The 52,994-nt window shown below is 59.5% G+C and carries 38 protein-coding genes and 1 pseudogene; 21 read left to right on the top strand and 18 right to left on the bottom strand.

Annotated elements, in window-relative coordinates:
* Window positions 1–363: pseudogene (locus WJU23_RS23165) on the top strand (hypothetical protein); the annotation flags it as partial.
* Window positions 364–995: 632 nt separating this feature from the next.
* On the opposite strand, the gene WJU23_RS23160 reads toward WJU23_RS23165, so the two are convergent.
* From WJU23_RS23160 to WJU23_RS23135, 6 genes are all read right to left on the bottom strand, one after another.
* Complete coding sequence (locus WJU23_RS23160) at window positions 996–2,333, bottom strand: OFA family MFS transporter (RefSeq protein ID WP_346335016.1); 1,338 nt, start codon at window positions 2,331–2,333, stop codon at window positions 996–998.
* A 70-nt stretch (window positions 2,334–2,403) separates the two neighbouring features.
* On the bottom strand, window positions 2,404–2,697 hold the full coding sequence (locus tag WJU23_RS23155; protein ID WP_346335015.1) for a hypothetical protein: 294 nt from the start codon (window positions 2,695–2,697) through the stop codon (window positions 2,404–2,406).
* A 251-nt stretch (window positions 2,698–2,948) separates the two neighbouring features.
* On the bottom strand, window positions 2,949–3,341 hold the full coding sequence (locus WJU23_RS23150) for a hypothetical protein (RefSeq protein ID WP_346335014.1): 393 nt from the start codon (window positions 3,339–3,341) through the stop codon (window positions 2,949–2,951).
* Window positions 3,342–3,472: 131 nt separating this feature from the next.
* On the bottom strand, window positions 3,473–6,706 hold the full coding sequence (locus WJU23_RS23145; RefSeq protein WP_346335013.1) for a LamG domain-containing protein: 3,234 nt from the start codon (window positions 6,704–6,706) through the stop codon (window positions 3,473–3,475).
* A 102-nt stretch (window positions 6,707–6,808) separates the two neighbouring features.
* A complete protein-coding gene (locus WJU23_RS23140; RefSeq protein ID WP_346335012.1) occupies window positions 6,809–7,444 on the bottom strand; it encodes a response regulator transcription factor in 636 nt (211 codons plus the stop codon).
* Window positions 7,428–9,530, bottom strand: a complete 2,103-nt coding sequence (locus WJU23_RS23135) for an ATP-binding protein (RefSeq protein ID WP_346335011.1) — start codon at window positions 9,528–9,530, stop codon at window positions 7,428–7,430. The genes WJU23_RS23140 and WJU23_RS23135 overlap by 17 nt, the downstream gene beginning before the upstream one ends.
* A 228-nt stretch (window positions 9,531–9,758) precedes the next feature.
* On the opposite strand from WJU23_RS23135, the gene WJU23_RS23130 reads away from it, so the two are divergent.
* On the top strand, window positions 9,759–10,205 hold the full coding sequence (locus WJU23_RS23130) for an NYN domain-containing protein (protein ID WP_346335010.1): 447 nt from the start codon (window positions 9,759–9,761) through the stop codon (window positions 10,203–10,205).
* 59 nt (window positions 10,206–10,264) lie between these two features.
* On the top strand, window positions 10,265–11,785 hold the full coding sequence (locus WJU23_RS23125) for a sugar ABC transporter ATP-binding protein (protein WP_346335009.1): 1,521 nt from the start codon (window positions 10,265–10,267) through the stop codon (window positions 11,783–11,785).
* On the opposite strand, the gene WJU23_RS23120 is transcribed toward WJU23_RS23125, so the two are convergent.
* The 5 genes from WJU23_RS23120 to WJU23_RS23100 form a co-directional block, all read right to left on the bottom strand.
* Window positions 11,786–12,403 carry a hypothetical protein gene (locus WJU23_RS23120; protein WP_346335008.1) on the bottom strand — a complete coding sequence of 206 codons (618 nt, stop codon included), beginning with the start codon at window positions 12,401–12,403 and terminating at the stop codon, window positions 11,786–11,788.
* A 213-nt stretch (window positions 12,404–12,616) separates the two neighbouring features.
* Window positions 12,617–13,123: a hypothetical protein gene (locus tag WJU23_RS23115; RefSeq protein ID WP_346335007.1), complete on the bottom strand. Its 507-nt coding sequence runs from the start codon at window positions 13,121–13,123 to the stop codon at window positions 12,617–12,619.
* Between the two features lie 201 nt (window positions 13,124–13,324).
* Window positions 13,325–14,377, bottom strand: a complete 1,053-nt coding sequence (locus WJU23_RS23110; protein ID WP_346335006.1) for an endo-1,4-beta-xylanase — start codon at window positions 14,375–14,377, stop codon at window positions 13,325–13,327.
* 114 nt (window positions 14,378–14,491) lie between these two features.
* Entirely contained in the window at window positions 14,492–15,955 is a 1,464-nt protein-coding gene (locus tag WJU23_RS23105; RefSeq protein WP_346335005.1) for a class I adenylate-forming enzyme family protein, read from the bottom strand.
* Between the two features lie 18 nt (window positions 15,956–15,973).
* Entirely contained in the window at window positions 15,974–16,579 is a 606-nt protein-coding gene (locus tag WJU23_RS23100) for an acyloxyacyl hydrolase (RefSeq protein ID WP_346335004.1), read from the bottom strand.
* Window positions 16,580–16,687: 108 nt separating this feature from the next.
* On the opposite strand from WJU23_RS23100, the gene WJU23_RS23095 reads away from it, so the two are divergent.
* Window positions 16,688–17,326, top strand: a complete 639-nt coding sequence (locus tag WJU23_RS23095; protein ID WP_346335003.1) for a L,D-transpeptidase family protein — start codon at window positions 16,688–16,690, stop codon at window positions 17,324–17,326.
* A gap of 6 nt (window positions 17,327–17,332) precedes the next feature.
* Here WJU23_RS23095 and WJU23_RS23090 read toward each other — a convergent pair whose 3' ends face one another.
* Window positions 17,333–18,712 carry a nucleotide pyrophosphatase/phosphodiesterase family protein gene (locus WJU23_RS23090; protein WP_346335002.1) on the bottom strand — a complete coding sequence of 460 codons (1,380 nt, stop codon included), beginning with the start codon at window positions 18,710–18,712 and terminating at the stop codon, window positions 17,333–17,335.
* Between the two features lie 101 nt (window positions 18,713–18,813).
* Window positions 18,814–20,049 (bottom strand): MFS transporter, encoded by a 1,236-nt coding sequence (locus WJU23_RS23085; protein ID WP_346335001.1) that lies wholly within the window; start codon window positions 20,047–20,049, stop codon window positions 18,814–18,816.
* A gap of 109 nt (window positions 20,050–20,158) precedes the next feature.
* Between WJU23_RS23085 and WJU23_RS23080 the strand changes: the two genes are divergently transcribed.
* From WJU23_RS23080 to WJU23_RS23015, 14 genes are all read left to right on the top strand, one after another.
* Window positions 20,159–21,952, top strand: coding sequence for a glycosyltransferase (locus tag WJU23_RS23080; RefSeq protein ID WP_346335000.1), 1,794 nt, complete (start codon window positions 20,159–20,161; stop codon window positions 21,950–21,952).
* Window positions 21,949–24,141, top strand: coding sequence for a 1,4-alpha-glucan branching protein GlgB (gene glgB, locus WJU23_RS23075; protein ID WP_346334999.1), 2,193 nt, complete (start codon window positions 21,949–21,951; stop codon window positions 24,139–24,141). Before WJU23_RS23080 ends, glgB begins: the two co-directional genes overlap by 4 nt.
* A gap of 164 nt (window positions 24,142–24,305) precedes the next feature.
* Window positions 24,306–26,285, top strand: a complete 1,980-nt coding sequence (locus tag WJU23_RS23070; RefSeq protein ID WP_346334998.1) for an acetylxylan esterase — start codon at window positions 24,306–24,308, stop codon at window positions 26,283–26,285.
* Window positions 26,286–26,352: 67 nt separating this feature from the next.
* The gene (locus WJU23_RS23065) at window positions 26,353–28,263 is read left to right on the top strand and encodes a sulfatase-like hydrolase/transferase (protein WP_346334997.1); all 1,911 of its coding nucleotides are present in this window, start codon (window positions 26,353–26,355) and stop codon (window positions 28,261–28,263) included.
* An 11-nt stretch (window positions 28,264–28,274) separates the two neighbouring features.
* Window positions 28,275–30,146 (top strand): arylsulfatase, encoded by a 1,872-nt coding sequence (locus WJU23_RS23060; RefSeq protein ID WP_346334996.1) that lies wholly within the window; start codon window positions 28,275–28,277, stop codon window positions 30,144–30,146.
* A gap of 35 nt (window positions 30,147–30,181) precedes the next feature.
* Window positions 30,182–30,862: a hypothetical protein gene (locus tag WJU23_RS23055; RefSeq protein WP_346334995.1), complete on the top strand. Its 681-nt coding sequence runs from the start codon at window positions 30,182–30,184 to the stop codon at window positions 30,860–30,862.
* A 137-nt stretch (window positions 30,863–30,999) separates the two neighbouring features.
* Window positions 31,000–31,953 (top strand): alpha/beta hydrolase, encoded by a 954-nt coding sequence (locus WJU23_RS23050; RefSeq protein ID WP_346334994.1) that lies wholly within the window; start codon window positions 31,000–31,002, stop codon window positions 31,951–31,953.
* Window positions 31,954–31,976: 23 nt separating this feature from the next.
* Entirely contained in the window at window positions 31,977–33,350 is a 1,374-nt protein-coding gene (locus tag WJU23_RS23045; RefSeq protein WP_346334993.1) for a sulfatase-like hydrolase/transferase, read from the top strand.
* A gap of 145 nt (window positions 33,351–33,495) precedes the next feature.
* Entirely contained in the window at window positions 33,496–34,920 is a 1,425-nt protein-coding gene (locus WJU23_RS23040; RefSeq protein WP_346334992.1) for an alkaline phosphatase D family protein, read from the top strand.
* Window positions 34,921–34,949: 29 nt separating this feature from the next.
* Complete coding sequence (locus tag WJU23_RS23035) at window positions 34,950–36,335, top strand: arylsulfatase (protein WP_346334991.1); 1,386 nt, start codon at window positions 34,950–34,952, stop codon at window positions 36,333–36,335.
* 56 nt (window positions 36,336–36,391) lie between these two features.
* Window positions 36,392–38,977, top strand: a complete 2,586-nt coding sequence (locus tag WJU23_RS23030; RefSeq protein WP_346334990.1) for a sulfatase-like hydrolase/transferase — start codon at window positions 36,392–36,394, stop codon at window positions 38,975–38,977.
* A complete protein-coding gene (locus WJU23_RS23025) occupies window positions 38,974–40,419 on the top strand; it encodes a hypothetical protein (protein WP_346334989.1) in 1,446 nt (481 codons plus the stop codon). Before WJU23_RS23030 ends, WJU23_RS23025 begins: the two co-directional genes overlap by 4 nt.
* Before the next feature lie 42 nt (window positions 40,420–40,461).
* On the top strand, window positions 40,462–41,829 hold the full coding sequence (locus tag WJU23_RS23020; protein WP_346334988.1) for a sulfatase: 1,368 nt from the start codon (window positions 40,462–40,464) through the stop codon (window positions 41,827–41,829).
* A gap of 19 nt (window positions 41,830–41,848) precedes the next feature.
* Window positions 41,849–43,642 (top strand): arylsulfatase, encoded by a 1,794-nt coding sequence (locus WJU23_RS23015; protein WP_346334987.1) that lies wholly within the window; start codon window positions 41,849–41,851, stop codon window positions 43,640–43,642.
* 30 nt (window positions 43,643–43,672) lie between these two features.
* On the opposite strand, the gene WJU23_RS23010 is transcribed toward WJU23_RS23015, so the two are convergent.
* From WJU23_RS23010 to WJU23_RS22995, 4 genes are all read right to left on the bottom strand, one after another.
* Window positions 43,673–44,476, bottom strand: a complete 804-nt coding sequence (locus WJU23_RS23010; RefSeq protein WP_346334986.1) for a hypothetical protein — start codon at window positions 44,474–44,476, stop codon at window positions 43,673–43,675.
* Window positions 44,477–44,505: 29 nt separating this feature from the next.
* Window positions 44,506–45,459 (bottom strand): alpha/beta hydrolase, encoded by a 954-nt coding sequence (locus WJU23_RS23005; protein ID WP_346334985.1) that lies wholly within the window; start codon window positions 45,457–45,459, stop codon window positions 44,506–44,508.
* Entirely contained in the window at window positions 45,456–45,911 is a 456-nt protein-coding gene (locus WJU23_RS23000) for an EF-hand domain-containing protein (RefSeq protein ID WP_346334984.1), read from the bottom strand. Before WJU23_RS23000 ends, WJU23_RS23005 begins: the two co-directional genes overlap by 4 nt.
* 92 nt (window positions 45,912–46,003) lie before the next feature.
* Window positions 46,004–47,503 carry a sulfatase-like hydrolase/transferase gene (locus tag WJU23_RS22995; protein WP_346334983.1) on the bottom strand — a complete coding sequence of 500 codons (1,500 nt, stop codon included), beginning with the start codon at window positions 47,501–47,503 and terminating at the stop codon, window positions 46,004–46,006.
* A gap of 141 nt (window positions 47,504–47,644) precedes the next feature.
* On the opposite strand from WJU23_RS22995, the gene WJU23_RS22990 reads away from it, so the two are divergent.
* Entirely contained in the window at window positions 47,645–49,069 is a 1,425-nt protein-coding gene (locus WJU23_RS22990; RefSeq protein ID WP_346334982.1) for a sulfatase, read from the top strand.
* 460 nt (window positions 49,070–49,529) lie between these two features.
* Here WJU23_RS22990 and WJU23_RS22985 read toward each other — a convergent pair whose 3' ends face one another.
* Window positions 49,530–50,318, bottom strand: a complete 789-nt coding sequence (locus WJU23_RS22985) for a DUF1080 domain-containing protein (protein ID WP_346334981.1) — start codon at window positions 50,316–50,318, stop codon at window positions 49,530–49,532.
* Window positions 50,319–50,539: 221 nt separating this feature from the next.
* Here WJU23_RS22985 and WJU23_RS22980 point away from each other — a divergent pair, with 221 nt between their 5' ends.
* Both WJU23_RS22980 and WJU23_RS22975 read left to right on the top strand, forming a co-directional pair.
* On the top strand, window positions 50,540–51,919 hold the full coding sequence (locus WJU23_RS22980; RefSeq protein WP_346334980.1) for a hypothetical protein: 1,380 nt from the start codon (window positions 50,540–50,542) through the stop codon (window positions 51,917–51,919).
* Between the two features lie 12 nt (window positions 51,920–51,931).
* Window positions 51,932–52,774, top strand: a complete 843-nt coding sequence (locus WJU23_RS22975) for a M15 family metallopeptidase (protein WP_346334979.1) — start codon at window positions 51,932–51,934, stop codon at window positions 52,772–52,774.
* Window positions 52,775–52,994: the final 220 nt, after the last annotated feature.

Below are 52,994 nucleotides of genomic sequence, written 5' to 3'. Positions count from 1 at the left end.
GCCTGCTCTCTGAAATCATTGCTGTATCGTTTGCGGATCACGGTTCTCATAGTGCTTGTCCCTTATTTTGTGGTCCAGGATTTTAGCGCACCTCACTTCTGGGCCACCGAGGCATCGTTTCGCTTCATCATGGTGGCTTATAACTTGGTGAGCCTGTTCCGGCACTTTGGACTCAACAGCCACAACCAGGCTACCTTGGGCACGCTACGCTCCCAATGCTTTGCAATAGGCGGCTGGGTCAGCCAGCACGCGCGCAAAACGGTGCTCAAGCTTTCACTCCCCCGCAAAAAACGCCCCTGGATGGACGCCATCTTCAGCAAAATCGAGACTCTAACCGCACCTCTGATCTACTCTACTGCATAGTCCGGGTTCAAAGCACTTACCAGCAGGCGCTTTTGCCAAGCTTGGGCCTCCTGTCTCATCTGCATGAGCACTTCAGCAGGGATGGAATCCCGCAGGCGAAAGGTGATGAAATAGCAGCGTCCGGCAGCCCGCCAGTGGGGGAGATGACGATGGTAGGAACTGAAGTGGTCTGAACTGACAGGCTGATCTGGATCAAACCCCAAGAAATCAGCAGGTAACGGAATGTTTTTGGGGATCAGCCACGGCATCGTAGGGCGGATGTGTTTGGCGGAGAAGGGGGCATTGCGGGAGAGAGGTGGGCGACAAACTATCCGGCTTTTGGGCGGGGTGTGGATAAGGCAGACTTCGTGCGTTCGGGATCCAGCCGGATAGTTTTGCGAAGGGATTTTTTGATACTGGCGATCTGGCTCGGCGCAAAACACATCCGCCCTACGGCTAGGGTCGCCAATCGCTCATTGATGTTATTTTTGGACTTGGGAATTGCGGAAGAGCGGAAGGGATTTTTGGACGGATTTGGTGACGCCCCAGGAGAGGGGAAGGATGACGATGAGCCAGATAAGGAGGGGTTTCATGAAGGACGAATGACGAAATTCAGAATGACGAAAAACTGAACTGAGAACTTTGGAATGGGATCAAGACTGGCTTTTAACATGGTGTCTGGCATCCACGGGGCGGACGAGGAGGTTGGCGATGAGGCCGACGGTGAGGAGGGCGATCATGAGGTAGAAAATGGAGTTGTAGGCCTGCTCCGGGGGCATGGTCTTTTTGTTGGCGACGGAGAGGCGGTCCACGAGCTGGGGGCCGATGATGGCGGCCATGGACCAGGCGGTGATGAGGCGGCCATGAATGGCACCGACCTGGTAGCTGCCAAAGAGATCCCGAAGGTAGGCAGGGATGGTGGCGAAACCGCCGCCATACATGGTGAGGATGAGACCGGTGGCGATGACAAAGAGGGTGACACTCCCCTGCCCTTGAGTCCACGGAACGCTCATATAAAGGGCGGCTCCGAGGATGAAATAAACACAGTAGATGCCTTTGCGGCCGGTGAGATCCGACATGGAGGACCAGAAAAAACGACCGCCGAGGTTGCAGAGGGAAAGGAGGCCGACGTAACCCGCTGCGGCTGCGGGGGTGACTTTGAACATGTCCTGGATCATGGGGGAGGCCTGGCCGAGGATGCCGATGCCGGCGCTGACATTCATGCAGAGGACGATCCACAGGAGCCAGAACTGGGGGGTCTTCCAGGCGGTGTCCACGGCCACATTGGCATTGGTGACAAGGCGGGCAGACTGGGTCTTGGGCACCCAGCCTTCCGGTTTCCAGCCTTCCGGTGGAACACGGACGATGAAGGCCCCGAAGAGCATCATGACGGCATAAAGACCCGCCATGACAAGGAGGGCCTGGGTGGCACCGACGGATGTGGGGGTGGCAAAGAAGGCCATCAATTCTTCTGCCAAAGGTCCGCCGATGAGGGCACCGCCACCGAAGCCCATGATGGCCATGCCGGTGGCCATGCCGGGACGGTCAGGAAACCATTTCATCAAAGTGGAAACGGGCGCGATGTACCCCAGCCCGAGACCGATGCCGCCAATGAGGCCGTAACCGGCATAGAGCAGCCAGAGCTGGTGAAACTTCACCGCCAGGGCGGAGAGTGCCAGGCCGGTGCAAAAGCAGACCATGCTGGCGACCATGGTTTTACGAGGGCCGCTGCGCTCCACCCATTTCCCAAAGACGGCAGCCGACAGCCCTAGCAATGCGAGGGCGATGGAGTAAGCGACACCGACATCGGCCTCCGTCCAGTCGCCTGCAGCGGGAGCGTTGACGCCGAGAATTTGTGCCAGCGGTTTTTTAAAGACGCTGAAGCCATAAACCTGGCCGATGCACATGTGCACGGCAATGGCCGCAGGAGGCACCAGCCAGCGGGAAAATCCGGGGCGGGCGATGGTGGCGTCGCGGGAGAGAAAAGACATGCGCCCCGATTACTAACGGGGCGCGTCCCTGACAGGCAAGAATATAATCAGGCGGCTGTGCGCCTGGGGCTTATTTAGCCTTCTTGGTCGCCGCTTTTTTGGCGGGGGCCTTTTTAGCTGGAGCCGGAGCGGGTGCTTCGGCCTTTGGAGTCGGAGACACGGCTTTTTTAGCAGCAGGTGCCGGTGGCTCAGCAGGCTTCTGGGAGGCGACCCAATCGTTAACATGGACCCAGTCTTCGGAGGTTGCGCCACGGACATAGTCGCTGTCCTGAAGAAGACCACGGGCAGAAAAGCTAAGCAGTTCTGCGGCTGGGAAGGGACCGAATTCAACGAATGAGCGGCTGAGGAAGAAGGAGTCTTTCATGAGTGATTTAATAGGGGAGTTTTGAATACCTTACTTGGGATAAGATATGTTCTGTTTCAAGCAACTTCCTTGCCACAATGGAAGAGGAGAAAGCGAGGCAGCGATGTGTGCATTTTGCACGCCGATAAGGAGGAACATCACCCATTCGCTCTCTCCGGAACCAGCATTTGAAGAAGAGAGTTGACGGCACAAAATCGCACCCAGCGGTCAAACTGGATGCAGGTTTTTGGAAAAAACTTTTTCTCCTCTTTTTAGATGGTTTCGCACTCCGCCTGATAGGCGGTGATGAAGGCGGTAAGCTGGGTCTGCACAACGTCCTGAGCGGAGAAAAGTTCCCCCAAGGAAGCGGCGAAGGCTTTTTGCTTCAGTTCATCTTCAACGGTGAGCATGAGGGTGCTGAGACGCTCAAGGTTGGCACGGGAATGGAACTCCATGTCTTTGACCTGGGTCAGGACAGCAAGCGAGCCTTCATGGACGGCGATGGCTTCGGGTGAAGGGCCACCAGGGGCGGGTTCAGTCTCGGGGGCTGCTTCAGAAGCGGCTTCGGCTTTATTGGCCTCCGCTTTGTTGGCTTCGGCCTCCTCCTGGTGTTTTTTGTCGTGACTGACTTTTTTATCGTGGGCGGCGTTGCGTGGGTCGGACATGGCCGGAGGATACAGCATGGATACCGAAAAACAAGAATCTTTTGAGTATTATTCTGAATAGCTTTTCAAGATTTTTTTTAAAAACGCCATCGCGGTACAGCCAATTGAAGCAGCTCCTGCGATTGGAAGCCTCAAGGAGAAATGGCCATCCAGCGGGTGGTTTGCATACGCGAAGCGAGCTCGGTGATGCGGATTTCCCAGGTGCCGGGGTCTTCGTTGGGAGCGATGGATAAAGGCAGGGTGAGGAGACCGTTTTCGGCGGCGTAATGACCGCTGCCTTCGGCGGATTTGCCATTGGCATCGCGGATCTGGATTTCCAGCGGGACGATGGCTTTTAAAGGAGCGTCCTGGGTGGTGGTGAGGCGGATTTGGAGATCGGCGCTGTTGCCGCGTGTGGCGGTGGCGGGCAGATCGGCGGTGAGCTGCAAAAGGGGCTTGGGCAGGATCATGAAGATGCGTCCGTCGCAGGGACCGAGGTCCACTTTCCAGCGGAGGACACCGGCGGTATCGCGCTGCGGGATGATGAGGCTGCCATTTGTCAGGTCATAGATGGCGCCATGGTCCTGGGCGAGCGTGAGCGTGGCGGAGGTGGGCAGGCCGTTTTCCATCACGAGGCCATGCTGGCCAACATAGGTGCCAGCTTCGCGATGATCATTCATGACAAAGAGGTAGGTGGCATCGCCAAAACGACGGGTGCGCAGGATGACCTCGGGACTGTCCGCGGTGACGCGCGGCTGGTGGCCGAGAGCGATGACCTGGGGGCCGAGAGTGGAGGCGAGCTGAAGCACCTGGGCTTTGTCCTCAGCAGCTTTTTTGGCGCGCTTAAAACTGGTGAGGGTAATGTCAGCCTTGAGGGCGGGGCAGAGGTTTTGATCGGCGATGATTTTGCCTCCGCGCTTCTGCCATTCCTGGATTTTTTGGACGACAGCCTGTGTCAAAACATCGCAGTCCGTCATGACGAGAATTTTGCGACCGGCGAGGCCGTTTTTGAGGAGGGTTTCTTCGAACAGGATGTCGGTGCGAATGTGAGCGTGCTGGAGCGCCATCCAGACATCCGCCGCCCAGCCCAGGTTGCCGCCATAACCACCACGGCCGGCGAACATCTGCGAGGTGAAACTTTCCAGGACAGCCACCTCTGCACGCTCATCCGGGATGCACATCAAAGTGGGGCCAAGCGGACGGATGACATCGTGGATGAGCTCCTTGAGGACATGAACGGTGTTCGGGTTGGTGTAACGGTAGCCGCTGGTACTGTCCGTGGGGACCAGGGACTGCCAGCCGTGGTACATGATCCCTTCGATGGGACGCGAAATTTTAGTCCAGAAGGCCTCCTTTAAATGCATGGGCGCAATGGTGATGTAGGCGGCTTCAGGATCGTGATCTTCCCAGGCGGGAATGTCATCGGGCCGGACTTTTTTGATGGGGGCCGTCTGGCTGCGATACCAGATGAGCTGGGTCATCTTCATGATGCGCTGGCGGCGACCGGAGGCCTCGCTCATGGCCAGGAGCTGGTCAGTGCAGAGGCCGATGCGCTGGGGATCGGGGTAAGTATAGGTCCAATGGGAAAGGACATCCACCGTGCCGCCCGCGCCGCTGATGCTGGGCTGGCGCACGGCGGGGTCAAAAAAGGTGAACTGGTCGCGCCGGCCACTGGATTTCACGCCTTTGCTGAGGGCGGAATGGAGGGCATTCCAACCATCCCCGACGGTCCAGAACCAGCGATAATAATTGAGGATGGGATGGTCATCAGGAATGACGCGGTCCGCAGGGAAATCTTTGAGCTTGGTCCAGTCCACTCCCCGGCGGGTGACGACTTCCGCAGGAATGTCCGCCTGGGCAAACTGGCGGTAGGCTTCGATATCCACCGGAGTAAAGGAAGGCTGCGAGGAATCGCGCACCTCGCTATTGACCAGGGTGGCGGCAAAGGCCGGATGCTGGCCGTAGGTGCGTGCCATGCTACGGCCTACTTTTTCAAAGAAGGGCGGAAGCTCCGGGTTAAGGGCCACGATGTCGTGACGCTTCAGGATTTTTCCCGAGCGGTCCACACGAAGAAGGCCGGGGTTGGTTTCCAAGACGCGGCTGGGAGACAGTCGCGAAACGACTTTCATGCCGTTGGCGAGGGCCCGATCCAGCATCTGGAACGAACTGGCGATGCCTTCAGGAGTACCTGGGGGAACGTCCTTTTCCTCGTTGCGCTGAGCCCAAATATCGCCGGTAGAGGCATTCAATCCCATGAAGTGGGTAAAGCCGGCATCTTTCATCTGCGCCATATCTCCGCCGCCCCAAAGGATGACGGGCATCTGCGGAGAGGGACGTGGCACAATCTGGTAATCGGCCTGTTTTTCGGTGGCTGATGCACCTGTCTCCAGGCGGGCGATGAGGGCGTACATGCCTGGCTTCAGCGCGGTGTTGATGGTGAATTTGACATCATGTTTGCCTCCGGGCTTGAGGTCGGGCAGCGGGAAGGTTTCGTTCTTGCCATCAAAGGTTACTTTGAGGACGGCACCCGTAACGGGTTTGCGACGCAGATTGAGTGAAGAGAGCGTGACCTGTTCGGCCCGCTCCAGGCGCTGCCAGACCTGGCGGTTGCTGGTAATCTCCAGCGCCAGAGATTCAAAACGGAGCGCTCCAGAGCAGATGCGGACTTCATCAATGAATCCGGCGAAGCCGCTGTAGGAGCTGCCAATGCGGTCGCCGATGTGAAGGAACTTCGTGCCCGGCACAATGGCCCCGAAGCCGGGCTTGGTCACCTGGCTGATGAGGGAGCCATTGTGATAAAAGGTGGCGGTGCCTGCAGCGTCATAAGTGATGGCCATGTGCTGCCACTCGCCAGGAAGGATTTTCACCGGAGCGGAATGAAAGGTCTCCGAGACCGCGCCGAAACCCAGGGTGAGAGCCAGGCGGCGGGAGCCTGCGGAATCCTGCTCAGTGAGCTGCCAGGCGTAGTCGGTGTGGTTGTCCGGCACGTAGCGCTTGTCCATCAGGTAGCTGCGGCCTGACTCGGAAAACTCAGGCTTCGGTTTGATCCACATTTCCAAGGTGAAGGCCCCGGCAGGAGAAATCCCTTCTCTGTCGCTGACCCGGGCGGAGTGGGGTTTGGTGGATTCAAAGGCGGACTCCAGGGCCTGCCCGGATTGGCCTTCGGGGTGCAGCAATGCGCCGACGAGGGTGAGGTCATGTTTTTTGCCAGAGCTGTCTTTGAGCTCGGACCCGGCATCAAATTTCCAATAACCGAGGACATGCTTGCCTGTGGCATCTGTGCCTTGATAGCCGGACTCCCAGGATTCCTGAAGGGTGGCGGCAGGCAGAGCCTGGAGAAGAAAGAAAACGGGGAAGAAAAGGCAGGACAGACGAAGGGTGCGCATTGGGGAGGAGAGGAATACTGGCCGGGCACGGCAGGTATTTCGTCAACTGTGGGCGCGGCTGGTTTTTGAATGCATCCCCCTCAATGCCAGTGCACGGCAGCATCAGCGTTTCAGCAGGCCCCTGTCCAGCGCGGTCATCACGGCCTGGATGCGGTCTTCAGCCTCCAGCTTGCCCAGGATCCGGGCGACGAAGGTCTTGACGGTCTCAGTGGAGACGCCCATTTCCGCAGCGATCATTTTGTTAGGCCAGCCTTTGGCCATGCCTTGCAGCACTTCCAGCTCGCGGATGGAAAGAGAGGCATGGGAGCGGCGGTCATTGAGCTTGCCCAGCAGTGGCTGGGGGAAGTAACGACGGCCTGCGGCGACGGTACGGACGGCCTGGATGAGATCTGGACGGGGGGCATTTTTGGGCAAATAGCCCCGGACTCCTGCATTGACGGCACGGTGGATGTCCTCTTCCGTTTCCTCCACGGAGAAGATGAGCAGCCGGGCGCATTCAAAACGCCTGACGATTTCCCGGGCCACGTCCGTGCCATGCATGTCCGGCAGGTGGCCGTCCAATACCGCTACGTCGGGGCGGTGCTCGGCAAAAAGGTCAATCGCATCCTGGCCGCTGGCAGCCTCCGCAATGACACCGATGTCACTTTCCAGATTGAGGGCGGCACTGAGGCCGAGGCGGGTAAAGAAGTGGTCGTCCACAACCAGGACGCGGATGGAGTTTTCAGATACGGGGTTCATACTGAAGCGAAGAAAGGGGAAGCCGGACGGTGACTCGGGTGCCGGTACCGGGATGGGTGCTGAGATCCAGCTTTGCGCCGATTTTTGCCGCACGCTCTTTGAGGCCGCTGAGACCGAAGTGGCCCGGACGGGGTTGCGAGATGAGTCGGGGTTCAAAACCGCTGCCATCATCCTCGATGACCAGCTCCACCTGCCGGCGGCTGCTGTAAAGGCGGACCTGGATTTGAGAGGCGGAAGAATGGGCCAGCGCATTGGTGACAGCCTCCTGGGCGATGCGCATGAGGTGAAAAGGAACGCCCTCTGGAAGGACCGGTTCATTCCCTTCATGGATGAAACAGACCTGGGTGTTTGCATCAGCCGGGATGCGGTTTTGCAACCAGTCACTGAGAGACTCGGTCAGGCTGCTGCGCACGGTGGCATCACTGCGCAGATCCCAGATGCAATGCCGGGCCTCCACCTGGCAGTGCCGCAGCATGGCGGTGGTGTCATCAATGAGGCGTGGCAGCATCTCGGGCGCGGCATGCAGCGCGCCCTTCAGCGTCTCCAGATGCAGGGCTGCACTGGTGAGCTGCTGCTGCAGGCTGTCGTGAAATTCCCGCGCGATGCGCAGGCGCTCTTCCTCCGTGGCGGCCTGGCTTTCAATGCGGCGGATGCGCTGCGCCTGCCGCCAGATCTGCCAGCGGAAAATCAGCGCCCCAGGCAAGGCCACCCCCACCAGTCCCAGCAGCCACCAGACAGCCAGCATGAGCCGGTCAGCCGTCCACCAGGACGGCCCTGACAGCAGGACGATGTCCTCCCGGCTGCGCGGCAGGATGCTGAGACCGGTGCCCTCCGGGCTGGCGGTGCTGTCCTGCCCGATGTGGCAGATGCCGGTCAGCCGGATGACGCTGCCATCCTCCAAAGGCGGCAGATCATCCGGCTGTAGAAAACTGTTCCAGGCCAGCAGGCAATGCATGCCACTGGGCAGGGCCAGAGTGAGCCTGGTTGAACCGCCAGGAAGGGAGTAACTGTGAAGGATGCCGGTCACTTCCACCAGCTCGCGCTGCATGGCGGGATTGAAGAATCCTTGCACCATGGTCACCGGTTCAGGCGGTGGTCCCTGGCCTGTCACACGGCAGACACCATCCTGCAACATCAGCCTGCCGGTCTTGTTCTGCGGCCAGCAGGCGATGGATAGATGCTGGCCGGGAATGAAGACATCTCTTTGACGGGTCGAGACCTCAATGCTGCCCTCCTCCGTACGCAGGCACACCCAGGAGCGAGCCCTGGCCGCAGTGACGGTGCCGGCCACATGGACACGCTCCTTCAGCGTGGAGCGCGGCGTGGCCTCAATGGCACTGGCAGCAGTGACCGGGGGTCGTTGAAACACCTCCTCCAGCGCCTGAGGCTGCACATTCCAGCGGGTGCTTGACGAGACGAGCAAAAGCGCGTCAGCATTTTCCGGCAGCAGGGAGGTGTCCGCCCGGCAGACGAGCACCGCATCCATCTGCACCGGGGCGTTTATCCACTGGTCCAGGACCGCCTGCGGCTCACGCCAGGGGAGCCGGGCCACCGCGTGGCCGCTGGGGGAGCTGATCTCTACGATCAAGGGCTCGGAGTCAGCCTCAGGCACGGTAATGCTGCGGATGACTCCGGACAGGTGGGTCAGCAGTCCGTCAATGCGCATCTGCGCGGCTGCATCGAGATCAAAATGCAGAGGCGCTGCCGATTGTTTTTCACCTGGCAGCACCCTGACCTCCGGCGATCCCAGTTTGATACGGTGGCGCATCAGCATCGTGAGGCCCTGATGGCGCGTGAGGTAGCCTTCCACCTCCACCACTTCTCCAGGCAGCAGCCGGGCAGCGGACAGGCTGCGAGGATCGAACCCAATCCCGCCAGAGGCATCTTGCACATAGGCGAGCCCCATCTGCTGATTGCTAAAAGTGACCACCCCGCGCACCCGGACAGGTTTCTGGAATTCACGGCGCGCCAGGTGGGCCTTTGCCTGGGCAATGGTCATGACCGGCTGCTCCCCCCGAAGTACGGGAGGTAAAAACACGGTGGCCCAGAACAGCAGGCCGCAGACAATGACAGATGGGTTGGTCATCTGAGTTTCCGCAGTCTGCCAAATTTGCGCAGCAATAAGCAAGTGAGTTTTTTAGCACATCCACTTTGGGCACTAAGATATGCCTTTCACCAGTGGACCACATTGCTTTATGCGCGATTTTTAACAAGGTTGCCGCAAAGTGACTGATACTCCTGTGATACGCGGATAAACCATGAGCGCCGGGTTGCCAGGCAGGGCCTTTGAGTGTTTCCTCTGGATACGATCCGCATGCCCACTCCTGCCTATCTCTTCGTGGACGGTCACAGCGTGATGCACGCCTGGCCGGAGCTGAAGCGTGACCAGCGCCACGCGGGGCGCCGTCATCTGGCCCGGCTGGAGCTGATGAAGCGATTGCGCACGTATCAGGACATGAGCGGCAAGCAGGTCGTCGTTGTGTTTGACGGCACCCACTCGAAACGCACGGAGGAGCGGGAGCCTAACGGCCTCCAGATCATCTATGCCGAAGCCGCCACCACAGCGGATGCCATCCTGGAACGACTAGCCAGCCGGTATGGCCGTACGCACTCCGTGGAAGTGGTGTCTGCAGATGGCATGGTGCGTGAAACCATCCTCGCCTCCGGAGCCGGATGGACCAGCCCGGAGATGCTCAAATCCCTGTGCGACGATGCTGACCGCCAGGTGGGAAAGATCATCGCCAAAAACAAAAGCCGGTAACTTCCCTGCCCTTCACATCCGTTCTTGGCATTTGAGATTCCTTTTGCCAGTATCCTCCCATGATTCTGTCCGCCCATCATCTGACCAAAAAATTTCCGGGTGTCATCGCACTGAAGGATGTGTCGTTTGATCTGGAGGCGGGTGAAATCCATGCGCTGTGCGGGGAAAACGGTGCGGGAAAAAGCACGCTCATCAAGCTGCTCTCCGGCATTCATTCCCACGGCAGTTATGAAGGCCGGTTTGAGGTGGAGGGTGAGGAAGCGAAGTTTCACTCCATCTCCGATGCCGCCAAAGCAGGCATTGCCGTCATCTATCAGGAGCTGGCGCTGGTGAATGAAATGAGCGTGGCAGAAAACATTTTCCTGGGCAGCGAGCCGCGCCGCTTTGGCGGCTTCATTGACTGGCCGAAAATCTACCGGGAAGCCAAGGTGCTGCTGGAACGGTTCAAAGTGCATCTGGATCCTGCCGCGCGGGTCGGCTCCCTGGGGGTAGGCCAGAAGCAGCTTGTGGAGATCGTCAAGGCTCTGGCCAAGGACTCAAAAATTCTCATCCTGGATGAGCCGACAGCAGCCCTGGCGGAGCATGAGGTGCTGATCCTTCTGGACATCCTGAAGGACCTCAAAGCCCGGGGCATGACCTGCGTTTACATCAGCCACAAACTGGATGAAGTCTTCGCTGTTTCAGACCGCATCACCGTCATCCGGGACGGCAGCAGCATCATCACCAAAAACGCTGCGGACATGACCAAGGCGGAGGTCATCCAGCACATGGTGGGCCGGGAAATCACCGACCTTTTCCCCCGTCGTGCCGCCACGCCAGGAGCCACCGTTTTAAAGGTGCACAACCTCAGCGTGAAGGATGAGCAGGGCCTGCCACGGCTGCACGACATCAGCCTGGACCTGCGTGCGGGTGAGGTCCTGGGCATCGGCGGCCTCATGGGCGCAGGGCGCACCGAACTGCTCATGCATCTCTTCGGGGCCTGGGGCCGCCGTACCTCCGGTCAGGTGGAACTGAACGGTCGCAGCCTGGACGGCCTGCCTCCGGCCAAGATCCTGAACGCCGGCCTGGCGCTGGTGAGCGAGGACCGCCGCCGATATGGACTGGTGATTGAGCAGGAGATCGGCTTTAACCTGTCACTCTCTTCGTTAGGCCAGTTCAGCCAGGCAGGCTTCGTGAACCGCAGCCGGGAGACGGCGCGTAACCAGGAGTATTTCAAAAGCCTGCGCGTCAAGGCCACCGGTCTGGAGGCCATCGTAGGACGGCTCTCCGGCGGCAACCAGCAGAAGGTCGTCCTGGGCAAGGCGCTCATGACCGGTCCGCAGGTCGTCATGCTGGATGAGCCCACGCGTGGCATTGATGTTGGGGCCAAGCTCGAAATCTATGAACTGATCAACAAGCTCACCGAAGATGGCAAGGCCGTGCTTCTGGTCTCAAGCGAACTGCCGGAACTCATCGGCATGAGCGACCGCATCCTGATGCTGAATGAAGGCCGCATCGGCGGCACCTTCACCCGTGCCGAGGCCACCCAGGAAAGGCTTATGGAAGCCGCCATGGGCCAGGTGAAGGAAGCTGTGGTGTAATCAAGGAACCCGGAAAACTTTCCTGGAAGCCGGATCCTCAGCCAGAGATCCTGACCGCATTCCCTGAATATCTAGCAAAGAATGGGGCGGATACGGACTTTTGGCCAGGCCGGGGCTGACCTTCTCGGCTGTTTTCACTTTATCCAGGTCGGGCTTGGCAGCAGAAGTACGCGAGGACTTCTGAACCGGCGGCGGTGGCGGCACCAGCGCCGAGTTTCGATACTGGATTTCATGAACGGACAGCGTGGGCGGTGCGAGATCGAATTCATTGAGAGGCAACCCGTTCTCAGTGACCATTGGCTGCTGGTAATAACCCTCTTGGGTGACCACTGTACCATTGGGTAAAATGGAGATGGAGGAGCGGCTGGCCACTTCCTGGTTGTAACGGCCGGCGGCGGTTTCATACCCGGCTGAAAACTGGGTGCTGGCGAGGTACCTCTGCGGTGCTGCCGTTGCAGCCGCCGGGTTGATGCTGGCTGAAGGTACCCAGCGGATCTTTCTAACCGGGGGTGGCGCTTTCGGACGATGGCGGGAGACGTTAAAATTCCGTGTGTCAGGCTTGCGCCCAAAAACAAAGCCATTACTGCGAAACTCTCTGTCCTGAGCGGACAAAGTCATCGAAGATAAGCACAGGCTGAGTCCTAGCAGGATCCAGCCAAGAGGAAGGAGACAGGTTTTCATAGGACATAGAGCAAAGAGTTAGACCTCAGCAGAGGTACCAATCATTCGCTGCCACATTGTCCAAAGGATGTGTGAATGTGAAGCGGTCTGGAACTTGCCCATGTCGTTAGACATCGAGGGACAAAGGCTTGATATCCCAAAAGCCACTCTTCAGGGCACACGGAAAATCTTCCCGTTCACAGGGTCTTTGGCCAGGGAGCCACTGGGCAGACCCTCCACATTAAGGACGGCATAGGGAGGATAAGGGCTTTTGACAAAGCCGGGTCGCACCCATTTGGCCAGGAGCGAAGGCTGCTTGGATGGAACCGTGGGCTGGATTGATTGGGGTTGGGTCGCCTGGTCCGTTGCTGCGACGGACTTGCCTTTGGGCTGCCGTTGTTCCCTCCTTCTGTCCTGGGTGGATTCAGGCCGCGTCGGCCCTTTTTGTTTGTCCCCGTCCTTTTGGACCACCGGCTTCCGGGCAGGCGAGAGCAGCCCGCTCGAATAACCCTGCGGCTCAGGCCGAGGATGCGCCGGGAGATACCGCCGCACCTCTGGGCGTGGTCCTTCAATGATGATCAGCCTGGACTTTTTCGGCTCATTGGCGAAGGCCGGATGAATCATCCCGCCCATACAGGCCATGCCTAACAGGAAGGTCCGCAGCAAAGGCATATTCATAGCGGGTGCAGATAAAGCACGGCCCGCAGGCAAAATCAAAGGTTATGCTTCCGCCTGTTTATATGTCCGGTTCAGTTTGCCGCTGGAGGTCAACGGCGGCTCCGGCATGGCATTGAACATCCATCGCGGAACCCGGGTTTTTATTGTCAGACAGAATGACGCCATGACAGACACCTCCCGCTTAACATGCGAAGCGGGTCGCTACTTCCCCTGCATCGCTCGCAGAAAAGCATCGTGGGCAGGCTTGGCCTGGTCTTTTTCGTCCCAGAGCAAGGCCGCCCCATACCCCACAAACTCCTGCGGTATCCAGGAGTGGCGGTCTGTGAATCCCCATAGCGAGAAAGATTTAAGCTGTCGGAATGCTGCCGCCCCCTTGAATATCCGGCTGTAATCTTTGGCCTGCTGAGCGAGAGTCTCTGCGGTAGCTGGCAGGGCCATCCGGACATCCAGCTCGGTCACATGCAGTTGCAGATCCAGATCGGCCAGCCTTTGCAAATTGTTCCGGAAGTCCTTTTCAGCGGGAAGCATTCCCACTGTTACATGCATCTGCAAACCAACACCGTGGACGGGCACACCTTTCTGCTTCAGATCACGCAGCATGCTGTAAACGGCGTTGGACTTCTTCCCCATATCCTCGGCATTGTAATCATTGTAAATCAAGATGGCGTCCGGGTCCGCCTCATGCGCCCAACGAAAGGCCAGTTCAATGTAGTCTGGGCCAATGATCCTCTGCCAGAGGCTGGCCCTGGGGCTGCCGTCCTCCTCCAGCGCTTCATTGACCGCATCCCAAATCTGCACCCGGCCTTTGTAACGGCCGACGACAGTAAGAATATGTTCGCGCAACATCTGCTTCAGTTCCTCACGGCTCCAATTGCCCGATTCCAACCACTTTGGGATCTGACGGTGCCAGACCAGCGTGTGGCCGTGAACACGCTGCGCATGCCTTTCAGCAAAGTTGATGATTTCGTCCGCATCGCTCCAGGAGAACTGCCCACGTGATGGCTGCAAAGAATCCATTTTCATTGCGTTGGCTGGCGTGATCATGGAAAACTCTCTTCCCAGTCTCTCCCGATAACCCGCCTCCTGACGCAGAGGCTGAAGATCAACCGCAGTGCCTAATTGGATGTCTAGCCGCTGAGCCCAAAGCCGCAGCGGGTGCTCATTTGCCGTGACAGCCTGAGCTTGTCCTGATGCAGAGGGGATGCATAACAGCAGCGGGCTCAAAATGATCCACAGAGGAAGAAAGTATCGCATGAGACGACGGAATAACCTCGCTTCAAGGCCCGCGCCATGGGATCTTCAAGAAACCATGCCGGGGCCTGAAACTATTGAAAATCGCGTTACTAACCCACTTTGCTCTCAAGAGGCCTAGGCCCGCTTCAGCTTGCCACTGGCCGTCAATGGCAGCTCAGCCACAGCACTGAACATGAGCGGGATCTTATACCCGGCCAGATGGGCGCGGCAGTGGTTGCGCAATTCCATCGTGGTGGGCGCACCTTCGGGGCTGGCGATGTAGCGGACGACGGGCACCTCCCCATACAGGGCGTGGAGGCGGGCTTCGACGAGGGAGCGCTGGACTTTGGGGTGGGAGTCCAGGACCTTTTCCACTTCCTCAGGGAAGACCTTCATGCCGCCAACATTGATGAGGGTCTTTTTGCGTCCGCAGATGGTGACGCGGCCTGCGGCATCGCGGCGGCCGAGGTCGCCCGTGGTGAACCAGCCCTGGGCATCCAAGGCGGCGGCGCGGGGCAGCCAGGGGTCCAAGTAGGCATCAAACATCCCCTTCCCCCGCAGGCAGATTTCGCCTGGGTCACCTGCAGGAGGTTCATTGCCGGCATCATCTTTTAAGGCACACTCATACGCACTGAGCGGCAGGCCGATGGCCTCCGGGGCTTCTTGCGCCCCGGTGAGGTTCATCACAGGAAGCCCTAGTTCGATGATGCCGAGCCCCTGGACGAGGTCGCGGCCAAAGCGGGTGCGGAATTTTTCGGCGGTGGCGGCATCCAGCGCGGAAGCGGTGGCGACGGCCAGGCGCAGGCCGGTCCATTGGGCGACATCGGGGGCTTCGACAAGCTGGCGGTAATGCACGGGGCTGCCGTACATGACGGTGGCTTTTTGCTCTGCCCCGGCACGTAGGAGGTCCTCGCCCATGTGGGTTTCCTCGATGATGGTGGTGGCACCGTGATAAAGGTAGAGGACGATGGAAACGGCGAAGTGATGCGCCATGGGCAGCACCCAGAGGATGCGGTCGCCAGGGCCGATTTGCAGGCCTTCATTGGCGGCGGTGATGCGCTCCAAAAGGGATTCGTGGGAGAGGAGGACGCCTTTGGATTTACCGGTGGTTCCGGAGCTAAAGCGGATGAAGGCGGGATTGATGGCCTCAAACTCGGCCACAGGGAAGTTTGGCGTCGTGGCAGGCAGACGCTGGATCAGCACCTTTTGGCCAGCCAGGGAGAATTCGCCTGCGTTTTGTGTGCCTTCAGGCAGCCAGCCAGCGAGGCTTTCCAGCACCAGGACGACATCCAGCGCGGTGCGGGCGGCGAGGTCGCGTTTTTCCTCCTCGGCCAGTTCATCCGGGATGGGGACGAAGCAACCACCAGCGGCCAGGGTGGCGAGGGCCAGCGGCACGTAATCCAGGCTGCTTGGGAAGTGTACGCCGATGCGCAGACGGTCCGCCCGGCCAGCCTGCGGCTGCACCTGCTGGCGGATCACTGCGGCGATGGAATCGCACTGCTGGAAAAGGTCATTAAAACTGAGCGTGCGGTCCTTCTGGACCAACGCGACCGCTTCGGGCGTCACACGCTGACGGATGGCTTCGACGATGCTGAGCATGTAAAATTAATCGGGATCTTAGAAGCCCCAGGAGAGACCCAGTGTGAAACCCAGCGAGTTCAGCCCCGGATTGGGGTCAGTGGCACCCAGATTGGACAGGTGCTGAAACATGGCCCCGGCGCGGAGGGCCATGTTGGGCTTGATGGCATAGGAGACGCCGACTGCGCCGAACCAATTGTATGTCAAATCCTGCCCCTGCCCGCCGGCGACGCCCTGGGAGTCAATCCAGCCGAGGCCGCCGCCGAGCTGGCCATAGACGGACCAGGTGCCAGTGGCATCCCAAAACTCCAGTGACGGGGCGGCCATGAGACCGAAGTAATGGTTCTCCGGACCCTGGATGATGGCCTGCCCAAGGGCGGCAAAGCGGCTGCGCACCACGAGGGCGGAGCCGTCTTCAAACACATGGTGCAATTGATAAGCGGGTCGCCAGGAGAGCATGACCGGGGCGATTTCATAATCCAGCGGTGTGTCTCCGCCGACCTTCCAGAGGTAACCGGCCTCGATATCAACGCTATTTTTCTGCCAGGGCAGCAGATCGGTGGATTCGCCAATGGATACAGGCACGGGTTCTTTGGCGAGAGCCGCCGTGGTAAGAAAAGCGAAAAGGAGAAGCAGAGGTTTCATGCAGGCCTATGAAGGCATGGGGAGATGCAGGATGCAAGAACATCAGGAACGGAAACTTATGCGCGCAAGGAGGCTATCTTTATGCTTGGATCGTATTCCCCCTGTCTGATGATTACTTCCCGCCTGCTTTCCGCTTTCCTGCTTGCCCTCACGGTGCTGGCCACCAGTTGCTCCTCGCCGGAGTATTACCAGCCCGCTCCCAGATATGGGGAGAATCTTTTCCGCTATGGGCAGCAGGGAATGCAGGCGGCCCGCAAGCTGCCCAACCGGGTGATGAGTCTTTTCCGGGGTGACGGCTCCTTCTGGTATGCCGATGAGATGCGGGGACGTCCCTCCATTCGCATCGTCCTGAGCGAGCAAATGGTGTATCTTTATAAAGACGGGCACCTCGCCGGAGGCTCGCCCATTTCATCTGGACGCGAGGGTTATGACACCCGCCCGGGACGTTACAAGGTCATCGAAAAGGACATTGACCACAAATCCTCCCTCTATGGCGACTATGAGGACATGCACGGCAACGTGATCATGACCAATATTGACAACCGCAAAGACCGCCGCCCGCCCGGCACCCGCTTCGAAGGGGCCAAAATGTATTACTTCATGCGCATCTACGGAGCCGTCGGCATGCACCAAGGTTACCTGCCCGGCTACGCTGCCTCCCACGGTTGCATCCGCCTGCCGGGGCATATGGCGGAGAAGTTTTATCACGCCTGCCCCATGGGGACACCAGTGACGGTGGTGAGGTGAGAGGGTTCACCCCTTTCTCGTGCAGGCCTCATACAGCTGCCCGAAAACTTGCGTGGCCTGGAGGGACGCCGCGCGCGGTAGCTGCGGCAGATCGCCGATGAGGACGGGCCAGTCTTCGACATCCTCCGGGATGCGGCCGTGGCTGCCTTTGACCAGGGTCGCATCCAGGGGGATGAGGTCCATTTTCATGCGGAAGCCCATCAGCTTTCGCGCGAGTTTGTAGCCTACTTTGAGTTTGGGGAAGGCGATTTTGGGATCTACAAACAGCTCGACGGGGTCGTAGCCGCACTTGCGGTGAATGTCCACGCAACGGGCAAATTCAGGAGCTTTGGCATCGTCCTGCCAATAGTAGTAGGTGAACCAGCTTTTGGCATCGGCCACGGCTATCAGGTCGCCGCTGCGTTCGTGGTTCAGGCCTGCGTAGTGCTTTTCCACCTTGCCTAGCACCTGCTGCACTCCGGGTGTTTTTTCCAGCACATCGCGGACTTCGCTGAGGAGGGCGGGGTCGTTTACATAGACATGGGCCAGCTGGTGATCCGCAATCGCGAAGGCTTTGGAGCCGCCAAGGTCGAGGGTTTCGGTGCCGAGTTCGTCCTTGATGGAGAGCCAGTTTTTCTCCCTGAAGATGCGGTTTAGATGCACGGGCTGGTCCACATCGGTGATGCCGTATTCGGACAGCAGGATGACCTGGATCTGGCGGCGCTCGTAGAACTTGATGAGGTCGCCGACGACTTCGTCAATCTGGCGGAGATCCTCCTCGATGAGGGGCATGTTGAGGCCGACGCGCTGGAGGTTATAGTCGAGGTGCGGGAGATAGACGAGGCTGAGGGAGGGCCAGTGTTTTTCCTCGATCCACCTGGCGCTGGCGGCGATCCATTTGGAAGATTCGATCCCGGAGGCGGGTCCCCAGAAATTCATGAAGGGAAACGCTCCCAGGTCCTTTTTGATCCGGTCGCGCATGCCCATGGGCTGGGTGTGGACGTCAAAGACCTTGCCTCCATCTGAGAGATAGAGCGGCCGGGGCGTGATCGCAAAGTCCGCCGTGGAGTGCATGTTGAACCACCAGAACACCTTCGCGCAGGTGAATTCGGGATCCTGTTGGCGCAGCAGATCCCATAGCTTTTTGCCCTGCACGAGTTGCTCCGGTTGCTTCCAGAAACGGTGCTCGGCGTAGTCGCGGTCATACCAGCCATTGGCCACCACGCCGTGATCACACGCGGCATTGCCGGTGACATAGGTCGCCTGGGCGGTGCAGGTGACTGCGGGCAATACGGGCTCGATGAGAGCCAGGCGGTTCCGCTCCACAAAAGCACGAATATTGGGGGTGTGCTCGCCAATCAGGCGGCGCGTCAGACCAACAACGTTCAGGATAGCAGTGCGGGGCATGGGGGGGAGGGGCAGTATTCAGTATGCTGTATTCGGTATTCGATTCGGGTATCGGCCTGAACACTGAACACTGAAAACCATATACTGAAAACGGTTGTTTTCTACAGTCTCTCCCCCGGGCCGAGGCGGCGCCGTGTTTCATCATCGCTGCCGCGTGCGCGCACCGTGATGAAGGCACTGGCGGCAATGATGCCCACGCTGCACAGCAGGCTGAGCGTCTGGAACGACATAACGCCGATGGCTGCGAAGGCGATGTAGGGTGCCACGAGACCACGCAGGCCGGTGAGGAAGGTGTGCACGCTCATGTATTCCGCCACGGCGTGTTTCGGGGCCAGCTTGGTCACCCACAGGCCCCAGGTGACATTTCCACCGGCATTGGCGATTCCCCAAAAGGCCATACCGGTGATCCAGGCGGCATACCCCTGGCCAAGGTAAAAGGTGAGGATGCCTGCGGCAAAGATCAGGTTTAAAATGGACCGAACCTTGAACAGGCCCATGCGGTCATAAATCAGCCCCCAGGGATAGCTGCAGATCATGCGCAAAGTCACTGGCACGACGCCGGTGATCCAGGCCACCTCGCGCCCAGGGAGATTGATGCCGTGCTTGGGGTTCGCGAGGTATTCCACGAAAAGGCAAACAGCCACCAGATTGCCCAGGCCCATCATCATCCAGGAGATGAGCAGCGTGCGGAAATCCCGGTCCACTTTGATCCAGCGCAGGGCCGACCACAGCCCGGTGGGCGCATTTTCATCCACATCCCACTTCGTCGCCGGCAGCCCATAGGTCCAGAGGCCGGAGGCCACCCCAGCGGCCGCAAAGAACCACAGCAGCCAGCGGTAGTTGGCCAGATCCAGGCCGATCAACCATCCGCCAAAGGCCCCAAAGGCCACTGCCATCGCGGCGCGAGTCACCCCCGTGATGGCGAAGAGCCGTCCGCGATCTGTCGCCGGATAGTTCAAACGGTAAATCTGCGTCAGCAGCGGGATTTGCATCGAAAAACAAAACAGCCCCACGCTCAGCCCGCCGATGAACACCCACGGTTCATGCGGAAACGCTGCCGACAGGCCCATGAAACCGCCGCCCAAGATCTGCACCTTGGCCGCCGTGCGGGCGATGGTGCTCTTTGCCCGCAGAAGCAGCGGCACCACAAACAGGCTCACCATTAGCCCGCTGCTCGTCGCGCTCAGGAAGATGGATTTCGCCGTATCGCCGAGGTCGAACACCCGCACGGCGATCAGCATGCCGAAGGTGGTCGAAAGCGTGTCCAGCACCCCCGCAGGCAAGGATCTCCACAGTTCATTGTGGAAGGTGCGCGTCTTCGGGTCAGGCTCGGCCATGGAGGTCAGGGCCTCATGGTCGGATCGGTTGGAGCGTTTGTCATTCAGTCATTCGGGATTCCTTGCCAGTCCCCTTCCCGCGTTTCATGATGCGTTTTTAAACGCCGCCATGCGCATCGCCATCTTCCATTACACCCTCCCCCCCGTCATCGGCGGCGTTGAGCGTGTCATCCGCGACCAAGCTGCGGCACTAGAAGCGCTGGGGCATGAGGTGGAGCTCATGACGCACACCATGGAGCGCCGACGATCCGTCGGCATAGCAAAAAAAACTGAACCCGAAACCTTCCCTCCCCCCACCCAAGGCCCCTTCCTCGATCCCCAGCGCTTCATCGCCCGGCATCGTCACGATCTCCCCCACTGGCAGCAGGATCACGTGATCTGCTTTATCACCTGGAGGCTGGCGGATTCCCTGCCCCAGGAATTCATTGAGAAATGGATGGCCCAACGAAAAGCCTGGGTGGAAGAGCATCCGCGTCCTTGGGACGAGAAAACGGAACTCGCCTATCATCAACGGTTTGACCGGCCTTTCCTGGATCACCTGGATGAAGGACACGGAGCATGTGTGCTCCAACGCAAAGATTGTTCCGAAGCGGTCGAACAGGCCCTTCATCTCTTCGATGGTCTCCGTTACCAGCTTCTTAGCTACGTCATCATGCCCAATCACGTGCACCTGCTGGTCAGATTGCATCCCGATTGGCCGATGGAAAAAGTGGTGCAGAACTGGAAGGAACGGTCCGCTAAGAGCATCAATACGCTTTTAAAAACCCAAGGAAGCGTCTGGCAAAAAGGCTATTTTGACCGGCTTATACGCGGAGTAGAACATCTCGACTATGTTCAGCAGTATATTCGGCAGAATCCGTTGAAGGCCAAGCTGCAGGGTGGATTCAGCTTATGGAGTACTTCTTTGGATGATGTCGTTTCCTCGGGGAATTCAGAGGGGATGCCGACGGATCGTCGGCGCTCCATGGACTTGACCGGTCTCGACGCCATCCTCGTCCACAACGTTTTCACCATGCCCTTCGACCACGCATGGACCCGGGAACTCCGCGACATGGCCGCCGCCACACCGCACATCCACTGGATCAACTGGGTGCACGATGTCGCCGCCATCAATCCGCATTATGCCCACCTGCCCTGGTCGCAGCCGGAGTATGCGCAGCTTTCGGAACCGGTGCCGAATGCCCTCAACATCACCGTTTCCGAGGCCCGCAAACAAGACTACCTCCGTGCAACCGGACTGACGGAAGATCAGGTGCATGTTATTCCGAATGGTCTGCATCTGGCCTCGCTCCTGGGGCTGACGCCGCGCATTGCCGACCTGCGGCTTTGGGATCATGAACTGATCCTCATTCACCCCACCCGGCTCATCCGGCGGAAAAACATTGAGCTTGGCCTCCGCGTCACCTCCGCCCTCCGGGATGCCGGATGCGATGTGATTTATGCCGTCACGGGTGCGCCGGATCCGCATCAGGCCGATGGCATCGCTTATCACCTGGAGCTCAAAGCGCTCGCCGCTGAGCTGGGCATCGCTGATCAAGTCCTGTTCCTGGGCGAAGATTCCCCCCTGTCGGATGATGACGTGCGCAGCCTTTACACCGTTTCCGATGCCCTCTTCTTTCCCAGCACGGGCGAAGGTTTTGGCCTGCCTTTGCTGGAGGCCGTCGCCCACCGCCTGACCGTTTTTTGCTCGGATCTCCCTGTGCATCAGGAAGTTCTGGGGGAGGCCGGACAGTATTTCTCCATTCAGTCAAAACCTGACCAAATCTCGGCACGGATCATGCAATGGCATCCATCAGCCATTGTGAATCACCAACGACGCCACCTATGGCGGCGGCACGAAATGGTCAAAATCTGTCAGGAACATCTTGAGCCTTTGCTCGCAACCGCTAACCAGTGCACATGACCGACCCAACCAGTCCTTCAGCCGAAATCCTCGCTATTCTGGAAGCCCGACACGGAGACCCATTCGGCTTTCTGGGACGGCAGCCAAAGGAAGGCGGCGGTGCGGTAGTGCGCACGCTCCAGCCCAAGGCACACGCGGTGACGGTCGTCGCCCGCGATGGCTCCGGCTCCTGGCCCATGCAGCGTATTCATCACCATGGTTTTTATACGGTGGACCTTCCGCCTGAGGCCGCCAGCATCCCTTACGATCTGGAACTGGCCACCTTTGACGGCCAGGCCCTGCGCAGTGCCGACCCCTATTCCTTCGGCCCGCTCCTTGGCGAACAGGACCTTTATTTCTTTTGCGAAGGCACCCATCAGCGCCTTTGGGACTGCCTGGGCGCACGCATGCGCACGGTGGACGGCGTTGCAGGCGTGCAATTTGCCGTATGGGCACCCAATGCAAAACGCGTTTCCATCATCGGTGACTTCAATGATTGGGATGGCCGCATCAATCCCATGCGCCTGCGCATTGAAGGCGGTGTCTGGGAGATCTTCCTTCCGGGCATCCAGGAACTGACCCATTATAAATTTGAGGTGCTTTCTGCCGAAGGCCACCTCCAGATCAAAAGCGATCCCTTTGCCTTCTACGGCCAGCACGGCATCCAGACGGCCAGCCTCGTTTTCGACCTGAACCGCTATGCCTGGAATGACCAGGAATGGATGCAAAAACGCGCAAAAACGAACCTCTACAACACGCCCATGAGCGTTTATGAGGTCCACCTCGGCTCCTGGAAACGTGTGCCAGAGGATGGCAACCGCTCCAAATCCTATCGAGAGCTGGCCGATGACCTCATTCCTTATGTGAAGGCGATGAACTTCACCCACATCGAGCTGATGCCCGTGGCGGAGCATCCCTTTGACGGCTCATGGGGATACCAGATCACCGGTTATTTCGCCCCCACCAGCCGTTTTGGAAATCCGGATGAATTCCGCGAGTTCGTGGACCGCTGCCATCAGGCCGGCATCGGCGTCATTCTAGACTGGGTGCCCGGCCACTTCCCCAAAGATGCCCACGGCCTGGCCAAATTTGACGGCACGGCCCTTTATGAACATGCGGATCCACGCCAGGGGGAGCACCAGGACTGGGGCACCCTGATCTTTAATTACGGCCGGTCCGAGGTGAAAAACTTCCTCATCGCCAATGCGCTCTTCTGGCTGGAGCATTATCACATTGACGGCCTCCGTGTGGATGCCGTCGCCTCCATGCTTTATTTGGACTACTCCCGCCAGCCCTGGGCCTGGGTGCCTAACAAATATGGTGGCAGGGAAAACCTGGAGGCCATTGACTTCATGCGGGATCTGAACCGCATCTGTTACGAGCGCCACCCCGGCAGCACCATCATTGCGGAGGAAAGCACCGCCTGGCCCGGCGTCTCCCGCCCCACGGATGCAGGCGGTCTCGGCTTCGGCTTCAAATGGAACATGGGCTGGATGAATGACAGCCTCACGTACATGCAGGAGGATCCCATCCACCGGAAATATCATCACGGGGAGGCCACGTTCTCGATGCTGTATGCCTATGATGAGAATTTCATCCTCGTCATCAGCCACGACGAAGTCGTCCATGGCAAAGGCAGCATGATCAACAAGATGCCTGGCGACCGCTGGCAGAAGTTCGCCAACCTGCGCATGTTCTATGCCTGGATGTGGGCGCACCCCGGCAAAAAACTCCTGTTCATGGGCAGCGAATTTGGCCAGTGGCAGGAGTGGGGCCACGAGCGCAGCCTGGACTGGCATCTCTTCCTCGGTGAAGAGCACGCCAGCCTGCAAAAGCTCGTCCGCGACCTGAACTGGCTCTATACGAACACCCCTGCCCTCCACGCCCTGGACCACGAAGGCACCGGCTTCTCCTGGCTGGATGCAGGGGATGCGGACAACAGTATCTTCGCCTTCATGCGCATCGCCCCGGACGGCGAAAAAGTCTATTGCGTCATCAATGCCACCCCGGTTCCCCGCAAAGGCTACCGCGTCGGCGTCGCCGAAGCCGGCAGCTACCGTGAACTTCTGAATACTGATGCTCCCGGCTACGCAGGCAGCGGCATGATCAATCCCCTCCCCATGCCAGCAAGCGATACCGAATGGCAGAGCCAGCCCTGGAGCATCCTCATTGACCTGCCGCCTCTCGGCGTGGTCCTTTTGGGCCGGTAAACTTAACCGCAAACACATTCTGGCGATACCTGTCCTCCGGTGGGTATCGCCTTTCTGTGCCTGCCAGCCTGGAAGGAAGAAAGGAGTTTCCTGCTGCCAACACTTTCGTCATTCGTCATTCAAGAATGCTTCCCAACGGTCGTACTTCCTCTCAATCTATAACTATGTACTCCCGGCTCCTTTTTCCCGCCCTCCTTCTCATTGCCCTCAATGCTTGTGGCCAGGGTGCTCCCCGTCCTGCCCGCGATCTCGACGGCTACTTCCCCTTCACACCCGTTACAGATGCCGCCGCCTGGAAAGCCCGCCGGGCCGACATTGAAAAGCGGGTTCTCCTGGCCTCCGGTCTGTGGCCCATGCCGGAAAAAACGCCTCTCCAGGCGGTCATCCATGGGCGGGTGGAGCGGGAAGATTACACCATTGACCGCGTTTATTTCCAGAGCCTGCCTGGCCATTACGTCACCGGCAGCCTCTACCTGCCGAAGAACCGCAGCGGCAAAATCCCCGGCATCCTTTGCCCTCATGGTCACTGGCCCGCAGGCCGGTTCATGGACGTCATCCCAGGAACTGCCGCCCTCAAAAAACAGATCGAAACGGGTGCGGAGGAACTCGAATCCGCCGCCCGCTCACCGCTCCAGGCCCGTTGTGTTCAGCTTGCCCGCATGGGCTGTGCGGCCTTTCATTATGACACGCTCGGCAATGCCGATTCCATCCAGTTTCCCCTCCACCGCCACGGTGCGGGGGCGGAAGGTTTCCTCAGCCCCTCCGCCGACCTCCGCCTGCAGACTTACTTCGGCCTTCACACCTGGAACAGCGTCCGTGCTCTGGATTTCCTTCTTTCCCTGGAAGGCATTGACCCCGCCCGCATAGGCTGCACCGGAGCCAGCGGTGGCGCCACCCAGACCATGATGCTCACCGGCATTGATCCGCGCATCACGGCCGCCTTTCCCTGTGTGATGGTCTCCACCGCCATGCAGGGCGGCTGCACCTGTGAAAACGGGCATTACCTCCGCATCGGCCAGGGGAATGTGGACATTGCCGCCCTCACCGCACCGCGCCCCCTGGGCCTCACCGCTGCGGATGACTGGACCAAAGAACTGGAAACCAAAGGCCTGCCAGACCTCAAAGCCCTCTACACCAACCTCGGAGTCCCCGACAAAATCACCGCCCACATCGCCACTCAATTTCCGCACAATTACAACCTGCCCTCGCGGCTGGCCATGTATGAGTTTTTTAACACCCACTTCCAGTTAGGCCTGACCGCCCCGGTCAAAGAACGCGACTTCACCTTCTCCACCTCTGCCGACCTCACCGTCTGGACCAATGACCACCCTGCCCCATCCGGTGATGATGTGGGAGAGGCTCATGAAAAAGCCGTGTGCGCCTGGATGACTTCTCAGGATGAAAAAAACATCGGCTCCCTTATCTCCCAGGCGGATACAGCGCCGCTGCGGGAGATCGTCGGCACAGCCTGGAAGACCATCGTCGGCCGCACCCAGCCCGCCCCGGAGGACATCAGCTATGAGGTTCTCGAAAAGACCGACAAAACCGATTACCTCATCATCCTGGGGCGCATCCAGAACACCCGCGACTCCGAGCAGACCGAGGCCCTTTTCCTTTACCCCAAATCCTGGAATGGCACCGCCACCCTCTGGCTCAGCCTCAAAGGCGCCGCCTCTGTTCTCGGTGAAAGCGGTCCCACCCCCGCTGCCCAGAACCTGCTGGATCAAGGCATCGCCATCGCCTGCCCAACCCTCTACCTTCAGGATGCCACAGAACAGCCCAAAGCCGGCGGCAACGTCAAAGCCAAACCCGGCGATTTTCGAGAATTCAGCGGTTACACTTTTGGTTATAACCCCACACTCCTCGCCCGTCGTGTGCATGATGCCATGAGCTTGGTCACCCTCATGCAGAGTCAGGAAAAGTACCCGCTCAAATCCCTCCGCATCCACGCGCAGGACTCCGCCGCGCCCATCGCCCTAGTCACAGCCACCGTGCTCGACCTCCCACCAGGCACCTTTTCCCCAAGCCTTGACCTCGAATCGTTCCGCTTCTCCAAATTGCAGTCCCCCTGGCACCCTCACTTCGTGCCTGGTGCAGTCAAATATGGGGATGTGGAAGCGCTGATGAGGCTGAACGGGCTCTAAAGTACGCCAGCTTTCCCTTATTCCCGCCGCAAGACCTGCCCCTTCCCGGCGTTACAGCAGCTTCACCATGAAGCAGCTCCTCTATGCCCTCCTGTTATCCGCCACCGGCCTGCCGGTTTTTGGCGCGGACAAACCCAACATCCTCTGGATCACCAGTGAGGACCACGGCCCGGAGATGGGCTGCTACGGGGACAAACTGGCCCGCACGCCCAATGTGGATGCGCTGGCTGCCAAGGGCATGATTTTCAAAAAGGCCTGGTCCGTCGCCCCGGTCTGCGCCCCGGCGCGCACGGCCATCATTTCCGGCCTGTATCCTTCCAGCAGCGGCGGCATTCACATGCGCTCCATGGTCCCCATGCCTGCGGGTACGAAGATGTATCCCGAGTTCCTCCGTGAGGCCGGTTATTACACCACGAACAACAGCAAAACGGATTATAACGTACGCGATCCCGGCCAGGCGTGGGATGAATCATCCAACCAGGCCCACTGGAAAAAACGCCCGGAGGGCAAGCCCTTCTTCGCCGTTTTCAACTCCACCAAAAGCCACGAAAGCCAGATCCGCACCCGCCCGCACAAGCAGATCACCAAGCCTGAAGACGTACGCGTCCCGGCCTATCATCCTGATACGCCTGAAGTCCGCGAAGACTGGGCACAGTACTACGACAAGGTCAGCGAAGCCGATGCCGATGCGGGCCGTCATCTCAAAACCCTGGCCGATGAGGGCCTGGCTGAAGACACCATCGTTTTCTATTATGGTGACCACGGCAGCGGCATGCCGCGCGGCAAACGCTGGCCCTCCAATTCCGGGCTGCATGTTCCCATGGTCGTTTATTTCCCGGAGAAATGGCAGCACCTCGCGCCGAAGGAATACAAGGCTGGCGGCCAGTCGGACCGTATGGTCAGCTTTGTGGACCTGGCCCCCACGCTGCTGAGCATCGTCGGCATCAAGCCGCCGGAGTGGATGCAGGGTCACGCCTTTGCCGGCCCGCATCAGGCAGAGCCGCAGCCCTTTATCTATGGCGAACGCGGCCGCATGGATGAGCGCATGGACCTCGTCCGCAGCGTGACTGATGGCCGTTACGTTTATATCCGTAACTATTATCCACACGTCTCCCAGGCCCAGCGTGTGTCTTACCAGTTTGAGACGCCCACCACTCGCGTCTGGAACAAACTCTATACCGAGGGCAAGACCAACGAAGCCCAGTCCCTCTTCTGGCGCGAGCCCAAAGACCCCGAAGAACTCTATGACCTGCAAACCGACCGCGACGAAGTCAAAAACCTCGCCCAGTCACCGGAGCACCGAAGCATCCTGGAAAAACTCCGCGCCGCCCAACTCGCCCACATCGCCAAGGTGCGTGACGTCTGCTTCCTGCCCGAGCGCGAAGTCCACACCCGCTCCACCGGCAGCACGCCTTATGAGATCGCCCGTGATGAGGTCAAATACCCCTTTGACCGCATCGTCGCCGCAGCAGACCTTGCTTCCTCGCTTGATTCCACCGCCACTCCTCAGCTCATCACCCTGATGTCGGACAAGGACAGCGCCGTGCGATTCTGGGGCGGTCTGGGCCTCCTCATGCGGGGTGAAGACGGCACCCGCCAGGGACTCGCAGCCCTTGACAAAGGCCTGACCGATGATTCCGCCAATGTCCGCATCGTCGCCGCCCAGGCCCTGGGCACCCATGGCGATGAAGCCGCGCTTGCGAAAGCGCTTGATACCCTCGGCAGCCTCGCCGCACCCGATGCCAATGGCGTGCTCACTTCCATGTCTGCCCTGGCTGCCATCGAGGCTCTCGGTCCCAAGGCTGCTCCTTTGCATCCGGCCATCGCCAAAATGAGCCCCAATGGCGAATCCCCCGATGGCCGCTTCAACAGCTACGTTCCCCGCCTCATCGCTAATATCGTGCCAGATGCCGCACCCGCCGCTGGCGAACCCAAGGCTAAAGCCAAGGGCAAAGGCAAAAAGAAAGAGAAAAAGTAACTTCCCTCTCCATGCGTCGCCTTCTCTTCCTCCTGCTGGCCTGCGTCTGCAGCCCCGCCCTCATCGCCGCGCCTGCGCCGCCTAACATTGTATTCATTATCACCGATGACCAGGGTTATGGCGATCTCGGCCACACTGGAAACCCCGTTGTCAAGACCCCGCACATTGACCGCCTCGCCGCCGAGTCCACTCAGCTCACGGATTACCACGTCGCGCCCACATGCTCACCCACACGTGCGGCTTTGCTCACTGGTCACTGGACGAACCGCACCGGCGTCTGGCACACCATCAACGGCCGTTCCATGCTCCGCGATGACGAGGTCACTCTTGGCCATTTGCTGAAGGATCATGGCTACGCCACCGGTATGTTCGGCAAATGGCATCTGGGGGATAACTACCCTTACCGCCCCGAAGATCGCGGTTTCACCGAAGTCTATCGCCATGGCGGCGGCGGGGTCGGCCAGACGCCGGACCTTTGGGACAATTCCTACTTCGACGGCCATTACTTTCACAACGGCAAGGTCGTCCCTGCTGAGGGTTTCTGCACCGATGTGTTCTTTGACCAGGCCAAAAAATTCATCCGTGCCCAGACGGAAAAGAAGCAGCCCTTCCTTGCCTACATCGCTCTGAATGCCCCGCACGGCCCGCTGCACGCCCCGCAGAAATACATGGACCTGTATGCCGGCCAGCCGCCCGCGCTCGCCGCCTTCTTCGGCATGATCACCAACATTGATGACAACGTCGGCAGCACCCGCGACCTCCTCCGCGAGCTCGGCATCCACGACAACACCCTCTTCATCTTCACCACCGACAACGGCACCGCCACTGGCGAGACCGTTTTCAATGCCGGCATGAAGGGCAAGAAAAACAGTGAATACGACGGCGGCCACCGCGTCCCTTTTATCGCCCACTGGCCCGCCGCCGGGTGGAATACAAAGCATGTCAATGACACCCTTTGCCACGCCATTGACATCGTCCCCACCCTTCTGGAAATCACCGGCGCGACCAAGCCCTCAAGCCTCAAGTTTGACGGTATTTCCATCCGCTCTTTGCTGGATCCCACCGCCAAAAAAGACACCTGGCAGGACCGCTTCATCATCACCGATTCCCAGCGCATGCGCGACCCCGTCAAATGGCAGAAATCCGCCGTCATGTCGCAGCAGTGGCGCTTGGTGAATGGCAAGGAGCTTTACGAGATCAAAAAAGACCCCGGCCAGGAGCGTGATGTCGCCGCCGAACACCCTGATCAGGTCGCCAAAATGACCGCCTTTTACGAGGCCTGGTGGGCCGAGCTCGAGCCGACCTTCGCCCGCACCACCGAGATCTATCTCGGCCACACAGACCACCCGGTCGTCAGCCTTACTGGACACGACTGGATTCAGGAAAACCTGCCCCCCTGGAACCAGCAGCAGATCCGCCTGGCACACGGTTATGGTTCGCCACGTCCGGCCCCAGGCAAAGCAAAGAAGGCCAAAAAAGCCGCCCCCGACACGCCTCCACAAGCCCTCGCTGCTAAGTCCACCCACACCGGTCACTGGGCCGTCAAAGTGCTCACCGAAGGCACTTATGAAATCAGCCTTCGCCGCTGGCCAGCCGAGGTGGACCAGCCCATCGCCGCCGCCCTGCCTGCCGGTGAAAATGTCCCCGGTGCCAACCAGGCCTATCGCGCGTTTGAGGGCATCTCCATCCCTGCCGTCACCGCAGTCCTGCGCATGGATGGCCAGGACATCGCCAGCCTTCCCGTACCTGACGGTGCCACCCAGGTCACCTTCACAACCAAACTAACCGCCGGTTCCCATCAGCTTGCGCCCGTGTTCATCTCCGCAGACGGTCACGAAGTCGGCACCTACTACGCCATCATCACCGCCAAGCCCGCCCCTTGACCCCTGCCCCCCTTGACTCATTGACCTCTGCCTCCATGAAACTCCTCCCCTTTCTCTGCTTTCTCGCCCCCTTCGCCGCCGCCGCTGCGGACATCCCCGCCGCCCCGGTGGCAGAGAAAGGCGATTCCCTTTTCACCGATGACTTCGAGCGCAGCATCCTCGGCGAATGGAAGTCGATCATCCCGACTTTCACCGTCGGCAATGGCGTCCTCAAGGGCGAACAAACGCGCGACGACCACGGAGCCGTTGGCCGCGTTTACCGCCCCATGAAAGACGTCGTCATCGAGTTCAAATTCCAGCTCATCGGCTCCACCGGATTCAATGCTGTCTTTGACGATCAGAAGCACAAAGGATCCCACGCCGGCCACATCTGCCGCATCGCCTTTTCTCCCAAGCATCTCCGCCTTGGCGATGACAAAGAAGGCGTCATGCGCAACGACATCTATGAGATGCGCAAAGACCCCGCCCAAAAAGCCCAGGCCGATAAACTCCTCGAAGGCCGCAACAGTGCCTTCCCCTTCACATTCGAGCAGAAAAAATGGTACCAAGCCACCATCGAGCTGGCCGGCGACCAGCTCCGCGTCAGCGTTGATGGAAAACCCACTGCCTATTTAAAGTCTCCAGGCATCGCCCACGAGACCAAAAGCAGCTTCCACTTCACCGTCAACGGCCCCGGTGTCCTCTTCGATGACGTCCGCATCTGGCAGGCCAAGTAAAACCGCCCGGTGCAGGGCATGCATGTCTGGCGTCCAAGATCTCCACGATCTTATAATCCCCCTCACCGGAATACCCGCCTATCATTGAAGCTGCCTTCCGCGTTTACCTCCCGCCTCCGTCACAGCTTCCCACCCCCATGCTCCAGCCCCTCTTCGCCTTCATCCTCCTGCTTGGTCTCGGCCAGCTTGCCGCTGCGGAGAAAGCCGGTGAGCTTCCCCCCGGCGTCAAAGTCCTGCGGGATGTGGAATACTCCCGTCCTGCCGGTCACCCCTTGCTGCTGGATCTTTACCTGCCTGAAAAACGCACCAGCAAGCCCCTCCCCGTCATCCTTTGGGTGCATGGCGGCGGGTGGAAAAACGGCAGCAAAGACCGCTGCCCAGCCACCTGGCTCGTCCCGGAAGGATACGCTGTGGCCAGCATCAACTACCGCCTCATCCCCGACCACCAGTGGCCTGCGCAGATGCATGACTGTCGCGCCGCCGTGCGCTGGCTGCGTGCCTATGCCGGAACTTACGGCCTCCACGCCGGCCGCATCGGCGCCTGGGGCAGCTCAGCAGGCGGCCATCTCGTCGCCCTCATGGGCACGGTGGACACCTCCGCCGATGAGCGGGTCCAGGCCGTCATTGACTGGTTCGGTCCCAGCGATCTCCTCACCATGCCGCCTAACGTATTGTCTGACAATCGCACGCGCGAGGACCTCGCCCAGGCCAATGGTGCCCTGCTGCTCGGCGGCATCGTCATGGATCAGCCGGAAAAAGCCCGCGCCGCCAGCGCCCTTCATCACGTCAGCTCCAATGACGCCCCCTTCCTCATCATGCACGGCACTGCCGATGAGCAGGTGCCCGTGGACCAGAGCCAGCGCCTGCATGACCGGCTGCTCGCCGCCCGCGTCCCCTCCACCCTTCACCTCATCCCCGGGGCCGGTCACGGCGGAAAGGAGTTCAGCAGCCCCCAGGTCCGCCAGCTCATTCTCACCTTCCTGGACCGCCACCTTAAATCCCCTCCCGTCCAGTCAGGCCGGCCCAAAAAAGGCGAGCCCTTCAATCCTAAAAAGCCCGTCTCCCCCCGGCTCCAGCCTGTTGAAAACTGAGCCCGTTTAACCCTTTCTGCGCCATGCTTAAAGCCTTCCTCATCTCCGCCCTGTCTTTTCTTCTGGCCGCCACATCCGCCAGCGCCAGGCCAAACGTCGTCATGCTCCTGGCGGATGATCTCGGCCATCAGGACATCGGTTGTTACGGCGGCCCCGTGAAGACCCCGGCCCTGGATGCCCTCGCCGCAGGCGGCACCCGCTTCACGGATTTCTACTCCGGCTGCGCCGTCTGCTCCCCATCCCGCGCCGTCCTGCTCACCGGCCGTCATCACATCCGCGCCGGTGTTTATAGCTGGATCAATGACGCCTCTCAAAAATCCCACCTCCTCGAGCGTGAAATCACCCTAGCCGAGGTCCTCAAACAGGCCGGTTACGCCACTGCCCATGTCGGCAAATGGCACCTCGGCCTTCCCACAGACCAGCGTAAAAAACCCACCCCTGCCGACCACGGATTCGATCATTGGTTAGGCACCGCCAACAACGCCGCCCCCAGCCATCACAATCCCGACAACTTCATCCGCAATGGCGAGCCTGTCGGCCTGGTCGAAGGTTACTCCTGCCAGATCGTCGTGGACGAGGCCCTCACCTGGCTGGAAAAGCACCGCGCCAAAGACCGCCCCTTTTTCCTCAACGTCTGGTTTCATGAACCCCACGCCCCCATCGCCGCCCCGGATGAAATCGTGGAAACCTACGGCGCCCTCAAGGACAAGGCCGCCGTTTATTCCGGCACCATTGACAATACCGACCGTGCCATCGCCCGCCTGCTCGCCCGGCTTAAAGAAATCGCCCCGCCGGAGGACACCCTCATCATCTATGCCTCCGATAACGGCAGCTACCGGGCCGACCGCGTCGGCGGCCTGCGCGGCTCCAAAGGCATGAACTGGGAAGGCGGCATCCGCGTGCCCGGCATCTTTAGCTGGCCCGGCGTCATCCCTGCCGGAGCCGTGGAAAAAACACCTGCCGGTCTCGTGGACATCCTGCCCACCGTCTGCGGCCTGCTCGGCATCGCCCCGCTAGCAGGCGTGCATCTGGACGGCTCAGACATCTCCCCTCTCCTGCGTCCTGCCGCAGGCACCGCCTTCACCCGCCACCAGCCCCTTTTCTGGCATCTGCAGAAAGCCCGCCCCATCGTCGCCCTCCGCGACGGCCCCTGGTCCCTCGTTGCCGAGCCAGATTTCGAGCTCTCCACCAGCAACATGTTTGAGGAATCCTGGATACCCGCCATCAAAAGCGGCACCTATAAAAACTGGCAGCTCTTCAACCTCGAAACCGACAGGGCCCAGGATCACAACATCGCCCCCGACCACCCCGAAATCCTCGCCCGTCTGAAAGCCCGCCTCATCGAGATCAACACCAGCATCATGGCCGACGGCCCCGACTGGCACTTGGACCAGTAAGTATAGTTTACCGTCTTCAGTCTTCAGTTCCCGGCTTCATAATCGCGTGATGCATTCGGACGCGTGACCATTCGTCATTCGTCATTCGTCATTCGTCATTCATCCCCCGCAAGGTCTCCTCCCGCCCGGCGTTAAGGAAGCCTTCATGAAAACCATTGTCGCACTTTTGAGCCTGGCCGGCCTTTCCCTGGTTCAGGCGGATGTCTTCACGGCCCAGGGCACCATGTCGGGAGAGGTCACGGATTCCGCCGTTCTTCTCCAGACCCGCCTCACCGCCATTCCCGGCCCGGAGCTGGATGAAAAAGGCGACATCCCAGGCACCGCAGGCGTCGCCTGTTTTGAATACGGCCTTCAGCCAGATTTCAGCGATGCTACACGCACTGCCTGGACCCAGGCACAACCAGAGAGCGACTTCATCGTCCGCGCACGGCTCACGGATTTAAAACCGGGCCAGCTTTATCATTTTCGCGCCATCACCGGCACCGATGAAGCCAATGCCAAACCCGGCCCCGCCTGCCAGTTCTCCACCCTGCCAGGAAAAGAAGCAGACCGCGCGGTAGCCTTCATCATCGGCAGTTGCATGAACTATCACAAATTCATGGACGGAAAAAAAGGCAAAGCAGGTGATGTCATCTCAGCCACAAAGGAGGATAAACAGCTCGGTTATCCCGCCTTTGCCTCCATGGCCAGCCTCAAGCCGGACTTCTTCATCGGCACTGGTGACATCGTCTATTATGACAACATCATGAACGGCCCGGCGGAGACGCTGCCGGAGCTGCGGGAGTGCTGGCATGAGCAGTTCCGCTTTCCGCGCATGGTGGACTTCTTCTCCCGCACCCCGGCCTACTGGTCCAAGGACGACCATGATTTTCGCTTCAATGACAGCGACAGCAGCACGCAGAAAAAACCGCTGCCGCAGACCGGCATCGAGCTGTTCCGCGAGCAGATGCCCATCCACCCCGCCGGTGACCGCACCTCCCCCACCTACCGCACGCACCGCGTCAGCAAGCACCTGCAAATCTGGCTCACCGAAGGCCGCGATCATCGCTCGCCTAACCAAATGGAAGATGGCCCGGACAAGACCCTTTGGGGCAAAGAGCAGCGCGACTGGCTTCAGCGTACATTGAAGGAAAGCGATGCCACCTGGAAGCTCCTCATCAGCCCTACACCCATGGTCGGCCCTGACGATGCCTATAAAAAGGACAACCACGTCAACCTCGGCGGCTTTCGTCATGAGGCAGACGAGTTTTTTGCCTGGATCGGCAGTGAGAAGATCACCGGTTTCATGACCTTCTGCGGTGACCGCCACTGGCAGTATCACAGCATCCATCCCAGTGGCATCGAGGAGTTTGCCTGCGGTGCCCTCAACGATGAAAATTCCCGCCCAGGCGTTAAACCCGGCTCCAAAAAAGGCACCGATCCCGATGCCCTGGTCAAGCAGCCCTATACCTATCCCAAGCCCACTGGTGGCTTCATCCGCGTGCAGTCCGGGTCAGATGCCGGCCTGGTCATTGAGCACTTCGATGATGAAGGCAAGCTCATGAACACCGTCACAAAGACCACCCCGTAATGGCATCGCACCTCAGTCCACATCCAGTCATGAAACACCTTGCCCTTCTCATCCTGGTCACCGCCGCATTCATCGTGCAGCCCGCCGTCGCAGCCAAGCCTAACATCATTTACATTCTGGCCGATGACCTCGGTTATGGCGACCTGGGCAGCTACGGGCAAAAGCTCATCCGCACGCCCCGGCTGGATGCCATGGCCGCGCAGGGCATGCGCTTCACGCAGCACTATGCAGGCGCCCCGTCATGCCATCCCTCCCGCTGCGTCCTTTTCACCGGCCTGCACACCGGCCATGGTCGCATCCGCGCCAATTCGGACCGCCCTCTGCTGCCGGAGGATTTCACCATCACCCAGATGATGAAGAATGCGGGTTATAAAACCGGCGTCGTTGGCAAGTGGGCACTCGGCCAGGAGGAGACCGCAGGTGCTCCCTGGGAAAAAGGGGTGGATGAGTTTCTTGGCTACCTGGACCAGACCCACGCGCATACCTATTACCCCGATCACCTCTGGAAAAACGGCAACCGCTTGGAGATCCCGGAGAACCAGCAGGGTAAACGCGCCGTCTATTCCCATGACCTCTTCGTGGACCAGTCACTGGACTTCATCCGCCGCCACAAGGACGGCCCGTTCTTTTTTTATGCCGCCCTCACCATCCCGCATGCCGAGATGGCCGTGCCGGAAGATTCCCTCGCGGAGTATCGCGGCAAATGGCCCGAGCCCAAGTCCTTCCCCGGCAGCAAAACTTACTGCCCGCAAGACCAGCCCCGCGCCGTCCGCGCCGCCATGATCACCCGCATGGACCGCGACATCGGCCGCATCCTGGACTTGCTGGAGGAGCTCAAAATCGCCGACAACACGCTCGTCATCTTTACCAGTGATAACGGCCCCATCACCGCCGGCGGCGCCGATCCCGATTTCTTCGACAGCAACGGCCCCCTTCGGGACCTCAAGTTCAAGCTGTATGAAGGCGGCATCCGCGTCCCGTTCATCGCCCGCTGGCCCGGCAAGATTGCGTCCGGCACCACCAGTGAGCTTGTCTCCGACTTTGCCGACATGATGCCCACCTTCGCGGAAGTGTCTGGCGCTGAAGCGAAAAAAGGCGATGGCCGCTCCATCCTGCCCGCCCTGCTTGGCAAGACCGATGGCCAGGCCAAACGGGATGTCTTCTATTGGGAAGCTGCTCCTCAGCAAGCCCTCCGCCAGGGTGATTGGAAAGCCTATCGTGCAGCACCCAACAAGCCCATCGAACTCTACGACCTTTCCAAGGATATCGGCGAGGCCAGTGACCTTGCCTCCAAGATGCCTGAGAAGGTGGCTGAGCTGGAAAAGCTCATGCAGGAATCCCGCACCGATTCGCCCGAATTTCCGCTCGATAAGAAGCCGAAAAACAAGAAGCCCAAGAAGGAGAAAAACGTCTGACTTATTTAGCTGGCGGAAGGTGGCAACATCGCCACCGCCACCCGCGTTAAAATCCCATGTCCCGTCTCCTTCTTTGCTGGCTCCTGCTATACGGTCTGTCCCATGCGGCAGACGCCTCACGGCCTAACATTGTATTCATCATGCTGGACAATGTCGGCCAGGAGTGGTTCGGCTGTTATGGCAGTGAGGAAGGCTGCACGCCGAACATTGACAAGCTGGCCGCCACCGGCATGCGGGTGCAGCATTGTTATACGCCTCCCGTTTGCGGCCCCAGCCGCGTGCAGCTTCTCACGGGTCGGTATCCGCACAGCACCGGATTCCGCTTGCATCATGATGCTGCCCTCTATAGCGGCGGCGGCCTGGACCCGAAGCGCGAGATCCTTTTCCCCAGATTGTTCCGGCAGGCCGGATACGCCACCGCTCTCAGCGGCAAGTGGCAGGTGAACAATCTCTATGATGAACCGCAGGTGCTCACCCAGCATGGCTTTGACCAGCAGCTCGCCTGGCCCGGCAGCCTGGAGCCAAAGAAGGTCAAGGGCGCTGACCTGGAGCGTTTTTGGCAGGCCGTCGCCCGCGAAGATGCGGATGAAACCACCGCCTTCATCCAGCACATCGAGAGCCGATATTGGGACCCGGTTTTCATTCGCAATGGCAAACGCGAGGAGCACCCAGGCCGCTTCGGCCCGGACGTGGCGCAGGAGTTTGCCTTTGAATTCATGGAGCAGAACAAGGACCGGCCCTTCATGCTTTATTATCCCATGATGCTTACGCACGGGCACACCTTCACCGTGCCTGTGGTGCCTACGCCGGACCACCCAGAGCCGGACCGTCCGCATCAGGAAATGTTTGGTAACATGCTGCGATATGCCGACAAATTGGTGGGTGAGTTCGTCGCCGAACTGGAGCGCCAGGGCCTGCGGGAGAACACCATCCTCTTTGTGGCCAGCGACAACGGCACCGAGAAAAGCTTCACCGCCCGGCGCAATGGACGCCAGGTCACCGGCGGCCTTTATACCATGACCGAGGCCGGAGGCGACGTTGTACTGATGGCCAACAGCCCCAAACTCATCCCCGCCGGCCGCACGCTGCCGCTGGCCGATTTCACCGACCTGTATCCCACCTTCTGCGAGCTGGCCAAGATCCCTCTTGCTCCCGATCATCACCCCGATGGCAAATCCTTTGCCCAGTTCCTTTTGGGCAAAACGGACAAGGCACCGCGTGAATGGATTCTCAACGAATACCATGAAACCCGAGTGGTGCGGGATGAGCGGTTCAAGCTCTATTCGGATGGCCGGTTCTACGATGCCAATGCCGATCCGGCGGAAACCACCAACCTCTCCATGAGCGAGGATCCGGAACAGGTGGCCGCCCGCAAGAAGCTGCAAAAGATTTTGAAGTCTCTGTCGTCCGATGTGGACCCGCCTTTTCATCTGCGCAGCCAGTCAGGATTCAGATTGCGCACCGAGCTGAAAAAGAACTCTGCCGAAGCAGGCAACGGACCTGTTTGGAAACGTCATGCCATTGACAACACCAGCAAAGGCGCAGACGGCGTGAAGCTGGGCGATGTCAATGGTGACGGTCTGCCGGACATCGTCACCGGCTGGGAAGAGGGCGGCGTGGTGCGGCTGTATCTGCATCCTGGTCCTGAAGCGACAAAGAAGCCTTGGCCACAGGTCACCGTGGGCAAGGTTACCTCCGCTGAAGACGCCATCCTGGCGGACCTGGACAATGACGGTCAGCTCGAAGCCATCAGCCTGACCGAAGGCAAAACCCGCGGCGTTTTCTGGCATCGTTTCACGGGTCAAAAGGATGAACTGTTGGATGCGCAGAAGTGGACCACCGATGCCTTTCCAGCCACGGAAGGCAAACAAATGTGGATGCAGGCCTTTGCTGCCAACCTGGACGGGCAGCACGGCCAGGACCTGGCGCTTTCCTCCAAAGGAACCGATGCCACCATCGGCTGGCTTCAGGCCCCGGAGAATCCGGCGGACCTCGCTGCCTGGGCATATCATGTCCTCAGAAAGTCCGGTTGGATCATGTCGCTGACTCCTCATGACATGGACGCTGATGGTGATGAAGATATCGTTTTTACGGATCGCAAAGGCGCACGAAACGGGCTTTTTTGGCTGGAGAATCCAGGAGCAGAAGCTGTGCGCAAGGAGACCGAATGGACGGAGCACGCCATTGGTGCCGAGGGCCGTGAAGTGATGTTTGCCGAAATCGCCGACACCAATGGCGACGGCTTGCAGGATGTCATTGTGGCCGTCAAGCCGGTGGAGGTTTTGATCTATCTCCGGCAAAAGGACGGCACCTGGCAGCAGCAGAGCATCCTCCTTCAAAGAGACAAACTGGGCGATGCCAAGGCTGTCAAAGTCGCCGATGTGAATGGCGACGGCCTCATGGATCTTTTCTTCACCTGCGAGAATGCCAAGGGCAATTTAGAGGGCATCGTCTGGCTGGAACAGCAGAGCGGTGAGCCCTGGAAACAGCACTCTCTTGGCGGGCCTGAGGGCGTCAAGTTTGACCTCATGCAGCTTCTCGATCTCGATAACGACGGCGACCTGGATGTGATCACCTGCGAGGAGCGCGACCAGCTCGGCGTTGTCTGGTATGAGAACCCTTATCCACCTGCCAAACCATGAACCGACTTCTCACTAGCACTTTTATACTGCCTTTCGCCCTGAGCTCTCTCCTGGCTCAGGACCCAGTGACCTTTGTCAATCATGACGGCCCACCGCCCGGAGCGAAGCCCTATGTGCCGAAGCCGCCGCCGGAGGCCGGACAGCATCTGCAGCAGACGATGGACAAGTTTGAAAACGGGTTCTCACCTGCGCGACCTTTTAAAATCTGGGCGCTCGGTTCCAGCTATACGAACATGATTGGAAGTGGTGAGGTCTGGCAGGAGGAAATCCCGAAACAGTTCCCCAAAGCACCGCCCATCGAGTATAAAAAAATGGTCGGCAATTCCTGTCCCTGGTTATACCTTCGCGGGTGGGCGCGGCATCTGGTGTATGCCGACCAGCCGGACCTTTTCATTACTTATACTATTGGCGATCCCAAGGACCTGGACCTGCTGCTGGCCGACCTCCGAAAGCATACCACGGCGGACATCATCGTGCCCAGCATCCACTGGCGCATGCGCGATGAACCCAACTGGGGCAAATCCGAAGATGCCGTAGATCAAAACGTCGCCGCCGTGCGTGAAGTCTGCGCGAAGCATGGAGCCGAGTTTGTCGAGAACCGCCGTGACTGGGCTGCCTACTTGAAAGAACACGACCTGCCCATCCAGGCACTGCTGAAGGATGCCGTACACCAGAACACTTATGGAGCGCACATCATCAACTCCAATATCCTCAGTCACCTGCGTCGCCCGGCCAGCTATCCCGAGACTCCAAAAAGGGAGAAACGGATAAGCGCCAAGGACCTCGCGGAATCCGCCAAGGGTTTTAAACTGGAAGGCGAGGACCTGGTTGCCACAGAAGCTGGTGCGACATTGACCGTGTCTTTTGAAGGCAACCGCATTGAACTGATCGGCGTCTCGGCAGCGGATGCGGGCAAGCTGAAAGTGAAGATCGACGGCAAGCCTGCGGACGAGGCCCCCGCCTTCCTGGCCACCTATATTCAGGGAGACAAAACGAATAAGAAAACCCTGAAGACGGACAATCCGCGCGACATGTCACCGCACGGCGTGACACTGGCGGATACCGTGGTTCCTCAGGACTGGACGATCGTTATGACCAGCGATGCGGGCGACTACACCCTGACGGGCAGCATCACCGGCAAGGATGGCGAGGGCAATGCCTTTAAGCCCTTCACCAGCAGCTCCGGACAGATCCAGATCGAGCCCGAACTGTGGCGGCGGGCGGAGCGCAATGGCAAAGGTGACCGCTTCACGTTCAGCGTGCAGCGCGTGACCGTGCCCGAGGTATCCTTTGTGCCGGAAGAAGGTGCAGAAGCCGGCGCTTTTCGTATCCGTCTGGCCAACATGCTCAAAAACGGACCGCATACCTTGGAGCTGACCACTGCCGATGCCAAACCCGTGCGTATTCGCGCCCTGGATGTGTTCCAGCCGCCCGCCCGCTGAACAGACAGAGTATAGAAAATTGGATATTTTATGAAGATGACAATGAGAAACCATACATTCGCCTTTTTGGCCGCCGCCCTCTGCCTGTCACCGATGACCCTTCCGGCGGCGACGCCGAATGTGGTGATCATTTTTACTGATGACCTGGGCTACGGGGATCTCGGCTGCTACGGATCGCCCACCATCCGCACACCCAACTTGGACCGCATGGCGGCGGAAGGCCTGAGGTTGACGGATTTCTATTCGGCATCCGAAGTCTGCTCACCGAGCCGCGCCGCCTTGCTGACAGGGCGCTACCCAATACGCAGCGGCATGTATGGAAAACGCCGGGTGCTTTTCCCCAATTCCACAGGCGGCCTGCCGGATGCGGAAGTGACCATCGCGGAAGCGCTGAAGGACAAAGGGTATAAAACCGCTCATATAGGCAAGTGGCACCTGGGTATTCATCCAGGCTCTCGTCCGCTAGACCAGGGATTCGAAAGCAGCTTCGGCCTGCCGTATTCGAATGACATGGATGGAATTAAAGGCAAGACCCCCCGCGGATCCGGATCTCCCACTCCGCCTGAAGATGGCTGGAATGTACCGCTGATCCGGGATGGCGAGATCATTGAGCAACCGGCCGTGCAAACGACTCTCACGAAGCGCTATACGGAAGAGGCGGTGAAGTTCATCACTGAGAAAAAAGACTCGCCGTTCTTTCTTTTCATGGCGCACAGCTTTCCGCATGTGCCGCTATTCGCCTCGCCCGCCTTCAAGGGGAAAAGCCGAGGCGGCATTTATGGCGATGCGGTGGAGGAGATTGACTGGAGTGTGGGCCAGATCATGGAGGTCCTGAAGAAGCAGGGCATTGCGGAGAACACCCTGGTTTTCTTTACCAGCGACAACGGCCCCTGGCTGACCATGGGCAACCAGGGCGGCAGTGCCGGTCTGCTCAAAGATGGCAAGGGCAGCACCTGGGAGGGCGGCATGCGTGTACCGGGCATCGCCTGGATGCCGGGCAGGATCAAGCCAGGCGTCAGCTCCGTCCAGGTGAATGCCACCGATCTGCTGCCCACCGCCCTGGCCCTGGCCGGTGCGTCATCGCCAAAGGATGTGGTCATTGACGGCCAGGATGTGAGCCCATTGCTGTTTGAAGGGAAAGCCCCTGCTGAGCGGCCGTTCTTTTACTACCGCAGCGACCAGCTCTTTGCCTGCCGTCTCGGAGAATGGAAGCTGCATTTCAAAACGCAGACCGGCTATGGCCAGGCGAAGCCCGATGAGCATGAACCGCCGCTCCTCTACAACCTGGCGCTCGACCCTTCCGAAAAACGCGATGTGGCGAAGGCGAATCCCGAAGTGGTGGCGAAGATCCGCGAGGCCGTGAAAGCGCATCAGGAAGGCGTCGTTCCTGGAGTCGCCCAGTTTGAGTGAGCCTTTGATCTGACCTCTGATGAAACGATTCGCCCTATCCTTATTTTTTCTCGCCAGCCAGGCCGTGCTGTCTGCCGCCCCAAACGTCCTGCTCATCCTGACCGATGACCAAGGTTACGGCGACCTATCCATCCATGGCAACCCGCATCTCAGCACGCCGAACATTGACCGCCTGGGAGAAACCGGTGTCCGGTTCGACCGTTTTTATGTGAGTTCCGTCTGTGCGCCCACCCGCTCGGCCTTGCTGACCGGCCGCTATACGGTGCGGACCGGCTGCCATGGCGTAACCCATAACCGGGAGGCCATGCGCCCCTCCGAAGTCACCATGGCGGAAGCCCTGAAAAGCGGCGGGTATCGAACCGGATACGTGGGCAAGTGGCACAATGGAGAACAGTATCCCTATACCCCGCAAGGCCAGGGCTTTGACGAGTTCTTCGGCTTCAACAACGGCCACTGGAACAACTACTTCGATGCCACGCTGCTGCGCGGCGCCACGCCAGAAAAGACCACGGGTTATATCTCGGACGTGCTCACGGATGAGGCCATCAAATTCATTTCCGCCAGCCAGGAGGCACCGTTCTTTTGCTATCTGGCCTACAACGCCCCGCACTCGCCTTATCAGGTGCCGGACAAGTATTATGACAAGTTCAACGCCAAGGGCCTGGATGAAACACTGTCCGCCTTTTATGGCATGATTGAAAACATTGATGACAATGTCGGACGCCTCATGGCGCACCTGGAAAAGTCAGGCCTGACGGAGAATACCCTGGTCCTGTTCCTCACCGACAATGGCGGCACGGCAGGCGTGAAAACGTATAACGCCGGGATGCGCGGCGGGAAGACCAGCGTGCATGAGGGTGGCAGCCGCGTCCCTCTTTTCATGAACTGGCCCGGTGCCAAATGGCCGCCGCATGTGGCCAAGCCCATCGTGGCGCACATCGACCTGTATCCGACTCTGCTCGATCTCTGCGGCGTCAAGGCCCCCGAAGGTCCCAAGGTGGACGGCATCAGCCTGCGGCCTCTTTTAGAAAAAGACACGGCTGCTGGCTGGCCGGAGCGCACCCTCTTCGTCCACAATCCCATCGGTGAAACCAACCGTTATCCAGGTGCCGTGCGCACGCAGCAGTATCGGCTGGTGAAGGAAATCAAAGGCCCCTCCGCAGGATCCGCCGCCAAGCCCAATGATGCCAGCGCCGAACCGTGGCGCCTGTATGATATGGAGGCCGATCCCGGCCAGGACAAGAACATCGCCAATGCCCATCCTGAACTGGTGAAGGAACTCAGCACCAAGTATGAAGCCTGGGTGGATGACATTTTCAAGGATGGCCTGCAGCGCTTCCTGCTGCCGGTGGGCTATAAGCAGCACAACCCGGTGGAGTTGCACGCACCGCAGAGCTTTTACGATGAGCCCCTGCACTTCGCCTCCGGCCCCGGTTTTGCCAATGACTGGCTCACAGGCTGGACCGATGCGGCCGCCAAGGTCTGGTTCGACGTAGATGTGGTGGAGGCTGGCAGTTACGCCGTCGAGATCGCCGGAACCTGCCCTCCGGAAGATGCAGGATCCAAACTGCGCCTCACCGCTGGAGATGCTACCCTTGAAACCACCATGCCCGCCGCCTCCATTGTGGAGATCCCCTTGCCCAACCGGGACGCAAAGAGCAACGAGCGCTATCGCAACCGCGAATGGACGGTGCTTAAACTCGGCCAGATGGACCTGAAGAAAGGTCCTGTGAAGCTGATGCTGGAGGCCAAATTCAAACCCGGCTCACAGGTGATGGACCTGAAACATGTCCGGCTTGAACGCATCAAATGACAGGCACTCCCTCAAAGCCAGGAGGCAAAGTCAAGCCCTGCCAATGATGAAGTCAATCGCCCGGATACTGCCATCAGCCTCCGCGATGAGTGCGTTTTCAGGGCGCACATCCGTGGCAATCCAGCCCTCTTTCTCCCAGGTCAGATTGGCGATCATGGCAAGGTCTGTCGGCAATGAGCAGCGCTTCCAGCCACGCTCAGACATCCATTGATGCAGCGTCAGTTCATCTGGGTGGCAACCGGCAATGAAAGGCTGGCTCAGCACAAGGAACTCGCCCGCCGAGCCGACCAGATCAAGCTCCAGGCCGGAATCGAACAAAGATTCAAACCAGGCGAAACGTTCGACGGCCTCTGCCAGGCTTCCGCCACGGATTCCCCATCGCCCTTTGTCATTCACTTCCAGCACCCAGCCAAACCGGGCCTTCCCAGGCGGTGCAAGGAGCTTGATGGCGAGCTGACCAGCTTCGTCATAAAAGACAATGGCCTCACCGCCCCCACCGAACAGCCTAAGATCTCCCTCACAGGATTCGTCCAAAAAAGGGTCGAGGCGCGATGCCAGCGAGCGTCCAAATTCCGGCGTTTCCCGAAAAATATGAAGAAGCTCGGCTCCTACTTGCGCACCGTCGAGACGGGCCGCGAAACCGGCTGGGCTGCCGATTTGGAGATTATCTGCGGCCCATCCCGTGATTCGAGCGTCGCGGCCTGACGGCGGTTGCGACGTCCTTGCTCGACTGCTTCCTGCCACGTGATGTGGCGTTGATTCAATGGGGCTGGCATGATCAGAGTATAAGACTTTGTGGACGTTTTGCAACAGGAAGGGCGGCAGCGGTTCCATGATTGATGGTTAGCCTTACGGTGATTACGTCAAGGGTTCGATGCAGGCACCAGTTTCTCTCCAGTGGGTGGCGGGGGAAGAGTGGGCTCGCCGGTGAGGAGGCCTTGACGGACGAGGAAGCGGTCTGCAGCAATGAGGGTGACGCGCTGCCAGGGACCGGAGTTGAAGAAACTGTGCTTTTCCCCCTCGGCAATCCACAATTCCGTGGTGGTGTTGCCAAGTGACTTGAGCTTTTGATGCGCCGCATCCCAGCCTTTTTTCCAGGAATCTTCCGTTCCAAAAAAGACAATTGCCGGAGCCAGATCTGGCTTCAGGTGTTGCAGAAAATCAATCTCAGGATCCGCACTGTCATCCGCCGTGAAGGCGGGATTGAACCAGAGGTAGGCGACGACGCTGGTATCCACCTCTTTTGAATCCGCAGGATCGTTCAGTCCGGGATTCACCGTGGCCAGGGCGGAGACATGTCCGCCAGCAGAACCGCCGCCGGTGATGATGCGCTGGGGATCGATGCCCAGCTCCGGGGCCTTTTGCTTGAACCAGCGGATGGCGCTTTTAGCATCGGTCACACAGACACGCTTGCGGCTTTCATTGGCAGGAAGTCCGGTGGCCCCTGCCCTGCTGGAGAGCTGGTATTCCGAGGTCGCACAGACCAGGCCGCGACTGGCGAAGTATTCGCAGGCCCGGCGAAACTGGGCCAGCGATCCCCCGCCCCAACCGCCGCCGTGGAAAAGAATCAAACCGGGTACCTTGGCCGTGGCCGGATCATGATTGGGCGGGAAGTAGATCTCCATCGTCCGCGGCTGGCCGGCGGATGTCTTGTAAACGTAAGGCTTTCCGGGCGTGTCTTTGGCACCGGGCTGCTCCGTCTTCTCTTTCTTGAAGGCCACTTTCTTGGGCTTGGTTTCCTTTTTGGCCGGGGTTTCTGCGGCGGATGCAGCCACGGCCGTGACGAGCAGGAGCAAAAGGGCTGGATAATGTTTCATGATTTCTTTTTTCTGGGTGCCTTGGTTACTACGGTCTTCAACCGTTGTTCTGCATGGGCGGTAAATTCTGCCAGGCTCAAAAAGCCGTCCTGGTCCTTGTCGGCACATTTAAAATGCTGTGCAGCATGACCGCCCATGCGGGAAACCTGGCGGTATTCGCCCGCATTGAGCCTGCCGTCATGGTCCGCATCCAGGCGGGAGAAACATTTCCCGATGCCTTCTGAAAGGATGGCAAACCAGGTTTGCTTTTGCAGGACAGCAGCCAGCTCGGTAGCGTCCAGCAGACCATTTTTATCCGCATCCCCTGCATGAAAATGATCAGCGCCGTGATGCCGGGCCTGCACGTCCAGCGGCAGGTATTCTTCCAGGCTCAGCCTGCCATCCTGATTCTTGTCCGCCGCTGTGATCACGGTGGCAATGGAGAAATCTTCGGCGGCTTGCAGTGCCGCCATTGAGATGAGCCAGGCACATCCCAGCAGAAAGCAGAATAAGCGGACCCTGGGATGCCGGATGGAGCTCATCGGAGTGGAAGGCCAAGGTGGATTCACTTTTGGTAATCCGCGCCAGTGAGGCTCTTCAGCACACCCTCCTGCCATTGGCGGAGCTGCGTTTGCAGCTTCTTGGCAATGTCGGGCTGCTGGTCAAGGAGGTTGGTTTTCTCCGCAGGATCTGCTTGCAGGTCGAAGAGCTCCAGGGTGGCCTTACCGCCCTTTTTGGGCTCGTGGATGACGAGCTTGTTGTTACCGTCAATGATCGCACGAGGACCGAGGTAATCTTCCTCTGTAATTTCGGGATGGCGGAAGTTGGTGAAATCCCGCGTGGCTTTGCCGCCAGATTTCTTCACCAGCGGCGTGGTGCCTTCTTGCAGTTGAGGGTTTATATACGGCTCCAGATCACCCGCCTTTTTGAGGTTCCCGGCATTGTATTCCCAGAAGTAGAGCGGGTTGCTCCGCGCACTCATTTGGCCATCCATCAATCCGCTGATGTCCATGCCGTCCAGGGGCCGCTTTGGCAAAGGCTGGCCGACGAGGGCGCAGAGCGTGGGCAGAAGGTCACTCGTGCTGGCACGGACGCCCGTGCTACGCGGCTGGGGGATGCGCGCAGGCCATTCAATAAGACCTGGGACAAGGACTCCGCCTTCATAAACCTGCCCCTTCACACCGCGATGAGGCAGGCCCAGCGCACCATCAGCGGAGGTGCCATTGTCGCCGCAATAAAACACCAGCGTGTTCTCGCGCAGGCCCTTGTCCGCGAGGTGTTTGCGCAGCATGCCAATGGAGCGGTCCATCGCGGTGATCTCCGCGTATCGCTCGCGGAGCACCTCGCCCTGCGGACGCTGCACCGGGCCACCTGTTTCATTGGAGGTCAGCTTCACCTTTTTCTGATATTTGGCCGGCAGATCATCATACAGCGCCAGGTCTGCAGGCAGCCCGCTGTAGGGCTCGTGCGGAGAGCCAAACCAGACGACAGTGAAGAAGGGCTTCTCCTTCTCCCGGGCGCGGTCAATGAAACGCAGCGTCTCCTGGATGATCACCTCCGAGCTTTCCCCCTGGATGACCTCCGGCGGCGCACCGTTGCGGGAGAGCGACGGGTTCAGTTCGAAAAAGTTGTCATGCGACACCCACTCATGAAAGCCCATCGCACCCGGACTGGTGGGCGACTCCGCCTTAACCGCCCCCACATGCCATTTGCCAAAGTGGCCGCAGTGGTAGCCAGCCTGGCTCATCACATGCGCCAGCGTGATCTCCTCCGGCCTGAACGACCACCCAGGGGCAAAAGTGCCCATGCGGTTGGGGTGGCGTCCGGTGAGGAAGCTGGCTCGTGTGGGCGAGCAGCTCGGATGAGCAGCATAAAAGCGGTCCATGCGCAACCCGGTGGCCGCCATTTCATCCAGCACCGGCGTTTTCACATGCGGATGGCCGTTATAACCGGTCTCCTCCCAGCCATGGTCATCCCCCATCATCAGGATGATGTTTGGCGATGCCGCCATGGCCGCCTGGCACAGGCCGACCAGGGAAAGAAGAAGTGTCAGAAAAGGTTTCATGAGTGAAGGCATTGAAACGCCACGCCACGCACTCCCTTTCCGGCAAATCCGTCCAACGAATGAAGCAAGCTTTGCCCTGGCGCTGCCGTTGATGCAAAACTGTCATCCACCCGGTCTCCGCCAGCACCCGCCTTCATCACCATGACCACGCCGCGTTTCCTCCTCATCTTTCTCCTGCTGGCCGCGTCTGCCCTCCCGCAGACGGCCTTGTCTGCCCAGCCTAACTTCATCTTCTTCATCACCGATGACATCTCCCCGGAGGATACAGGCCCGTATGGCAGCAAGGTGGTGAAAACGCCCCATCTGGACCGCATGGCGGCGGAGGGTCTGGTCTTTGACAATGCGTATCTGACGGCCAGCAGCTGCAGCCCCTCACGCTGCAGCATCATCACCGGCCGTTATCCGCACAATACCGGCGCACCGGAGCTGCATCTGCCCCTGCCGAAGGACCAGCACACCTTTGTGCAGGACCTCCGCAGCGCCGGCTATCACACCGTCATCTCCGGCAAAAATCACATCGGCAAGCCTGAGGACATCGGTTTTGACGTCGAAGGCAAAGGCGGAAAACCCTCCGGCAGCGAAGACTGGGTGACGCTGCTAAAGGAGCGCCCGAAGGACAAGCCCTTCTTCGCCTGGTTCGGCTCCTTCGATGCACACCGCGACTGGCAGATCAATGACGAGGCGCCGAAGTATGATCCAGCTGACGTGGTGGTGCCGCCCTTCCTTTTTGACGGACCGCAGACACGCCAGGACCTGGCCGACTACTACCATGAGGTGAGCCGGTCCGATTTCTATCTGGGGCAGCTTTTCAAGGAGCTGGAGCGCCAGGGCATCGCCCAGGACACCTATGTGGTCTATTGCGCCGACAATGGCCGCCCCTTCCCCCGCTGCAAAACACGCCTCTATGACAGCGGCATCAAAACGCCCCTGCTGTTCTGGCGGCCCGGCACCATCCAGCCCGCCCGCACGGCCTCCCTGGTCAGTTCCATAGATCTTTCCGCCACGTTTCTGGACCTGGCAGGCCTCCCCGCAGCCCCCAGCATCCAGGGGGTCAGCTTTGCCAAAATCCTGAGCGATCCCAAAACCAGCGTGCGTGACTACGTCTTCGCCGAGCACAACTGGCACGTCTTCAACGCCCACGAACGCTTGGTCCGTCATGGCGATTGGCTCTACATCCGCAACAACCGGCCTAACCAACAAAACATGTGCACGGAGAGCGATGATTCTTTCCCCGCCGGGGCCGAGCTCTGGGCCGCCCACGCAGAGAAAAAGACCAGCCACGCACAGCAGGATATCTTCCTCAATCCACGCCCCGCCGAGGAGCTCTTCCATGTGGGCAAGGACGCCCACCAGCTTTACAACCTGGCCACCGACACCACCTATCAGGAAACCCTGCTGGAACTGCGCCAGGTGCTCGGTCAATGGACAAAAGAAACCGGTGATACCAATCCCGAAAAGCCCACCCCGGACCGCACCGTCAAACGCGGCCCGCAGCCCCGTGGCGAACTTCCCGGGCAGTCGATGAACGCCGCCTCCATCAATCATCCGGGGCCGGTCAGGAAGTAGGCTTTACGCACATTAAATTCGTTGATACCGAGCTCCAAAAAGGTTGTCTGAAACTGGAGACTTTTGGCGATGTCCCAGTGACCCTGGAACAGAGTTTTAGCTCCGTGAGCCCGCAGGGCTGCCCCATGAGTAGCCGGAGAGTCAGGCGAATCTGGACGAGCCAGACCTCCGGTAGTGATCAAAAGAATCCCTGGTGAAGATCAACCCGTCAGGGTTGCCCCATCATGTCGTGGCCTAGATGAGCGTGGCGTGGCTGATAGGGCTACTCCTTCGGAACAGGTCGCGGCACGGTCTTACTGCGCCCAGAAGTCAGTATCACCGATGGTCTGAACCCTCATGGGCCTTCAACGAAAGGCGAGGCACCTCCATAGCATGCGAGGGCTCATGCGCTCCCCGGTTTACTGGGTTCCCGAACAAGCCCTGAGACCATTTGGCCCATCCCTGAAACAGTGGGTGGCTCTTACTTCTTCACTGGTGCCGCCGGACCCGTCCCCTGCGGATTGCGTGTTCCGGGTCGCTCGATTTTCTTCGCGCCCTCCGGCAGGCTGGCGGGGTCAAACCTCGTCACCGGCGTTTGCTCCAGCACCTTGAGCTGCAGGTCCTTGATCTGCACCGTATTGGCATTGCCGCGATGAAGCTGGATGGCCAGCAGGCCCTCCAGCGCGCGGCCCTTTTCATCGTGATCCACCAGCTCGGACGTCACCTGGCCGTTGATCTTGTGGGTCAGCCGGTTGCCGCGGGCGATGACAGTATATTCATTCCATTGGGAAACATCCGCCTTCACCGGCTCACGCTCCGCCACCTGCCAGCGCGCACCATCCGGGGCGATGACGACATCCTTGCCGTTGAGGCCAAAGATGCCGCGCCCTTTTTCCTCATAGGTCATGCCCGTGTGCTCAATGGCCGGGTGGATGTCGCACTGATAACCCGTGATGGCCCAGGGTCCCGCCTCCGGCAGCGGCCGGCTGCGATACTGGATGCCGGAGTTGTTGTCGCCGATCACCCGCAGGGTCGCCTTCAGCTCGAAGTCCTTCACCACCCCGCCGCGCCAGATGAGAAAAGTATTGTGCTCCGGGCTGTCCGGCCCGCTGCAGACACCCGTGACCAGTCCGTCCTCCACCTTCCACAGCTTCGGATCCCCCTCCCAGCCTGTGAGGTCCTTGCCATTAAACAGCGGAGTGAACCCGTCCTGAGCCAGGGCGGCGGTGGCAAAGGTGAAGACAGAAAGACAGGCGAGGATTTTTTTCATGCAAGAGATCAGGGTAAAAAGGCTCAGACTCCAGGGGTGGATCAATCACAGGACGCTCTTTCAATCCTCCCCTTTTGTCACTCCCATAACGATGACCCGGCCCGGTTTATGGCAACTGTTTGCATCGGGGTGGAGGCAGAGACGCAGAGGATGCAATGGCAGGCCGGTTTATGGAATAAATGCCTGATGGTTCCCGGCATTGGAGTGCGTAGAAAAGAGACATGCCTTTCTATCCTGCTCTTTTGGTTTCAGGGCTTTGCCTCCTGCTCTTCAGCGCCCATGCGCAGGAGGTCATGGATGCACAGTTTGCCGTCATCTCCAATCTCAAGGCGGGAGTCGCCAAAGTGGACATCACACCTCCGGATGCGGCGGCAACGAAAATCGTCGGGCATGTGCGTGAGGTCACCGGTGTGCGGGATCCGCTGCGTGCCGGGGTTTTGATCCTGGATGATGGCGAAACGAAGGCCGCAATTGTCACCCTGGATACCATTGGCGCCTGGGATGACATGGTCAAGGATGCGCGTGCACGGATCGAGAAGGAAACCGGCGTCCCGTCCGCAAACATCCTCATCGCCGCCTCCCATAATCACTCCGGCCCAGGCTACATTGAAAACATGCGTTGGGCGGCCAGTCTGATCAACCAGCTCGGTTCAGCGGCCAGGGAAGCGTCCGCCAGCATGAAAACCACGAGCATCGGCTATGGCGAAGACCGCATCAGCTTTGGCATCAACCGCCGCAAGACCTATGACGGCCGCACGGTGGTGAGCCTGAACCCCGACGGGCCCAACGACCCGCGCGTGAAGATGCTGCGCTTTGACGATGGCCGCACGCTGACCCCGCTGGCGGTCATCATGCACGCGGTCTGCCATCCCTGTTTCTTCACCTGGGGGGACAAGGGTTCACAGCCGTATCCAAAAGGCTATCCCAAGATCAGCGCCGACTACCCGGGGGAGGCACAGACCTTTGTCGAGATGGCCTATGCGCAAAAGACCCGCGCCCTGTTTATGCAAGGCTGTGCCGGAGACATCCGGCCGAATCTGCCAGGGTATCCCTATCGCTGCGCTGACGAAGCGGACATCCAGTGGGCGGGGCGGGACCTGGGTGGTGCCGTCGCGCGTGCTGCATCCTATAGCGTGACTCGCGAGCAATTGCAGCAACGCGAGACCTTTTACCCCATCCGCATCGCCAGCGAGGTGGTGGAGCTTCCTGGCAAAGAGCAGCCGGTGCATGCGGAACTCATGGCCCTAAAGATCGGCCCCTTTCTTCTCCTCACCATGCCGGGCGAGCCCATGGTGGAATACGGTTTCAAACTGGAAAAGGCGATCGGCGACCGGGCCACGCCCATCATCGTCGGCTACGCCAACGGCAACATCGGCTACATTGCCACCGCTGAATCCTATGCCGTGGGCGGCTACGAGCCGAACCGGTCCCGGCTCCAGCCCGAGGCCGAGGCCCTCATTCTCCACAAGCTCGGTGGGCTGGCAGACCGGGTGATCGGAGATGTTTTTGAAAGCTTCTCAAAACATCCCAAAGACACGGTAAAGCGCGAAGCCGAAGAAAAGGCGCGCCTGCAGTCCACCCCGGCGTCGAAACCCAACTGAAACACCTGTTCTATGAGTAACGATGAAGCCGCACGGCGTGCCTACTGGGCAGATCAAATGGAGGCAGGTTATGCGATGGTGCAGAAGCTCATCTCCTTCCCCGTCAATGAATGCGGCGAGCGCTTCGCCTCCATCCCCGATGCCGCCGCCGCAGCGGGCGTGGAGATGCTGTTTTCCACCAGCAAGATCGCCGGGGATCTGGACCGTGTCTTCTTCCTGCGTGAAAGCCTGGTGCGTGATGTCATCACCATTGGCCGGGAGATGAACCAGCGCGGATGGATCCTAAAAATCGAGGACGGCTTTCGCTCGCTGGACATGCAGGGGCAGCTGGTGCGCAAGCCCTCCGTTTTTGACACCGTCTTAAAGAAGTGCATCTGGGAGCTGGGGGGCGAGATCCCCAGCACCGAGATGATGTTCCGCCGCGCCATCGTGCTCACCGCGAACATGCCCAAGATCGGCGCGCACATGTCGGGATCGGCCATAGACATCTCAGTGTTCCGTCGCGACGATGGCAGCGAGGTCTGGCGCGGCCACTCCTACCTGGAGATGAGCGAGCACACCCCCATGCGCTCACCTTTTGTCGCACCCGAGCATGTGGCCACCAGGCTGGACATTGCCGCCATGCTGGAAAAGCATGGATTCATCCCCTTCCCGTTCGAGTTCTGGCACTTCGACAAAGACGACGCCGCCATGCACCTCCTCACCGGCAATCCCGCCCCCTGCCGCTTCGGCCCCGTGAACTGGGATCCCCGCACCAATGAAGTCACCCCCGTGCCCGAACCCCTCACCCTGCTCAATCCCCTGCCCGTCATCGAAAAAGAAATCGCCGCAGCCCTGGAACGTGCGGCAGGGTAGGGAGACGATGGTTTTGCCTACTCCCAAGGGACTGTGCTCGGGGCTTTGATATAACGCCCTGATGGGGCTGGGGCAACAAGGGATGACCGCAGGAGATTGATCAATAGGTCAAGATTCGCTGCCTTCTCTGAAAAAAAGGCGTCAAGCGGAAAATGGCTGGATCCTTGATTTTATGCGGCTTCGAGCGTCGTGAACCGTGCGCGTCGTGAATACTCTCCAT

This window comes from Prosthecobacter sp. SYSU 5D2 (assembly GCF_039655865.1).
GTDB lineage: Bacteria > Verrucomicrobiota > Verrucomicrobiia > Verrucomicrobiales > Verrucomicrobiaceae > Prosthecobacter.
The sequence above is the reverse complement of the archived record's forward strand: the minus strand, read 5'-3'. Positions and strand labels throughout refer to the sequence as shown.

What these genes read in the sequence shown, in the direction of transcription:
- WJU23_RS23160 (WP_346335016.1), bottom strand. Translation starts at nt 2,333, where the DNA reads ATGTCTTTTCTCTCCCGCGACGCCACCATCGCCCGCCCCGGATTTTCC.
- WJU23_RS23155 (WP_346335015.1), bottom strand. Translation starts at nt 2,697, where the DNA reads ATGAAAGACTCCTTCTTCCTCAGCCGCTCATTCGTTGAATTCGGTCCC.
- WJU23_RS23150 (WP_346335014.1), bottom strand. Translation starts at nt 3,341, where the DNA reads ATGTCCGACCCACGCAACGCCGCCCACGATAAAAAAGTCAGTCACGAC.
- WJU23_RS23145 (WP_346335013.1), bottom strand. Translation starts at nt 6,706, where the DNA reads ATGCGCACCCTTCGTCTGTCCTGCCTTTTCTTCCCCGTTTTCTTTCTT.
- WJU23_RS23140 (WP_346335012.1), bottom strand. Translation starts at nt 7,444, where the DNA reads ATGAACCCCGTATCTGAAAACTCCATCCGCGTCCTGGTTGTGGACGAC.
- WJU23_RS23135 (WP_346335011.1), bottom strand. Translation starts at nt 9,530, where the DNA reads ATGACCAACCCATCTGTCATTGTCTGCGGCCTGCTGTTCTGGGCCACC.
- WJU23_RS23130 (WP_346335010.1), top strand. Translation starts at nt 9,759, where the DNA reads ATGCCCACTCCTGCCTATCTCTTCGTGGACGGTCACAGCGTGATGCAC.
- WJU23_RS23125 (WP_346335009.1), top strand. Translation starts at nt 10,265, where the DNA reads ATGATTCTGTCCGCCCATCATCTGACCAAAAAATTTCCGGGTGTCATC.
- WJU23_RS23120 (WP_346335008.1), bottom strand. Translation starts at nt 12,403, where the DNA reads ATGACTTTGTCCGCTCAGGACAGAGAGTTTCGCAGTAATGGCTTTGTT.
- WJU23_RS23115 (WP_346335007.1), bottom strand. Translation starts at nt 13,123, where the DNA reads ATGAATATGCCTTTGCTGCGGACCTTCCTGTTAGGCATGGCCTGTATG.
- WJU23_RS23110 (WP_346335006.1), bottom strand. Translation starts at nt 14,377, where the DNA reads ATGCGATACTTTCTTCCTCTGTGGATCATTTTGAGCCCGCTGCTGTTA.
- WJU23_RS23105 (WP_346335005.1), bottom strand. Translation starts at nt 15,955, where the DNA reads ATGCTCAGCATCGTCGAAGCCATCCGTCAGCGTGTGACGCCCGAAGCG.
- WJU23_RS23100 (WP_346335004.1), bottom strand. Translation starts at nt 16,579, where the DNA reads ATGAAACCTCTGCTTCTCCTTTTCGCTTTTCTTACCACGGCGGCTCTC.
- WJU23_RS23095 (WP_346335003.1), top strand. Translation starts at nt 16,688, where the DNA reads ATGATTACTTCCCGCCTGCTTTCCGCTTTCCTGCTTGCCCTCACGGTG.
- WJU23_RS23090 (WP_346335002.1), bottom strand. Translation starts at nt 18,712, where the DNA reads ATGCCCCGCACTGCTATCCTGAACGTTGTTGGTCTGACGCGCCGCCTG.
- WJU23_RS23085 (WP_346335001.1), bottom strand. Translation starts at nt 20,049, where the DNA reads ATGGCCGAGCCTGACCCGAAGACGCGCACCTTCCACAATGAACTGTGG.
- WJU23_RS23080 (WP_346335000.1), top strand. Translation starts at nt 20,159, where the DNA reads ATGCGCATCGCCATCTTCCATTACACCCTCCCCCCCGTCATCGGCGGC.
- glgB (WP_346334999.1), top strand. Translation starts at nt 21,949, where the DNA reads ATGACCGACCCAACCAGTCCTTCAGCCGAAATCCTCGCTATTCTGGAA.
- WJU23_RS23070 (WP_346334998.1), top strand. Translation starts at nt 24,306, where the DNA reads ATGTACTCCCGGCTCCTTTTTCCCGCCCTCCTTCTCATTGCCCTCAAT.
- WJU23_RS23065 (WP_346334997.1), top strand. Translation starts at nt 26,353, where the DNA reads ATGAAGCAGCTCCTCTATGCCCTCCTGTTATCCGCCACCGGCCTGCCG.
- WJU23_RS23060 (WP_346334996.1), top strand. Translation starts at nt 28,275, where the DNA reads ATGCGTCGCCTTCTCTTCCTCCTGCTGGCCTGCGTCTGCAGCCCCGCC.
- WJU23_RS23055 (WP_346334995.1), top strand. Translation starts at nt 30,182, where the DNA reads ATGAAACTCCTCCCCTTTCTCTGCTTTCTCGCCCCCTTCGCCGCCGCC.
- WJU23_RS23050 (WP_346334994.1), top strand. Translation starts at nt 31,000, where the DNA reads ATGCTCCAGCCCCTCTTCGCCTTCATCCTCCTGCTTGGTCTCGGCCAG.
- WJU23_RS23045 (WP_346334993.1), top strand. Translation starts at nt 31,977, where the DNA reads ATGCTTAAAGCCTTCCTCATCTCCGCCCTGTCTTTTCTTCTGGCCGCC.
- WJU23_RS23040 (WP_346334992.1), top strand. Translation starts at nt 33,496, where the DNA reads ATGAAAACCATTGTCGCACTTTTGAGCCTGGCCGGCCTTTCCCTGGTT.
- WJU23_RS23035 (WP_346334991.1), top strand. Translation starts at nt 34,950, where the DNA reads ATGAAACACCTTGCCCTTCTCATCCTGGTCACCGCCGCATTCATCGTG.
- WJU23_RS23030 (WP_346334990.1), top strand. Translation starts at nt 36,392, where the DNA reads ATGTCCCGTCTCCTTCTTTGCTGGCTCCTGCTATACGGTCTGTCCCAT.
- WJU23_RS23025 (WP_346334989.1), top strand. Translation starts at nt 38,974, where the DNA reads ATGAACCGACTTCTCACTAGCACTTTTATACTGCCTTTCGCCCTGAGC.
- WJU23_RS23020 (WP_346334988.1), top strand. Translation starts at nt 40,462, where the DNA reads ATGAGAAACCATACATTCGCCTTTTTGGCCGCCGCCCTCTGCCTGTCA.
- WJU23_RS23015 (WP_346334987.1), top strand. Translation starts at nt 41,849, where the DNA reads ATGAAACGATTCGCCCTATCCTTATTTTTTCTCGCCAGCCAGGCCGTG.
- WJU23_RS23010 (WP_346334986.1), bottom strand. Translation starts at nt 44,476, where the DNA reads ATGGAACCGCTGCCGCCCTTCCTGTTGCAAAACGTCCACAAAGTCTTA.
- WJU23_RS23005 (WP_346334985.1), bottom strand. Translation starts at nt 45,459, where the DNA reads ATGAAACATTATCCAGCCCTTTTGCTCCTGCTCGTCACGGCCGTGGCT.
- WJU23_RS23000 (WP_346334984.1), bottom strand. Translation starts at nt 45,911, where the DNA reads ATGGCGGCACTGCAAGCCGCCGAAGATTTCTCCATTGCCACCGTGATC.
- WJU23_RS22995 (WP_346334983.1), bottom strand. Translation starts at nt 47,503, where the DNA reads ATGAAACCTTTTCTGACACTTCTTCTTTCCCTGGTCGGCCTGTGCCAG.
- WJU23_RS22990 (WP_346334982.1), top strand. Translation starts at nt 47,645, where the DNA reads ATGACCACGCCGCGTTTCCTCCTCATCTTTCTCCTGCTGGCCGCGTCT.
- WJU23_RS22985 (WP_346334981.1), bottom strand. Translation starts at nt 50,318, where the DNA reads ATGAAAAAAATCCTCGCCTGTCTTTCTGTCTTCACCTTTGCCACCGCC.
- WJU23_RS22980 (WP_346334980.1), top strand. Translation starts at nt 50,540, where the DNA reads ATGCCTTTCTATCCTGCTCTTTTGGTTTCAGGGCTTTGCCTCCTGCTC.
- WJU23_RS22975 (WP_346334979.1), top strand. Translation starts at nt 51,932, where the DNA reads ATGAGTAACGATGAAGCCGCACGGCGTGCCTACTGGGCAGATCAAATG.